Annotated in this window: 44 protein-coding genes (1 of these 44 only partly in view); 17 read left to right on the forward strand and 27 right to left on the reverse strand. The window is 50.6% G+C overall.

Annotated elements, in window-relative coordinates; all coding sequences use genetic code 11:
• The 4 genes from U9S71_RS03290 to U9S71_RS03305 form a co-directional block, all read left to right on the forward strand.
• Positions 1–628: the 3' portion of a hypothetical protein gene (locus U9S71_RS03290; RefSeq protein ID WP_326325209.1), read on the forward strand. Its footprint begins 413 nt before the window's first position; only the last 628 of its 1041 coding nucleotides appear in the window; its start codon lies off the left edge, out of view; the stop codon is at positions 626–628.
• 9 nt (positions 629–637) lie between these two features.
• Positions 638–1324: a hypothetical protein gene (locus tag U9S71_RS03295; RefSeq protein ID WP_326325211.1), complete on the forward strand. Its 687-nt coding sequence runs from the start codon at positions 638–640 to the stop codon at positions 1322–1324.
• Positions 1325–1398: 74 nt separating this feature from the next.
• Positions 1399–2550 (forward strand): aldose epimerase family protein, encoded by a 1152-nt coding sequence (locus U9S71_RS03300; protein WP_326325213.1) that lies wholly within the window; start codon positions 1399–1401, stop codon positions 2548–2550.
• 179 nt (positions 2551–2729) lie between these two features.
• Entirely contained in the window at positions 2730–4082 is a 1353-nt protein-coding gene (locus U9S71_RS03305; protein ID WP_326325215.1) for a M23 family metallopeptidase, read from the forward strand.
• Between the two features lie 14 nt (positions 4083–4096).
• Here U9S71_RS03305 and U9S71_RS03310 read toward each other — a convergent pair whose 3' ends face one another.
• From U9S71_RS03310 to U9S71_RS03325, 4 genes are all read right to left on the reverse strand, one after another.
• Entirely contained in the window at positions 4097–5974 is a 1878-nt protein-coding gene (locus U9S71_RS03310) for a chloride channel protein (protein WP_326325216.1), read from the reverse strand.
• Positions 5975–6182: 208 nt separating this feature from the next.
• Positions 6183–7238 carry an NAD-dependent epimerase/dehydratase family protein gene (locus U9S71_RS03315; RefSeq protein WP_326325218.1) on the reverse strand — a complete coding sequence of 352 codons (1056 nt, stop codon included), beginning with the start codon at positions 7236–7238 and terminating at the stop codon, positions 6183–6185.
• Positions 7154–7942 carry an SDR family NAD(P)-dependent oxidoreductase gene (locus U9S71_RS03320; RefSeq protein WP_326325219.1) on the reverse strand — a complete coding sequence of 263 codons (789 nt, stop codon included), beginning with the start codon at positions 7940–7942 and terminating at the stop codon, positions 7154–7156. Before U9S71_RS03320 ends, U9S71_RS03315 begins: the two co-directional genes overlap by 85 nt.
• Positions 7935–8705: a TrmH family RNA methyltransferase gene (locus U9S71_RS03325; RefSeq protein ID WP_326325220.1), complete on the reverse strand. Its 771-nt coding sequence runs from the start codon at positions 8703–8705 to the stop codon at positions 7935–7937. The genes U9S71_RS03320 and U9S71_RS03325 overlap by 8 nt, the downstream gene beginning before the upstream one ends.
• A 44-nt stretch (positions 8706–8749) precedes the next feature.
• Between U9S71_RS03325 and tamL the strand changes: the two genes are divergently transcribed.
• The gene (gene tamL / locus U9S71_RS03330) at positions 8750–11059 is read left to right on the forward strand and encodes a translocation and assembly module lipoprotein TamL (protein ID WP_326325222.1); all 2310 of its coding nucleotides are present in this window, start codon (positions 8750–8752) and stop codon (positions 11057–11059) included.
• Here the strand turns inward: tamL and U9S71_RS03335 are convergent.
• A complete protein-coding gene (locus tag U9S71_RS03335) occupies positions 11056–11589 on the reverse strand; it encodes a hypothetical protein (RefSeq protein WP_326325223.1) in 534 nt (177 codons plus the stop codon). The two genes, tamL and U9S71_RS03335, sit on opposite strands and share 4 nt — an antisense overlap.
• A gap of 109 nt (positions 11590–11698) precedes the next feature.
• Here U9S71_RS03335 and U9S71_RS03340 point away from each other — a divergent pair, with 109 nt between their 5' ends.
• The 6 genes from U9S71_RS03340 to U9S71_RS03365 all read left to right on the forward strand — a co-directional run bounded on the left by U9S71_RS03340 (position 11699) and on the right by U9S71_RS03365 (position 20474).
• Positions 11699–13189 (forward strand): gluconokinase, encoded by a 1491-nt coding sequence (locus U9S71_RS03340; RefSeq protein WP_326325224.1) that lies wholly within the window; start codon positions 11699–11701, stop codon positions 13187–13189.
• A 227-nt stretch (positions 13190–13416) separates the two neighbouring features.
• Entirely contained in the window at positions 13417–14475 is a 1059-nt protein-coding gene (locus tag U9S71_RS03345; protein ID WP_326325226.1) for an efflux RND transporter periplasmic adaptor subunit, read from the forward strand.
• A gap of 11 nt (positions 14476–14486) precedes the next feature.
• Positions 14487–17597: an efflux RND transporter permease subunit gene (locus U9S71_RS03350; protein WP_326325228.1), complete on the forward strand. Its 3111-nt coding sequence runs from the start codon at positions 14487–14489 to the stop codon at positions 17595–17597.
• Positions 17598–17644: 47 nt separating this feature from the next.
• Positions 17645–18946 carry a TolC family protein gene (locus tag U9S71_RS03355; RefSeq protein ID WP_326325229.1) on the forward strand — a complete coding sequence of 434 codons (1302 nt, stop codon included), beginning with the start codon at positions 17645–17647 and terminating at the stop codon, positions 18944–18946.
• A gap of 92 nt (positions 18947–19038) precedes the next feature.
• Positions 19039–19905 carry an N-acetylglucosamine kinase gene (locus U9S71_RS03360; RefSeq protein ID WP_326325231.1) on the forward strand — a complete coding sequence of 289 codons (867 nt, stop codon included), beginning with the start codon at positions 19039–19041 and terminating at the stop codon, positions 19903–19905.
• A 50-nt stretch (positions 19906–19955) separates the two neighbouring features.
• Entirely contained in the window at positions 19956–20474 is a 519-nt protein-coding gene (locus tag U9S71_RS03365) for a glutathione peroxidase (protein WP_326325233.1), read from the forward strand.
• A gap of 6 nt (positions 20475–20480) precedes the next feature.
• Here the strand turns inward: U9S71_RS03365 and U9S71_RS03370 are convergent, their stop codons facing one another.
• Positions 20481–21059 carry a thymidine kinase gene (locus U9S71_RS03370; protein ID WP_326325235.1) on the reverse strand — a complete coding sequence of 193 codons (579 nt, stop codon included), beginning with the start codon at positions 21057–21059 and terminating at the stop codon, positions 20481–20483.
• 116 nt (positions 21060–21175) lie between these two features.
• On the opposite strand from U9S71_RS03370, the gene U9S71_RS03375 reads away from it, so the two are divergent.
• A complete protein-coding gene (locus U9S71_RS03375) occupies positions 21176–22198 on the forward strand; it encodes a DUF8457 domain-containing protein (RefSeq protein ID WP_326325237.1) in 1023 nt (340 codons plus the stop codon).
• 17 nt (positions 22199–22215) lie between these two features.
• Here U9S71_RS03375 and U9S71_RS03380 read toward each other — a convergent pair whose 3' ends face one another.
• The 14 genes from U9S71_RS03380 to U9S71_RS03445 form a co-directional block, all read right to left on the reverse strand.
• Positions 22216–23229: a hypothetical protein gene (locus U9S71_RS03380; RefSeq protein ID WP_326325238.1), complete on the reverse strand. Its 1014-nt coding sequence runs from the start codon at positions 23227–23229 to the stop codon at positions 22216–22218.
• The gene (locus U9S71_RS03385) at positions 23213–23773 is read right to left on the reverse strand and encodes a hypothetical protein (protein ID WP_326325239.1); all 561 of its coding nucleotides are present in this window, start codon (positions 23771–23773) and stop codon (positions 23213–23215) included. Before U9S71_RS03385 ends, U9S71_RS03380 begins: the two co-directional genes overlap by 17 nt.
• A 1-nt stretch (position 23774) precedes the next feature.
• Entirely contained in the window at positions 23775–24332 is a 558-nt protein-coding gene (locus U9S71_RS03390) for an RNA polymerase sigma factor (RefSeq protein ID WP_326325241.1), read from the reverse strand.
• Between the two features lie 146 nt (positions 24333–24478).
• Positions 24479–25678 carry an aspartate aminotransferase family protein gene (locus U9S71_RS03395; protein ID WP_326325242.1) on the reverse strand — a complete coding sequence of 400 codons (1200 nt, stop codon included), beginning with the start codon at positions 25676–25678 and terminating at the stop codon, positions 24479–24481.
• Between the two features lie 20 nt (positions 25679–25698).
• Positions 25699–26175: a hypothetical protein gene (locus U9S71_RS03400; RefSeq protein ID WP_326325243.1), complete on the reverse strand. Its 477-nt coding sequence runs from the start codon at positions 26173–26175 to the stop codon at positions 25699–25701.
• 2 nt (positions 26176–26177) lie between these two features.
• On the reverse strand, positions 26178–26876 hold the full coding sequence (locus U9S71_RS03405; protein WP_326325244.1) for a hypothetical protein: 699 nt from the start codon (positions 26874–26876) through the stop codon (positions 26178–26180).
• A 33-nt stretch (positions 26877–26909) separates the two neighbouring features.
• A complete protein-coding gene (locus tag U9S71_RS03410) occupies positions 26910–27455 on the reverse strand; it encodes an RNA polymerase sigma factor (RefSeq protein ID WP_326325245.1) in 546 nt (181 codons plus the stop codon).
• 30 nt (positions 27456–27485) lie between these two features.
• Positions 27486–28439: a transketolase family protein gene (locus U9S71_RS03415; RefSeq protein ID WP_326325246.1), complete on the reverse strand. Its 954-nt coding sequence runs from the start codon at positions 28437–28439 to the stop codon at positions 27486–27488.
• Positions 28440–28548: 109 nt separating this feature from the next.
• Positions 28549–29394, reverse strand: a complete 846-nt coding sequence (locus U9S71_RS03420) for a transketolase (RefSeq protein ID WP_326325248.1) — start codon at positions 29392–29394, stop codon at positions 28549–28551.
• Positions 29395–29481: 87 nt separating this feature from the next.
• Entirely contained in the window at positions 29482–30168 is a 687-nt protein-coding gene (locus U9S71_RS03425) for an arylesterase (protein WP_326325249.1), read from the reverse strand.
• Positions 30168–30722 carry a NifU family protein gene (locus U9S71_RS03430; RefSeq protein WP_326325251.1) on the reverse strand — a complete coding sequence of 185 codons (555 nt, stop codon included), beginning with the start codon at positions 30720–30722 and terminating at the stop codon, positions 30168–30170. Before U9S71_RS03430 ends, U9S71_RS03425 begins: the two co-directional genes overlap by 1 nt.
• Before the next feature lie 66 nt (positions 30723–30788).
• Positions 30789–32132, reverse strand: a complete 1344-nt coding sequence (gene purB / locus U9S71_RS03435; RefSeq protein WP_326325252.1) for an adenylosuccinate lyase — start codon at positions 32130–32132, stop codon at positions 30789–30791.
• An 80-nt stretch (positions 32133–32212) separates the two neighbouring features.
• Positions 32213–32413: a hypothetical protein gene (locus tag U9S71_RS03440; RefSeq protein ID WP_326325254.1), complete on the reverse strand. Its 201-nt coding sequence runs from the start codon at positions 32411–32413 to the stop codon at positions 32213–32215.
• A gap of 31 nt (positions 32414–32444) precedes the next feature.
• A complete protein-coding gene (locus tag U9S71_RS03445) occupies positions 32445–33365 on the reverse strand; it encodes an SDR family oxidoreductase (protein ID WP_326325255.1) in 921 nt (306 codons plus the stop codon).
• 122 nt (positions 33366–33487) lie between these two features.
• On the opposite strand from U9S71_RS03445, the gene U9S71_RS03450 reads away from it, so the two are divergent.
• The 5 genes from U9S71_RS03450 (at position 33488) to U9S71_RS03470 (ending at position 35771) form a co-directional block, all read left to right on the forward strand.
• The gene (locus U9S71_RS03450; protein WP_326325256.1) at positions 33488–33742 is read left to right on the forward strand and encodes a hypothetical protein; all 255 of its coding nucleotides are present in this window, start codon (positions 33488–33490) and stop codon (positions 33740–33742) included.
• Positions 33743–33891: 149 nt separating this feature from the next.
• Complete coding sequence (locus U9S71_RS03455) at positions 33892–34260, forward strand: response regulator (protein WP_326325258.1); 369 nt, start codon at positions 33892–33894, stop codon at positions 34258–34260.
• 15 nt (positions 34261–34275) lie between these two features.
• On the forward strand, positions 34276–34473 hold the full coding sequence (locus U9S71_RS03460; protein ID WP_326325260.1) for a hypothetical protein: 198 nt from the start codon (positions 34276–34278) through the stop codon (positions 34471–34473).
• Positions 34474–34492: 19 nt separating this feature from the next.
• Positions 34493–34741: a MarR family transcriptional regulator gene (locus tag U9S71_RS03465; protein WP_326325261.1), complete on the forward strand. Its 249-nt coding sequence runs from the start codon at positions 34493–34495 to the stop codon at positions 34739–34741.
• Positions 34701–35771: a DNA topoisomerase IB gene (locus U9S71_RS03470; RefSeq protein WP_326325262.1), complete on the forward strand. Its 1071-nt coding sequence runs from the start codon at positions 34701–34703 to the stop codon at positions 35769–35771. The genes U9S71_RS03465 and U9S71_RS03470 overlap by 41 nt, the downstream gene beginning before the upstream one ends.
• Here U9S71_RS03470 and U9S71_RS03475 read toward each other — a convergent pair.
• The 7 genes from U9S71_RS03475 to U9S71_RS03505 form a co-directional block, all read right to left on the reverse strand.
• Complete coding sequence (locus tag U9S71_RS03475) at positions 35768–36865, reverse strand: AI-2E family transporter (RefSeq protein ID WP_326325263.1); 1098 nt, start codon at positions 36863–36865, stop codon at positions 35768–35770. The two genes, U9S71_RS03470 and U9S71_RS03475, sit on opposite strands and share 4 nt — an antisense overlap.
• A 7-nt stretch (positions 36866–36872) precedes the next feature.
• Positions 36873–37121, reverse strand: coding sequence for a Rho termination factor N-terminal domain-containing protein (locus U9S71_RS03480; RefSeq protein ID WP_326325265.1), 249 nt, complete (start codon positions 37119–37121; stop codon positions 36873–36875).
• A 242-nt stretch (positions 37122–37363) separates the two neighbouring features.
• Positions 37364–39853, reverse strand: a complete 2490-nt coding sequence (locus tag U9S71_RS03485) for a heavy metal translocating P-type ATPase (protein WP_326325267.1) — start codon at positions 39851–39853, stop codon at positions 37364–37366.
• An 84-nt stretch (positions 39854–39937) separates the two neighbouring features.
• Entirely contained in the window at positions 39938–40456 is a 519-nt protein-coding gene (locus U9S71_RS03490; RefSeq protein ID WP_436410299.1) for a helix-turn-helix domain-containing protein, read from the reverse strand.
• A 96-nt stretch (positions 40457–40552) separates the two neighbouring features.
• Positions 40553–41050, reverse strand: a complete 498-nt coding sequence (locus U9S71_RS03495; RefSeq protein WP_326325269.1) for a hypothetical protein — start codon at positions 41048–41050, stop codon at positions 40553–40555.
• 136 nt (positions 41051–41186) lie between these two features.
• Positions 41187–41585, reverse strand: coding sequence for a VOC family protein (locus U9S71_RS03500; protein WP_326325271.1), 399 nt, complete (start codon positions 41583–41585; stop codon positions 41187–41189).
• Between the two features lie 54 nt (positions 41586–41639).
• Positions 41640–43547: an AAA domain-containing protein gene (locus U9S71_RS03505; RefSeq protein ID WP_326325273.1), complete on the reverse strand. Its 1908-nt coding sequence runs from the start codon at positions 43545–43547 to the stop codon at positions 41640–41642.
• Positions 43548–43595: the final 48 nt, after the last annotated feature.

Below are 43595 nucleotides of genomic sequence, written 5' to 3' on the forward strand. Positions count from 1 at the left end.
TTTTTCTTTGGCTACAATAGATACCGTGGTTTCTGTTGAATCTATGGAGGTAACCAATGCCTTGCTGCGCCGTACCGGCAATACCCTGGTTGATTTCATCGCGGTGAACCTGTCTCGCCAACCTAAAACACAAACGAACTATTCACGCGTGGAGGTGATGGCGATGGATAGCATTGAAAAACGAAATATTCCGCTTTATACTACGGACACGTATGCTGAGGGTCTTTATAGGACCTACCAGTCATTCGCGGCCCAGACTCCTGATGCACAGGTGGAGGTCCGTGAGAAGGCCGGTACGAAAACCCGGGTAACGGTATCCGATGCTTCGGGGAAGGCAAGGAAAGTAAGGTCAAAGGATGTGTATGCCATCGTATATCGAGGGCAGCCTTATGTGGCTACGAGCTATGGCTATTATCCGTTGTGGCGCGAAGGGGATGATTTGTTTTTTATGGGTAAAGACAAGGTAGCTGCTGCAGCTAGTGACGTTATCGTTGCAAGTGCATTCTTTGGCATTGCGGGAGCGCTCATTGCTTCTAATGCTGAGGCTGCTTTTGAAATGAAACTTGACCACCTGAATGGTGGTTTTATCCGGCTGCGTGAAATTCCCAACGTAGCTCGCCAACTTTAATTGGTTAATATGAACCGTATCACACGTATCAGCCTGAACCTGGCCTGGGGCCTGTTTTTCGGCATGTCATTGGGATGGGCGCAGCAGTCTCAAACCGGCTTCGACCGGTGGCAGGTATCACTAAGTGGTGGCTATGGCTACCGGCCGGCAAAACTCAATGCCAATGTACCCAGCGAATTTGTTTCCTATGCCAAGAAATTGAAAAGTGGCTGGGTACTGGATGGCACCGCTTATTATTTTCTGAATCCCAAACTGGGCCTGGGGCTGCATGCCAACCGCTTTGCCTCGTCAAACAGCATAGCCGACGTGTATGTAACCGATGTATACGGCAACACCCAATACGGCACCATGAGTGACAATATTTCCATTACCTTCGTTGGCCCCGGCGCGGTTTTCCGACAGACATTTTCCGACGGAAATACGTTTTTGGCAGGGGCATCGCTGGGCTATGTGGGCTACCTGAACCGCTTTGAGATAATTACAACCCAGCGGATAAAAGGGGCAACTGCGGGGTACATCGCCCATGTAGGGTACGATATCCGCTTGTCGGATCATTTGTCAATCGGTGCAAAGATTGCGGCCACCACCGGTATTCTGGGCAGGTTTACCGTAGATGGAAACGAGATGGAGCTGGATGATGAAAATAAGGAAAACCTCGGTCACATCGATATCGCTTTAGGAATCCGGTTCCACTGACATCAGAATCGACCATGGGCGGTAAATGTCACAGATATTTATACCTTTGATGTTTAACACGAAACGAAGCACCAATGACAATACCTGCCAATACCCTCGCCTGCGGAGTGATAACCATAGCCATGCTAGCGGCCTGCAACCCCCAGCCGGAAGTACAAAAAACCCGATCGGGATTGGATAGGCGCGATTTCCAAACGGTAGTAAACGGCGACTCGACCAACTTGTACGTTATTCGCAATGCAAGTGGGATGGAAGCATGCATCACCAACTACGGTGGCCGCATCGTGTCGTTGATGGTGCCCGATGCGAAAGGCGAATTCCGAGATGTGGTGCAGGGGTTTGCCCACATCGATGACTATACCGCCACACCGTCTTCTTTCGGTGCTACCATGGGCCGCGTGGCCAACCGCATTGCCAACGGCCGCTTCGTGTTGGACGGCGATACCGTACAGCTGGACCGCAACAACGGCCAGCACACCATCCACGGTGGGGGGGAAGGCTGGCGCGGACAGGTGTTTACAGCCGACCAACCCAACGATAGTACGCTGGTGCTCGCGTATATATCGCCCGACGGCGAAAGCGGTTTCCCCGGCGAAGTAACCGTGCGTGTAACCTTCGCCGTGAACCAACACAATGAACTGGCTATCAACTACGAAGCGGAAACGACCGAAAAAACCGTGATCAACCTCACCAACCACAGCTTTTTCAACTTGGCCGGCGACCCCGAAAAGACGGTGCTTGACAATGTGTTGTACGTGAATGCCACTGATTATACACCGCTGGATAGCACGCTCATTACCACCGGCGAGATACAACCCGTGGCGGGCACACCGTTTGACTTTACCGAACCGTTACCCATCCGTGCGGCCCTGGGGCGCGACTCCTTAAATGCGCAACTACAGATAGCCAGTGGCATAGACCACAACTTTGTGTTGAATACCAACGGAAGCATCGATGAACCTGCCGCCCGGCTATATGCACCCGGTAGTGGCATCGCCATGGAGGTATACACCACCGAACCGGGCATGCAGGTATATACCGGCAATATGCTCGATGGCTCGCGCACCGGTAAAGAAGGGGTGCCCTATGCGAAACAATCCGCCATTTGCCTCGAAACCCAGCACTTCCCCGATGCACCCAACAAACCGCACTGGCCCACTACCGTGCTCGAACCGGGCGACACGTACACCAGCACCTGCATCTATCGTTTTTCGGTGGGGCAGTAATCGGTACCCACCACATTGGCCGGAAATGTAAAAAAGTGTTAAAAAATAAAACTTTTTAAATAAAAATGCGTTATTTGCATTTTTGCAATGTGTGATGGATTTGTGGTGGCGGTGGCTACCGATTAACTTAGATGAATACCGAATCAGCTTTTGGAGATTCTAACTACCTATAATAAGAAATGACCTCAAAGAAAAATGTACTTGCACTTGTTGTGCTTGGTGTAATCGTATTGGGTACCACTTTTATTTCGCTTTCTTCTTTTGACGCTACTCCCGAACAGCCCATGGCCGTGGCCGAACCGGCAACCGAAGGCAGTGCCCTGCTATTCGGACTGACCATGGATGGGTTTGATATCGAAACGCAAACCGTTAAACGCAATGAGTTCTTGTCGGATATCTTGCAACGCTACCAAATCGACCTGCCGAGCATTTCGGTGGTCGCCGAGAAAGCGAAGACTGTATTTGATGTGCGGAAAATTGCGGCGGGCCATGATTATACCATTTTCAAGGATAAATCGGGCAAGGCCCATTATTTTGTGTACCAACCCAATCCGATTGATTACGTGGTGTACGACCTGCGGGGGGAGGCATCGGTATATAAAGGTCAGAAGCCGGTAGACACCCAACTCGAAACCGTATCCGGCGTGATCCAAAGTTCGCTCTACGAAACATTGGAAGAAAACGGGGCCAGCCCCGACCTGGCTGTGCAGTTAGCAGAAATATACGGTTGGGCGGTCAATTTCTACCGCATCAATAAGGGCGATTGGTTCAAACTGGTATATGAGCGTAAGTATGTAGACGGTGTGCCCGTAGGTCCGGGGCGTATCGAGTCGGCCGTGTTTGGCCACGAGGGGAAGGAATACCAGGCGTTTTATTTTGAGGGTGCCGATGATGAACGTGGCGCCTATTACGACGAGAATGGGAAAAGCCTACGCCGCACATTCCTTAAAGCGCCATTGAAATACAGCCGCATATCATCGCGGTACTCGCTGCGGCGGTTCCACCCGGTTCAACGCCGGTGGAAAGCCCATTTGGGTACCGATTTTGCCGCTCCGCACGGCACCCCGATTGTAGCTACGGCAGCTGGTGTGGTGGAAGCATCGGCCTATGGCCGCGGTAACGGAAACTACGTTAAAATTAAACACGACAACGTGTATACCACGCAATACCTGCACATGAGCAAGCGCGCCGTGAAGCGCGGACAGCACGTGAGCCAAGGGCAGGTGATTGGTTATGTGGGCAGTACCGGACTGGCTACCGGCCCCCACGTGTGCTACCGCTTTTGGAAGCATGGCAAACAGGTGGATGCCTTGGCACAGGTGTTTCCGCCATCGGAACCCATCAGCGAAAAATACCGCACCGCCTTTAACCGCACACTGAATGCCCAATTGCAGGTATTGGCATCGATAGGCTTCGGCAAACAGAGTAACCTGGAAGTGTACAGTACCTTGGCTTTCCATATCGACCAGCTTTTCGAGCCCGTTGAAAAGGATAGCACCCGGTTGGGCAGCTTTACTGCCCATGTGCTCTAAACAGCCTGAGCGGTTTAGGTGTTCCGCTTTTTGATCAGGATTTTCTTTCCCTTTACCAGCATCCGCATGCTCGACCGTTTGATGGAGATATTCGTCTCCCGTTGTTCATTCAAGGTGTCGGCAGCATCATAGGCGGCCAGAATGTTTTTGTAGTGCAATAACCCCACCACCGTACTGCCCCGCGCCGCTAATACCGGCAACACATCCACGTTTTCTTGGGTCATTTTATGGATGGCTTCCTTTAGGCTGTTGGTGGCCCGTAAATAAGCCGGCTGTCTTTTGATCAGCGATTTGATGGGTTGCCCCTGATCTTGGTGATGCGAGAATATACTGGAGGAGCTGACAATGCCGATGTATTGGTAATCCGAATCGACCACGATGTAGTAGTTTTCGGTGAGCCCCTCTGCAGCCGACCAATTGCGCAGCTCTTCGATGGTATTGTCGCCCTCGATGACGGTGCTGGTCTGCTCGATGGCTTGGCCAACGGTCAACTGGTTTAGCTGGTCGGGTTGGTACGAATCGGGCGTGTGGATGCCCCGCCGCGTGATTTTTTCGGTCATGATGGTGGTATCCATAAACAAATAGGATACGAGGTAGGCGCCCACGCACGATCCCAGCAACGGTAGCATGGCATTGAACTGCCCCGTGGTCTCTAACGCAAAGATGATGGAGGTGAGTACCGCGCGGGATGCGCCCGCAAACATGGCAGACATGCCGACCAACGCCGCTAACGGCAGGCTGATGCCGCAGTTGGGGAATAAAGTGAGCAACACGTGGCCACACAATAGCCCGATAGCAGCCCCGATGGTCAGCAATGGCGCCAAGGTACCGCCCGATGTGCCGCTGCCGAGGGCAATGACCCACGATAGGAACTTGAGCAGACAAAGTGATAAGACCACCGCCAAGGGTAGGCTGTTGTTGAGCAGGTCGGTGATGTTTTCATAGCCAACACCTAGCGTGCGGGGGGCAAAATAGCCCACGATACCTACCGCCAAACCACCAATGGCCGGCCACCACATCCAGTGGAAGGGCAACCGCTCGAACGCATCTTCTACCCAATATACCGCTTTGGTGAGCATGATGGAAAGGAAGCCGATGGCGATGCCAATGATGCTATACCCCAGGATGGCTGGGTTGGAGGCGGTGGGTATGATATGCTCCAACGCAAAAACGGGCGTGGCACTGAACAGGAAATGGTGCCCCGCCGCGCCGGTGATGCACGCCAGCGATACAGCAATGAGCGATTTGGGGGTGAATTCGAAGAGCAACAACTCAATGGCGAGGAAAATGGCCGCTACGGGGCTGCCGAAGATGGCCGTCATACCCGCCGTAGCGCCCGCAGCCAGCAGGATTTTGCGCTCGGAATGCGAGATCTTGAGCACCTGCCCCAATGTAGATCCCAACGCGCCACCCGTGGCGATGATGGGCCCCTCGGCGCCGAATGGTCCACCGGTACCGATGGCAATGGCCGACGAGATGGGTTTGAGGTAGGTGATGGAAGGCCTGATCTTACTTTGGTTGGTCAGCACCTGCTCCATGGCTTCCGGAATGCCGTGCCCTCGGATGGCTTTTGAACCGTATAATGCCATAAAACCTACGATCAACCCGCCGATAGCGGGAATGATAATAACCCATATGCCCAAGTTGGCTCCCCATGGGCTGCCCTCATGGAAGGAAAATGTACCGTAAAAAGATAGGTTGGTGATCATGTTGATAAACAACACCAGAAATTTAGCGATGAAGCTGATTAAGGCCGCAATGGCCACCGCATAGGCGGCGATAACGATGATGCGGGTTTTGTTCGGTAGTGCTGATGAACTGATCCCTTCCGAACTGAGGGTGTCGTTGAGCGACATCGAGATGGGGATGCCCGCTTGATTTTTTGAAACCATAGTTGGCTACAAAAGTAGGATTTATAGTAGTTATCCGAAATAAAAAACCCCGGTGATTCACATCAGCGGGGTTTTACTAACTAAACTAAACAACTATATAAACAAACCATATAGATTCGATAACCTAATGCTCCAAAGATATGAATTATTTAGACAGATTATAAATTAAATAAAAAAAGCGAGCTCGCATTAAGCAGCGGTACACCGATTACAATAACTTATGGTCCCTGAACCAAGCGATAGCGGCGTCGATGCCGTTCTCGATGGGGTTGAACGACGTGCCCAACTGGGCTTGCGCTTTCTTGTGGGTATAATAGTTGTTTACGCATAGGATTTTCATGTTCGTGCTCGATAAGGCCGTGCGGACCCCCACCCACCGAAGGGCATCACCGAGATAACCGGCTATGCGCAGTAAGACGGGCGGTACGCGGATCAGTAGCGTCTGCTGGCCGGTCTGCGCGGATAGTTTTTGAAAAAAGGCTCGATAGGTGAGGTTTTCGCCAGCCAGTAAATAGGCTTCGGTCTGTTGGCCTTTCTCCAGCGCATCTACCACACCGTTGGCCGCATCTTCGGCGTTGATGAAGTTTTTGCCGCCGGGGGGGTGGAAGACCACCTTCTTGCCATAACCCATGCGGATGATGGCACCGGAACTGGGTTTCCCATCGTAAGGGCCGATCATAAACGTGGGGCTTACAATGGTAACGGCTATTTGGTCGGCGGCGGCTAATATACGGTGTTGTCCTTCGAGTTTGCTTTTCGCATACCATGCATCGGTAAACGGTGCGGCGGGCGGCAGGGTTTCGTTGCCCGGCGCCTCCAATGTGCCATACCCGAATGTATTGGCGGTACCCACGTATACGATTTTTCGGGCGCCGTGCTTTATAGCGGCCTGGATGACGTTTTCGGTGCCCTCCACGTTGATTCGATGATAGTCGGCATAGCGAAGCAGGCGTTGGTCTGTCGTGGCGGCGCAATGGATGAGGTAATCGCAACCGGCAACGGCCCGATCCAACGACTGGGCGTCGGTGATGTCGCCCACAACGAGTTCGAGGTTGGTGTGGGCGGGGAGGAGAAATTTGCGCGTATCGCGGATGAGCCCCTTCACCTGGTATCCGCGCGACAGTAAGGCGATGATGGTGTTGGTGGCGAGCAGGCCATTTGCGCCGGTAACCAGTACCTTCATGCGCGTTTCACCTCCTTCTTCATGGCCCTGGTAAGCAGCGGAAGGCGGATGTATACGGGTAAGAATTTCATCACCATCCACGTGAGTTTATTCACCCAGTTGAGCATGATGAGCGTATCGCGCTTGAAGAGCTGCCTAATGGCGATTGCCGCAACTTCTTCGGGCGTAAGCAACCCCATCGTTGCAAAAAAGCCCTGCTGTTGTAGGCGGGCCGACGAGTCGGCATTGGTCATCATAGGGCCGGGATTGACCACGCTGAAGAATACATTGCTATCGGCAAATTCTTGGTAAAGCCCCCGGCTGAGGCTGTATACGAAGGCCTTCGATGCCGGATACACGGTTTTGTATCCGATAGGACTGTATGCGGCCACGCTACCCACATTGAGCACGTATGCTTGGTCGCTTTTCATCAGGTTGGGTAACAATTGGTGGGTAAGTAAAGCCGTAGCCTTGACGTTGAGTTGGATGATGCGATCGAGGTAGTCGACATCGACATCTTGAAACCGCTGGGTGCCGCCGCAGCCAGCATTGTTGATCAGTACCGATAGCGGGAACCGCTCGTTCACCCAGTCGGCCAACGCCACGATATTCGCTTTTAGTGTCAAATCGGTCTCGTAGCAGTGGGCTTCCTGACCCGATTCGGCCACCTGGGTGGCCACGAAATCAAGACCTTCGCCCGGCAGGCTAACCAAGATGATGTTAAACTGGCGCTTGGCTAATTCGAGCGCAAATGCTTTGCCCAATCCTTGGCTTGCGCCGGTTATCAATGCATACGTATTACCCATCGGTGGTAAAAATACGATATTTTTTCTTCCTAGTCAGTTCTGCGCAGAACAGCGCGGCGGATATGGCTACATTGAGCGACTCGGCATGGCCTACACGCGGAATGGTAACACGCTGCGTGATATGGGGCAGTACAGCCGGGCCGATACCATTGCCCTCGTTGCCCAACACCACCAGCCCTTGCTGGCCGAAATCTGTGTGGTAAATGGCGCTGCCATTAAGCACGGCCCCGAACACCGGAACGGGCGAATGGGCCACCAGCTCGGCCAGCTCGGTATAGTACACCTGCATGCGCGCAAGTGACCCCATGCTGGCTTGTACGGTTTTGGGGTTGTAAGCATCTACCGACCCAACCGAGCAAATTACCCGCTCCAAGCCAAACCATTCGGCGGTACGGATAATCGTGCCCAGGTTGCCCGGGTCTTGGATATCATCGAGTACCAAATGGAAACCTTGCTGCAGCATAGCTGCCGTTAACGGAGCGTAGCGGGGTATACGTACCACGGCCAGTACGCCCTGCGGGGCTTTGAGGGCGCTGATGCGCACCAGCGTCGGCTCATCGATTTCAACCGATTTTATATTTTGCGGGATTTTAGGCAATTTTGCAGCCGCTTGGGCGGTATGGTAAATACATTGGATGCTGTAGTCTGAATGGAGAAATTCCCCGACAGATTTAACACCTTCCACAATAAATAACCCGTGTTCCCGGCGGATTTTTTTTTGCTGAAGCGACGTAATGGCACGGATTTGTGGTTTTGAAAGCATTGTCAATGATTAAACAGGATTGTCTTGTTACGTATGCAAGTATAATGCTTTTGCTGGTATTATTTGCATCGTGCCGCTCCACACGGTTGCTTGAGGCCAACCAGGCCTTGGTAACGAAGGTCGAAATCGATGGCATTGACCCGCAGTTTGCTGAGGGCGCCAAAGCTTACATCCCTCCCGCGCTCCGGCCCAACTCGCGCATCAATCTTTTTATCTATAATTTGGCAAACGCCCGCAAGGGGCGCTACCGCACCACCAACATCCGCAACGTGGGCGAGCCACCGCATATCCTCGATAGTGCCCTCGTCGATTTCTCCACGCAACAGATTGCCCGTTACCTGCTATCCAAGGGGTATTTCAACGCCACAGTAGACCAAAACATTGTGCGGCGGGGTAAGCGGGCGCACCTCCATTTCCAGGTGGTACCGGGCGAGCCGTTTACGCTCCGCAACGTGAATGTGGATATTGCCGATACAGCGCTGGCCCGACTGTATGCCGAACGGCGTAGCGCAATGAGCCCCATCAAACCCGGATCGCGCTATGATGCCGACTCGTTGGTGGCCGAGCGCGAGCGGGTGTATTCCCTGATGCGGCAGCGCGGCTATTACGACTATTTGCGGCAGTATATGCGCGTAGATGTCGATTCTAGTTTGCAGCGCAATCAGGCAGACGTGCGGCTTATCGTGGATAACCCCGAGGGACGGACAGGGCATACGCAATTCCATATCGACAGCAGTTTTGTGGTGATCAAACACGATCGGCCCGAACGGAACCAGCCCATGCCTGATGAGGCCGTACTGGATGGACAGCTCACTTTCCGGGACTACACCGGGCGCTTCCGCGCAGCGCCCATAGCGCGGTACTTGTTTCACCAGCAGGGGGATACCTATAACGCTAATTTGGAGAATCTCACCTATGATCGGCTCTATGAGTTGAATGGATTCCGCAATGTGAAGATCAATTATGAGAAGGTAGGTTCCAATCGGCTGAATGTGCACTACGAGCTGGTACCGCGGCCTTATATGGGTAACCAGATTGAGGGCGAATATACATTCAACGCGGGAATGAGTGGTTTCAACATTGGAAATACCTTTACCCACCGCAACCTCTTCGGCGGACTGGAGCAGTTGGAGGTGAAGTTGCGCTATGGCGTGTTGTTTGACTCGCGACTATCGGGCGGTTTGTTCGACAGGGTATTCAACAACGACTTCCAGATCGGGGTGAACATCACCGTGCCGCGGTTGATTACGCCTTTTGCCGTTCCGCCCGTGGGGAAAAACGGATTGCCCCGCACGGTATTCTCCGCGAATATACAGGCCTTTGACCAATTTCAAACCTACTCGAACCGCTATTTCAGCGGCACACTATCTTATAACTGGTTTGATACCCGTTATAAGCAGCATAACCTTACCCCCGTGGTGCTCGAATATCGTTATGGCCGCCTAAATAGCGAATTTGCCCAACGTTTGATTGACCAGGATTTTCTGCTGTATGTACGTAGCAACAACCGGGCTTATTTTGGGCTGGGCTCGCAATATGCGTATACGGTGAATGCTATCCGGCTTTCTAGGCTGGAAAGTTTCCTTTATTTCCGGGGTGCGCTAGACCTGAGCGGCAACCTGCTCGGGCTGGCGAGTAAGGTGATCGATTTTAAGCGGAACATAGACGGCGAGAAAGAGATTATGGGCGTGCCTTACCTGCAATATGCAAAGGTCGAAACAGATATACGGTATTATCGGTCCTTGGGCGGAGACCGGCAACTTGTTATGCGGCTGAATCCGGGGGTCGCCATTCCTTATGGCAATAACTCGAGCCTGCTGATTTTCGAGAAAAGCTTTTTCGGTGGGGGTATGAACGGCATAAGGGCATGGCAGGCACGCACATTGGGCCCCGGCAATTACAACCGCAAGGTGCTCGACCCCGATCTGCGCCTCAATCTCCGAAATCTCGACCAATTGGGGGAAATTAAGCTCGAAGGGAGTATCGAATACCGCTTTAAGTTGGTGAATGATATTTTTGGAGCTAAACTTAAGGCCGCTACGTTTGCAGACTTCGGTAACATTTGGCGCATCAATGAAAATGAATTGAACCCTGGTGGGGAGTTTAGGTTCGACCGTTTCCTCGGACAATTGGCCATCGGGGCAGGGGCCGGCCTGCGGTTCGATCTCGATTATTTCGTGATCCGGTTGGATGCCGGCGTGAAGGTGCGCGACCCGCAGTTTGACGGTGCACAACAGTGGGTCATCTCGGAGTTTTTCAACAATAAGGCTTTTAAAGAGCAATACCGCCTGACGAATGCCCCCGACCGCTATAATTTTGTGCAATATAACTTCGGGATAGGGATGCCATTTTAAATAAACGACTTAATTCCGTGCGCAATCGTTTCGAAAATATTTTCTAGATCCAGCCCCTTGCTGTAATTATAAACAAATAAGGCAACCAATACGATAATGGCCAATACCATGATGCGTTTGAAGAGGTAGGCGATAAGGAGAATGATTGCCGGGACAAGGATGAGGAAATACCAGTTTATAGCAATGGGTTGGAGGCCCTGGTCGCGCTTCCACACGAAATAGAGCCTACCATGGGAACCTTGCTGATTGCGGTGCTTGATAAATACAAATGCCGAGGTTTCGATGGGGTGCGACGTGATAGCCACCCCCTCGTGGAACTGCAACGCTTGCTTGAAGCCGTTGATGACGAATTGAAAGGTGCCCGAAACTGCTTCATTAGGACGCTCTTCAGCGTCTGTGGCAATAATGGCCAGTTTGCCGTTTTTGATTAGATTTTCCTTTACGATGAAATGGTCGATATTGCCGGTTCCTTGTGCACGTACACACAAGGCTGCAACAACCGCAATCACGAAGCAACTGAACTTCAACATATTTTTGACAATGATGGATACAATGTTAATGAAAAAAAGTAAAAGCTGAATGGGTTTATGTATTTCCAAAGCAATTTATCTATGTTTGTGAGGTAACTACCCTTCGCCAATGGACATCATTATCGGTGTAGATATCGGAACTTCAGCGACCAAAGCCGTGGCCTTCCACTCAGAAGGACATGTGCTAGCGCATGAGCAAGTCGATTATGAGTTGATGACCCCCCAACCGGGATGGTTCGAGCAGGATCCGGCCGTGCTGTTCGACGCTGTCGTTAATGCCATTGCTCAGCTGGTGGTGAAGGTGAAGGGCAACGGCGGGCGGGGGGAGCACATCGCCATTGGGTTTAGTAGTGCCATGCACGGGCTTATCGCCATGGACGCGCACGATCAACCGCTGACCAACTGCATCATCTGGGCCGATACGCGCAGTGCTTCGTTTGCAGCGGAACTTAAACGCACGGATAAAGGGCTTGACAATTATTTGAAAACCGGTACGCCTATCCACGCCATGTCGCCACTCTGCAAGCTTTGTTGGCTACAGACGGAAATGCCGGCCATCTTCGAGGCGGCCCGGAAATTCATTTCCATCAAAGAGTATGTCTTCTACCGGTTGTTTGGCCGGTACGTGGTAGATGAATCCATTGCATCGGCAACGGGGCTCTTTGATATCCACGCCTTCCAATGGTACCGTCCGGCATTGGAACTGGCCGGTATTGATGCAACACAACTTTCCGAGCCGGTTCCGATTACCCACACGTTATCGGGGCTGCCTGCACAGTTGGCCAGCGAGATGGGCATCCCTGAAGATACGCCATTCGTCGTTGGGGGCAGTGATGGCTGTTTGGCCAATTTGGGCGCCGGCGCCGTGCATCCTGGTGTGGCGGCGGTAACCATCGGTACCAGCGGAGCGATACGCATGGTGGCACAAACGCCTCAAACGGACAAAAAAGCCCGTACATTCTGCTATGTGCTTACCAAACGCTTGTTTGTGGTAGGCGGGGCCGTAAATAGCGGCGGCATGGTGTTTCGTTGGTACCGCGATACCTTCGGTGGGGAGGGGCAGGCGGGATCGGGCGGATACCAACAGCTCATAGCAGAAGCATCGACCGTTGCAACTGGTGCCGATGGGCTGCTGTTTTTGCCCTATCTTGCAGGCGAACGGGCGCCATATTGGAATGCGAATGCAAAAGGGCTCTTTTTCGGTGTGCAACTGCACCATACCAAGGCGCATTTCACCAGAGCCGTGCTGGAAGGGATTGTATACGGACTGTATAGTGTGGGCACGGCACTCGAAGAGCTCGCTAGTCCCATCAAGGTTATCCACGCCAACGGCGGGTTTGCACGAGCTCCTTTTTGGGTACAGTTGTTAGCCGACGTTTTCAATAAACGTGTGGTCGTGTCGGAAGAAGGGGTGCAGGATGCGGCCAAAGGTGCCTGTATGGTCGTGCTGAAGGCATTGGGGAAGACATCGGGGTTTGATATGGTTGGTAACCAATCGGCCAATGCGGTTTACGAACCCGATACCCATGCCCATCGCCGATACATGGAAAGCTTTGAATTATTTGGCCGACTGTATGAGCGGCTGAAAGACGAATTTTAACCAAATTATAGATGTTCAAGGAATACGTCGGTGTTAGCGCGTGGTTTCCATGTACATTTAGTGGCCGCCCGGCATAGCGTTGCGCCAGGTGGCAAGTTTTTCCGTAAAAAATGTGATACAGCTACGAAATACTTGATGATTCCAGTAGTTTTGGCTGGCAGAAAGCTGTATATTTATGTTTTTTGCGGATGTAGGTGTGCCCTTACACCCCACTTTCAGATACTAAAATGAAGAAAAAGTACTTTTTTATCGCGATAGCTATCGTTGCTGTGGCCGCCATAAGTTATTGGCTTACGCGTAATCCTAAACCTAAAGTTGCAGCACCCGAACAAAGCAGTGGGCCAATGACCGTCAATGCGGTGGTGGTGGTACCCCGTGCGTTTTCCAACACCATTACCCTATCGGGGTCCATTGAATCCAATGAGCAGGTTCAAATCCGCAGTGAAGTATCGGGCATTGTGAGGGCATTGACATTCCGAGAGGGGTCTGCGGTGCAAAAAGGCCAGGTACTGCTGCGCATCGATGATTCTGAATTGCAGGCTCGCCTCATCCAAGCGCAGAGCAGTGAGCAATTGGCAGCGGACAATGAGAAGCGCGCGCGCCTTTTATTACAAAAAGAAGCGATTAGCCAGCAGGAGTATGATGTGGCCCATGCCGATTATGAATCGGCGAAAGCCCAAACCGAGTTGATCCGCGCCCAGATAGCCAAGACCACCGTTCGTGCGCCATTCAGCGGTAAGATCGGTCTCCGGTCGATTTCGGAAGGCGAATACCTCACCCCATCCACCGTGGTGGCCAATTTATTGAGTATAAACCCGATTAAGGTGTTGTTTTCGGTGCCTGAAAAGTACAGCGCCCAAATAAAGGTAGGGCAGGGCTTAACGTTTAGTGTCAGCGGGTCGGAAGCGAGATACCACGCCGAAATTTACGCCATTGAACCGGGGGTGGATGCGGCCACGCGGACCATCAGCATCCGTGCGATTGCTGACAATCCGGAAGAGCGATTATTTCCCGGCGCTTTCGCACGTATCGAGTTGCCACTGGACCATACGGAAGACGCGGTGCTGGTACCTACCGAGGCCGTCATTCCAGTGCAAAATGGCAAACAGGTGTTTCTATTGAAAAACGGTAAGGCCGCTGCAACACCCGTAGAAGCTGAAGATCGGACCAGTACGGACGTATTGATTACCGATGGGGTAGCGATTGGCGATACGGTGCTGACCTCAGGCATTATGTCGCTTGCTGATGGGATGGTGGTAACGATAAAGGTTGATGAATCGGATTAAATCGTAAGCGCATGAGTCTCTCCACCACCAGTATTAAAAGGCCGGTTCTCACCATTGTGATGAACCTGATGCTGATTTTATTCGGCGTGATCGGATACACATTTTTGGGTGTCCGTGAATTTCCATCCATCGATCCGCCGATTGTGTCTGTACGGACCAACTACGCCGGGGCCAACCCCGATATCATCGAATCGCAGATTACGGAACCGCTGGAGCGATCGATTAATCAAATCGATGGCATTCGCAACATATCGTCATCCAGTAGCCAGGGCTCCAGCCGTATTAACATCGAGTTCGTGTTGAGTAAGGACCTCGAAGAGGCGGCCAACGACGTACGCGATAAGGTTTCGCAGGCCATGCGTGGCTTACCACAGGATATCGATGCGCCACCAGTGATATCCAAAGCTGATGCCGATTCCGATCCCATCATCGTGATGACGGTGCAAAGCGAGTCGCGGACTCCGCTCGAACTTGGCGAAATTGCCGATAATGTGATTGCCCAGCGTATGCAAACCCTGCCCGGGGTGAGTTCGGTCCGGATATGGGGCGAAAAGCGCTATGCGATGCGCTTATGGATCGATCCGCTGCGGCTGTCGGCGTACGGCCTTACCCCATTGGATGTGCGAAATGCCCTGAACCGCCAAAATGTAGAGTTACCCTCGGGCAAGATCATGGGAGAGAACACCGAGTTGGCGATAAAGACCGTAGGGAACCTGACCACCGAGGAGGAGTTTAATAACCTGATTATCCGGTCCGAGGGCGATCGGATTGTCCGGTTTGGCGACATCGGCACCGCCGTGCTGGGCCCGGAGAACCTGAAGAGCGAGTTTAGGGAGTCCAATTCCATCATGGCGGCGATCGCCATTGTGCCCCAACCCGGCACCAATTATATCGATATTGCCAATGTGTTTTATGAGCGACTCGAACAGCTCCGAAACGAGGTGCCCTCCGACATTGTGATGGATGTGGCGATAGATAATACATTATTTATCAAAAAGTCGGTTACCGAAGTGGCCGAAACCATCGTTATCGCCCTGATATTGGTCATCCTGATTATTTTCCTGTTCTTCCGCGACTGGGCCATTGCGTTCCGGCCGTTGATCGATATACCGGTATCGTTGATTGCCACGTTTTTCGTGATGTATCTGTTTGGCTATTCTGTCAACGTGTTGACGCTGTTGGCGATCGTACTGGCTACCGGATTGGTGGTCGACGACGGAATTGTGGTTACCGAGAATATTTACAAAAAAGTGGAAGAGGGCATGTCGCCGATTATGGCGGCAATCAAGGGAGCAAATGAGATTTTCTTTGCCGTGATTTCCATCTCGGTAACGTTGGCTGCCGTGTTCTTGCCGGTGATGTTTATGGAGGGCTTCGTGGGGCGGTTGTTTCGAGAGTTCGGGGTGGTCATCGCTGCGGCCGTATTGATTTCAGCATTCGTATCCTTATCCCTCACGCCCATGCTCAATGCATACTTGATGCGCAAGGGAGCGAAGCATTCGTGGTTTTACACGGTTACGGAGCCCTATTTCGTGAAGATGACGACGGGCTATGCTAACTCATTGCGACGTTTCATGCGGGCCAAATGGGTGAGTTTTCCCATTTTGGCGGTTTGTTTTGCCCTTATCGCATGGTTCTGGGTGCATTTGCGTAAAGAGACCGCGCCGTATGAAGACCGTAGCCTGTTGCGGGCCAGTATCACGGCACCCGAGGGTAGCACATTTGAATACATGGACCGTTTCATGCTGGAGCTGATTGAATTGGTGAACGACTCCGTTCCGGAGAAAGCAGTGAACATGGTCAACACGTCGCCGGGGTGGGCAGGGACCGGATCGGCCAATACCGGCCGGATGCGCATCGGTTTGGTACCCCCTGAAGACCGGGAGCGTTCGCAAGACGAGATAGCGGAAGCATTGTCACGGCAAACCGGCCGGTATACCGAGGCGCGAACATTTATCTCCCAACAACCCACCATATCGGTAGGTAGGCGAGGGGGGATGCCCATCCAATACATTATCCAAGCGCCTAATTTTGGAAAGCTGGAGGAGAAAATCCCCGAATTTATGGATAAAGCTACGGCCGATCCCACCTTTGCCAATGTGGATGTGGACCTCAAATTCAATCGACCGGAGCTCAATGTCAGTATTGATAGAGACAAGGCCCAAAGTTTGGGCGTTTCCGTACTGGATGTTGCACAAACCTTACAGCTTTCGCTGAGCGGGCAGCGGTTTGCGTATTTCCTGATGAACGGTAAGCAATACGAGGTGATCGGTCAGTTTTCTGACCAGGACAGAAGCTCACCGCTCGATTTGGCCACCATTTTCGTGCGGAGTAGTACCGGTGAGCTGATCCAGTTGGACAACCTCGTTAATATGGTCGAACAAAGCAGTCCGCCGCAGCTGTATCACAATAACCGGTTTATGTCGGCCACGGTTTCCGCATCGCTGGCGCGGGGGCAAACCATCGAAGATGGTATCAATGCCATGGATCGTATTGCGGATGAGGTACTCGATGATAGCTTCTCGACCGACTTAGGCGGGGAATCCCGCGATTTTAAGGAAAGTAGCTCAAACGCACTGTTTGCTTTTGGTTTGGCCCTATTACTGGTCTATCTCATTCTTGCCGCCCAGTTTGAAAGTTTTCTCGACCCCATCATTATTATCCTTACCGTACCCATGGCGGTAGCCGGTGCGATGCTTTCGCTATGGCTAACCGGGCAATCGTGGAATGTTTTTAGTCAAATCGGTACCGTGATGCTCATTGGGCTGGTCACGAAAAACGGGATTCTCATCGTTGAATTTGCCAACCAACTCAAAGAGCGCGGCAGACCGGTTCGGCAGGCGATTATCGAAGCTGCGGAGGCGCGGCTCCGCCCCATCCTCATGACGAGCTTGGCCATTTCCCTGGGCGCATTGCCCATTGCGATGGCCTTTGGCGCAGCGGCCACTAGCCGTGTCGGAATGGGGGTGGTTATCGTGGGTGGTACCCTGTTTTCGCTGATACTTACCTTATATATTATCCCAGCTGTGTACGCGATGTGGTCGCGCGAATACAAACCCAATGCTGATTTGGAAGAAGCCAAACGTGTGGAAGAAGTAATGGCTGGTGAACATTCGTTATGAACCGAGAGGTTCGAGCCCTCATCGGCCAATAAAAGAAAAATAGTTAGATGAAACGACTGATTATTGTTGCGTTGTTTTGTATTCCCTTACTGGGAATAAGTCAGCCGGTGCTTACCATGGAAGAGGCGGTAGCTATTGCACTGGAGAATAATTACGATATCCGGTTGGTAGCAAAAGACGCCGATGTAGCCATCAACAATGTGCACATCGGGAATGCCGGTATGTTGCCATCGGTTAGTGGCGATGTCTCGGCAGCAGCAAGTATCCAGAATACTACGCAGACGCTGCTGAGCGGCGAAACCCGTGCACTGCGTGGGGCCCGAAGCCGGTCGATGGCGTATGGCGTGAGCTTGGATTGGACCATTTTCGATGGGCTTCAGATGTTTACCCGCTATGATCAACTCAAAGCCATGCGGCAATTGGGTGAGGCCGACTTGAAAGCCGCCATTTTATCGACCGTATACGAGGTGGTAAGCGGATATTTCGACCTGGTGCAGCAACAACAGCTCATCAAGGCCACGCAGACCGCTTTGGAATTGTCTGCCTTTCGCCACGAAACGGCCGAAAACCGGTATCAGATTGGTCGAGCTTCCAAACTGGAAGTATTGGCGGCCAGCGTAGACCTGAACACCGATACCACCAATTTACTGCGCCAGCGCGACCTTTATCGAACCACCCAAATTAGGCTCAATGAGTTGCTGGCGCGGGATGTAAGCACGGATTTCAGTGTTGCCGACACCATATTAATTGCTAGCGACCTTCACTACGAATCGTTGGCGGAACAGGCAAAACGGCTGAACCCGACCTTACAGTCGGCCTTGGTAAACCATCGGATCAGTCAGTTGGAATTGAAGCGTGTGAAAGGCGAGCGGTATCCTGTGGTACGGGTTTCTTCGGCCTATACCCGATCCCGCTCCGCCGCAGAATTGGGTTTTTCCACGCAATCGCACAACAACGGACTCAACTATGGTATTTCCGCGTCGATGAATATTTTCAACGGGTTTTTACAGCGGAGAAACGAGCGGAATGCCGAATTGATGCTGGATGCCGCCGAAATCGAGGTGGATAAAATCGAGGAGCAAATCAATGCGCAGCTGCTGGCGGCATACCAAACGTATTTGATGAACCTGGAGCTGGTGCGACTGGAAGAGCGGAATAAAGACATTGCCAGGGAGAATATGGACATTACGCTGGAAAAGTTTAAGCTGGGAAGTATTGCTCCGGTGGAGTTCCGTGAAGCGCAGCGTAACTTTGTGGATGCTAGCACCCGCTACAGCACCGCGCAGTACCAGGCGAAGTTGGCCGAAATAACGTTAAAGCAGATCGCTGGCGTACTCGAGGCAGATTGAGCCCTTTTATTTCCCGGCGTTATTGTTGCATATGAACGCAACTTTAGCTAAATTTGATATCCCGAATTGAGCTATACAATAAAGATAATTCAATGATATTAGTAGCAGATAGCGGTTCATCGCAGTCGGATTGGATGCTGGCACTGCCCGATGGCAAGCGGCTGTCATTTACGACGAAAGGGTTGAACCCTTTTTTTGTGAATGAAAAGGATATTGCGAAGATTATCCAGAATGCAAACGAAATCCTTCCCCACGCGGAGCAGGTAACGGAAGTTTATTTTTTCGGGTCGGGATGCACCAGCCCCGATCGGCGCGAAATGGTTTCCAATGCGCTGTCACAGTTGTTTTTGAACGCATTTATTTCGGTGGAAACCGATTTGGTGGGCGCCGCCTATGCCACCTGCGGGAATAGGAAAGGTTATATCGCAACACTGGGTACCGGTTCTGACGTTAGTTTTTTCGATGGTGAGGAGGTGCTCCCTACCCAACAGGGGATTGGTTATGTACTGGGCGACGAGGGCTCGGGTGTGTGGTTTGGAAAGCAACTGATTACTCAATTTTTGTATGGAGCCATGCCTGCCGACCTTTCAACCGAGTTTGCGGCTAAATACCGGCTCAACAAAGAAATTGTTATCAAAAACGTATACCAGCGTGCTACGCCCAATGCTTACCTCGCTTCATTTGCCCTATTCATGGCGGCATACAACGACCACCCCTTCATAGATGAGCTGCTCAGAAAGGGCTTTACCGACTTCATTACGACCAATATAAAGCCGTTTCCGGATCACGGCGACTATGTGTGCCATTTCGTGGGGTCGATAGCTTATTTTTTCATCGAGCAATTGCGGGAGGTATGTGAGCAACGTGGTGTGAAGATGGGTAAAGTGTTAAGACGCCCGATTAATGAGTTATTTAACCACATTATCCAGCGCGAGAAAGACTACGAAATACACGCTTGAGTATAGCAACGGTTTTAGCAACAAGAAATATAACATTAAATTTTTAACACATGAAAGTAGCTATGTTAATAATGGGCGCGATGATGATGGGTGCTGCACCAGCAGACAATGTATACCAATTTACCGTCACATCGATTGATGGAAAGGAAATCAATCTCTCCCAGTTTGAAGGGAAGAAATTGTTGTTGGTCAACACTGCTTCAGAATGTGGTTTTACCAAGCAGTACGCCGGGCTGCAGGCGCTCGCAGAAAAATACGGCGACAAGGTGGTGGTGATTGGTTTTCCCGCAAATAACTTCGGCGGGCAGGAGCCCGGAAGTAATACCGAGATCAAAGGGTTTTGCGAAAAGAACTTTGGTGTGACGTTTTTGCTGGCCGAGAAAAGCAGCGTCAAAGGAAAAGATATATCGCCGTTGTTCGCGTACCTCACCGCTGAAGAAAATCCCGATTTTACGGGTGAAATCAAATGGAATTTCGAAAAATTCCTGATCGACGAACAGGGGAGCCTCATTCATCGTTTCCGCTCTAAGGTAGAGCCCATGAGCGACGCCATTATCAGTAAGCTGTAACAGCGCTCAATTCGACTTAAAGAAGCAGGTACGGCAACGCGGCTCATAGCTGTCTTTTTCGCCAACAAGCAACTGCTGGTCGTCTTCCGTAATTCGGTAAGAATAGTTGGCCGGTGCGCCACAGCGCACGCAGACAGCATGTACCTTAGTTACGTGTTCGGCAATAGCCATGAGGGCTGGTACCGGGCCAAAGGGCTGTCCTTTGAAATCCATGTCCAAACCGGCTACGATTACCCGAATCCCCGCATTGGCTAATTGCGTGCATGCATCCGGCAACCCGTCGTCAAAAAACTGTGCTTCGTCGATACCAACCACCTTGGCAACGCTTCCCAATAGCACAATGGCCGACGAATGATTTACCGGGGTAGACGGTATGCTATTACTGTCGTGCGAAATGATGTCCGTATCGTGGTACCGGGTGTCCATAGCGGGCTTGAAAATCGCTACCGGTAACTTTGCCAGCTGCGAGCGCCGCACCCTACGGATCAGTTCCTCGGTTTTGCCCGAAAACATCGACCCGCAAATCACTTCAATGCTCCCATAGGATGTTTGTCTGTGCACCAACCGATCTTCTGAAAAAAGCATACGATGTATCGTTGTTATATGCGGAAACACAATTAATTGTCGCCACGAAGCCCGCTAATATCAGAATTAAATGTTAATTTTGAGTCATCATTTTATCGGCATTACGTTTTAATAGCATGGCAACAAAACAGCAGGTTTTAGGGAAAATAGCAGATTTACTCAAGGATATTAACAACCAATTTGACAATTTGGAAAACGATACGGTAGCGGGAGATGGTTTGAAGACCGATCTTTTTGAGGCTACGGTAACTTATTTTGCGGCGAATGTAGCTGTATATAATAAATTGGAGAAAGCCGAAAGCGGAGCATTGGAAGAACCAATACAAGAGGTGGAGGACAATCTTGAAGACCCGTCTGACGTTGATGGTGACACGGAGACCGATGTAGATACCGAAACGGCGGATTCGGACGAAATTGTTTTCACACCGGGTACTGAAGATGCGGAAACCGATACCTCACCGGAGGGCGAAAGTGAGGTGGATGAAATTGAGGTGGATGAACCGGAGATCGATACGGATGTTCCAAGCGATAGCGGCGACGGCGCGTATGATGAAGGCAATGACGAGGGCGATGATGAGCCAGTGGATGATAACGATGATGACATTACAACTAATGCAGCTGATGAGGTAGCAGAAGCGGCAGCCGCACCTCATCGTGAACCTGTGGTGGAAGAAGCAGAAGTCGAGGAAGAAAGTGAAGCAACGGAAAGCGAAGATGAAACCATTGCAGAAGAGGTTGTAATCGAACAAAAAGCCGTTGAAATCGATGCTGTTGATACACCGTCGACTTCTTCAGCCGATGACGAAAAACCGGCACGGCCACTCTCGCTCAACGAACGCCTTTCAGCGCAGCGGAAGGCCGGCAGTGCCAATCCGTTAATGGCCGCTCAACATGATGGTGAACGGATTTCGGACATCAAATCGGCTATCAGCTTAAATGATAAATTGCTCTTTATCAAAGATCTTTTTAATGGCTATAGCCTAGCCTATAGCGAAGCGATCGAATTGCTGAATAGGTATGACGATTTTGTGTCTGCCGACGGTTTCTTGCAGTCGAACTATGCTCAGAAAAACAATTGGGCCAACAAGCCGGAGACCGTCGATAAATTGTATGCGATCCTGCGGAAGCGATTCGGCTAGTTGTTGATCTTTTCTCGTTATTTTACACTCACCGCACCGTATCGTACGCTGACGCTCACGTCAGTATCCGCCGCTTTGTTCCAATAACCGGTGTAGCTGGCTGACGTATGGCTTTCGGCCTTGCTGTCGATATGGATACGGTTGTGATCATAATCAAACTTCCCATAGCTCACTGCAACGTCAAAATGGAAAGCGGCATCGCTCAATGGCCTAATGTGGATATTGGAGTAGGCTGCAGCTACACTCGCTTTCTGCACCGAACTGCTAAGACCCATTTCAAACCCGCTGCTGTACCGCAGGCTGATATCGGCTTGCCGGTTGATTTTTCCGATTTTCCCACCGCTGGAATAATTCATCGCCAACGTGAGTTTTTCGGTTTCGGATAAGGTGAACCCACCATAGCGCACACTTACGGACCCTTCATTCAGGTACTCAACATCTGCTGTCGAATAGGCTACTGATAAGGAATTGTTCAAACCATTCAATTGACCGGCATGCAGACTCCCGTAACTGACAGATACGTCAACGCGGCCATCGCGATCGGACAGTTCAATGGCGCCATATCGGTTGGCGAGGACCAGTTCATTTTTCTTGGGCAAATAGATGTCGTAGTCTACGCGCAAGGTACGGTCGCCCACACCGCTCGTCAATATAGACCACCAATTCGAGTCGCTCGACTCAATAACGGTTTCGAAGGAGATGTTACCGCCGGAACGGGATTCATCGATGCGTACGCGATCTAGCGCTTCCAGGGCCTGCCGCTCGGAGTTTTCAGCGGTACGCACGGTGACGATGACCTTGACTTCGCTTTTTGCCCAATTGTGGGTGGTGATTTTACCATACCGGTTATCGACGCTAACGGATTGGCGGCTATTGATCGGATAGGAATATTCGGTTACTCGTTCTTTTTGAAAGATAAAATTTGCGAGGGCGATTTTTTGTGCCAGCGGCTCGCGCTCGTGATCGATGGGAGCGAGATGCGACAATGGCAGCATCGAGAGTGCGATATAAACCTTAAATCTGTTCTTCATGGGTTTGGTTTTTTGAGTCCCTGATATCATTCAATACATCCAATTGCTGGCTGAGTATATCAATTTGGGCTTGCAGGTTGCGTATCATGGCTTCTAATGTCAGCTCTCTATTTGGGCTTTTAGGGAACTCTTGTTTCAATACATCGTAATTTGATTCCATTTGATCGATCACCTTCGAAAATTCGCCATATAGCGCGGGGTTCGATGCCGCGATATAAGCAATCGAATCTTTCTTTTGAATGACCAATTGGGCATATATCTGTTGTTCTGCGGCTAAATCGGGATTTACCTTGCTATAGTCGAGGTAGGCCGCTCTTTTTCCGTATAAGTAAATCAGCATACCAACCGTGCCCACGAGAAACGTGACGGCCGCAACTTTCAATACGTGCATAATCCATACACGCTTTCGACCTCGTGTTTCGGTTTTTTGGGGGGTCCGTTCATCCAGCGCGCCGGCAATCTCTTGCCAAAGGTGTAGGGGCGGGGTGGCCTCGTCAAACGCCTCCCTATTTTCTTGAATGAATGATTTCAAGTCCTTTCTCATGTCAGCTCCCATGCTTGTCCATTCCGTTTACTAAGTAATCCAGTAGCCTCCGCTTTCCCCGGAGGTACTGGCTCCGTGACGTCGCTTCGCTGATGCGTAGGATATGGGCGATTTCCTCGTGGTCATATCCTTCCAATAGATACAGCGTGAGCACTAACCGATACCCGTCGGGTAGTCGACTGATCGCCTGTTTGATGGTGGCCACCTGCAGTTCGATGTCGTTCTCACCATCTTCTTCATTTGCCGGCTCTTCACCAACCTCAAGCGGTTGCAATTCCAGTTTCCGTTTGCGCAACGTTGATATCGATTTGTTTATCACGATTTGCTTCATCCAAAGACCGAATGTGCTCTCTTGACGGAAACTATCCAAACGGGCGAACGCATCAATAAACGCTTCTTGCAACACATCGGCGGCTTCAGCCTCATCTTGTACGATACGCAGGGCGGTATTATACATTGTTTTCGCGTATAAATTATACAATTTGAATTGCGATTGGCGGTCGCCCTGTTTGCAGGCCACTACCAGTCCGTGATGCTTATCAGTGAATGAGGCTTCCAACGCGTTTTCTTAATATGATGCTTTTAGTTACGCAATTTCATCAGTTCTCCTATTCGCTTCCTTTCCTTTTGTCTAATAGACGTGGGTAACCCGGCCAATGTTGCATCATCGGTAAAATAAGTGAGCAGTATTTGAATGCCTTAGGCTTAGGACTTGCGACCGTCACCGTGGTCGAGGGCGTTAAGAATGATTTGGCAGGCCTTGGCGATATCGTCATCGCTGATAACGAGCGGCGGCGAAATACGCAACGCTGTTGCACAATGCAAAAACCAGTCGATAATAACCCCATTGTCTGCACAGTATTTACTCACACTCGCTACCTGTTCGAACGTGTCCAGCTGGATGCACAGCATAAAGCCGATTCCACGAATTTCGCGGATTGAGGGGTGCTGTAGGTGTTGGCGGAAGAGCTGGGCTTTCCGTTCAATATCATCGATAAGGTGTTCGTTGAGGATTACGTTGAGCGATGCCAATGCAGCCGCACAACTGACCGGATGGCCGCCAAAGGTGGTGATATGGCCCAGCATAGGGTTGTCTTTGATCACATCCATCACCGTTTTATTGGCCACGAATGCGCCGATCGGCATGCCGCCACCCATGCCTTTTGCCAGGAGCAAAATATCCGGTTCGATGCCGTAGTGTTGAAACGCGAATAGTTTGCCGGTGCGACCAAAGCCCGTTTGGATCTCATCGAAAATGAGTAAAGTACCCGTTTCATCGCAACGCTTACGCACCGCATGCATATAAGATTCATCGGGTACGCGTATGCCGGCCTCACCCTGCACCGCTTCTAGGATAACGGCAGCGGTGGAAGTATCGATTTTCGCGATGTCGCTGTGGTTATTGTAGCGGATGAAATCGATTTCCGGTAGTAGGGGCGCGTAAGCTTGACGGTACGCTGGATTTCCGATAAGGCTCAAGGCGCCCTGAGTGCTGCCATGGTAGGCTTTTTCGGCAGCGAGGATTCGGCGCCGACCCGTAAATTTCTTAGCGATTTTCATGGCACCTTCGGTAGCTTCCGTGCCCGAATTGGTGAAATAGACCGAGCCAAAACGCTCGGGAAGGACCGCAAGGAGCTGAGTTGCCAGAGCTACTTGCGGAGCTTGTACAAATTCGCCGTATACCGTTACATGCAGAAACCGTTCTAATTGGTTGGCTATGGCCTCAAGTACTTGCGGATGTCGGTGGCCGATATTGCTTACGGCAAAACCGGAGACCAGATCGATGTATCGCTTGCCGTCCGGGCCATATAGGTATACCCCTTCTGCGCGGTCTATTTCGATAAGTCGGGGTGAATTAGAAGTCTGGGCGGTATTCGCGAGAAAAAGCTGCCGATTACTAAGCATATGCAAAGCTACGGAATATTTTACGGACGGCCGCGATCGCGCCGCCGTTCCTGCAATTCGCGGAGTAGGTAATTCCGGAATTCCTCTTCGACCTCAAAGAATCGCGATGCCCGGGCTTGGCCAACAACCGCGGCAAAGCGTTTCCGGTACGTTTTTTTTACCTCTAGCTCCTTGGCATCGAAAGCAAGGACATCCCGATCAGTGCGGTTAAAACTGGCGCCGGGTATGGCGTTGTTCTTCAATTCGGATTTGCCACTGAGCCGCCTTGTTGAACGCCTTTCTTGCTTCAGCTTGTAGATTTCCTTGTGGTATTGATTATACACCGGAAAGAATTTTTGGGCTTCAGACGGGGTTAGGTTCAGCGCCTTGGTGATAAACGCGATTTTCTCCGCCTCTATTCGCTCAAAACGCTCGGCCCTGCTTTCCTGTGCCACGGCTATGGTGACAGGCAGCAACAGCGCTAATGCGATGAGATGAAATGATTTTGCGACGGTCATTGCTACAACGTATGATTAAGGTATGCTTCAATATCTTCGTCGCTAATCCCTTCGCCAATGCTTTGTACATCAAAGTCGTCAAGCTGTTCGGAGATATAAATCATATCGTTTGGCGGGCCATAAAGCTCCAGGTAATCGACGATTTGCTCATCCGGTACCGATGCCAACGGGCTTTTGGTTTCGGATGTATTTTGAGCGATTCTGAACATGCCGATTAATCCCAATACCAGCGCTATACTGGCCGCAGCGGCATAAGCCACCCATTTTGGGCGACGGAGTGTACGGACGGGTGGAGCGACTTGGTAGGTCTTTCGTTTAATCCGGTGCGGCAGCGCGTAGAAGTAGCGCTCAGGCACGGTAAACCCGGTGTCGGTTACGCGTTCGTTGATTTTACAGATAGCACCCAGCTGTTGTTCCGATGCACTGAAATAATTGTCTGGGACAACGAACCCCGATTCATTCACGGTAGCTTTCAATGCCTGTTCGGCGATTTTAGCGGTTATGCTATCCGCTAACTGCTCAAAATAACCATCAGGAATACCGAATGCTTTTGGGGGAATGTCTGCGTTTTTACACGTTTGGATGGTCCGGAGGTGCAAGTTTTCAAAGTAACCATTTGGCACGGTATACGGGTTCGCACGCCATACCTCGGGCAGTTTGCCGGAAACATCGACGTGGTGGTATGTGTGTTTTTCCTTCATGGTACTCCTTAGATGTTTCTGTTACGTGAAGGTTTAATCGTTTTCTTCAAAAAAATGGGCTATTTTCTTTACCGCCAGGTGGTACGACGCTTTTAGTGCCCCTACGCTGGTGCCCACAATGTTAGATATCTCCTCGTATTTCAAATCATCAAAATATTTCATGTTAAACACCATGCGTTGTTTCTCCGGCAGCGTGATCAATGCCTGCTGTAGTTTCAGCTGCGCTTCGTCGCCGTTGAAATATGTCGTGTCGGTTAGCGTTTCAGCTAGATATGCAGAACTTTCATCGTCGAGCGATACTTGATGCCGCTGTTTCTTTTTATTGAGAAACGTGATGCACTCATTGGTTGCAATGCGGTATAACCAGGTATACAACTGCGCATCTTCCCGGAAGTTCTCCAAGTTCTTCCATACTTTGATAAATATATCCTGAACTAGATCGTCGGCATCATCGTGATCGATGACCAAACGCCGCACGTGCCAATAGATTTTTTGCTGATATTTTTTCAGGAGCTGCCCAAATGCGTCATCCCGCGTGTGCTTATCCGCAAAACTTGCCAGTATCTGAGCGTCTTCCATATCGTATGTGCGGCGTTCGTGCTTCGAATTCTACTTCCGTTTGAGCACACGCTGTACGGCAGCCACAATATTGGCGGCATTTAGTCCGTATTTTTCCATGAGTTGGGCCGGTGTTCCACTTTCGCCAAAGCTGTCATCCACGGCAACGTATTCTTGTGGCGTTGGATTGTTTTTTGCCAACACCTGTGCAATACTGTCGCCAAGCCCACCAAGGCGGTTATGCTCTTCGGCAGTAACCACGCATCCGGTCTTTGCTGCCGACTTCAATACCGCGTCTTCGTCCAGCGGCTTGATGGTGTGAATATTGATGATTTCCGCATCGATCCCCAGCTCCGCCAACTGCTCGCCGGCTTGGATGGCTTCCCATACTAAGTGGCCGGTGGCAAAGATGCTTACATCGGCACCCTCGTTCACCATCCACGCCTTGCCAATCTCAAACTTTTGGTCTGGATCCGTAAAGATGGGTACAACCGGCCGGCCGAAGCGGAGGTAAACCGGGCCGTGGTGGTCGGCGATGGCGATGGTGGCCGCCTTGGTCTGGTTATAATCGCACGGATTGATGACCGTCATCCCCGGCAGCATTTTCATCAGTCCGATGTCTTCTAGGATTTGGTGGGTCGCACCGTCTTCACCCAGCGTCAAACCCGCATGCGATGCGCAGATTTTCACATTTTTATCGGAGTATGCGATCGATTGACGGATTTGGTCGTAAACGCGGCCGGTGGAGAAATTAGCGAACGTGCCCGTATAGGGGATCTTCCCGCCAATGGTCAACCCCGCGGCGATGCCCATCATATTAGCTTCTGCGATACCGATTTGGAAAAAACGTTCCGGAAATTCCTTAATGAAGTCGTTCATCTTGAGTGAGCCGACTAAATCGGCACAAAGTGCTACGACATCATCATTTTTTTTGCCTACTTCCAATAATCCCGCGCCAAAACCTGAGCGAGTGTCTTTTTTATCTGTATATGTGTATTTTTTCATCTAATGAAATTTGTCCTTTATCGGTGATGAAGCTTGCACAAATTAACTATTTCCTTTTGTTTATGGCAATTTATGCAGGTTTCATTCGTCTAACGTCTAGTGTCTGAAATCAATAATCTCCCATTGTTTCTTCCAATTGGGAAAGCGCTGAAGCCAGTTGCTCATCATTAGGTGCTACGCCGTGCCATTTGTGCGAGCCCATCATAAAGTCTACGCCGTTCCCCATTTCCGTTTTCATGAGAATCATGACCGGTTTACCTTTCCCGGTACGCGATTTGGCTTCGGCCAGTCCGGCCAATACCTCGCTCATTACATTGCCGTTCATCTCGAGCACGTCCCAGCCGAACGCTTCCCATTTGGCTTTCAGATTGCCTAGCGACAACACTTGGTCTGTAGCCCCGTCGATCTGCTGGCCGTTGTAATCGATGGTGGCGATAAGGTTGTCCACTTTGTTATGGGGTGCATATAAAGCGGCCTCCCAAATCTGGCCTTCCTGCTGTTCGCCATCACCCATCAGCACGTATACCAAACGGTCGTCGTTGTTGAGTTTTTTGGCCCGGGCAGCTCCGATAGCCACAGAAAGCCCCTGGCCTAACGACCCCGATGCAATCCGTATGCCCGGCAGCCCTTCGTGTGTGGTGGGGTGCCCTTGGAGCCGTGAATCGATTTTACGGAAGGTAGCTAATTCGCTTACGTCAAAATAGCCCGACCGGGCCAACGTACTGTAAAATACGGGTGAGATATGTCCGTTGGAGAGAAAAAATAAATCCTCGCCAATACCATCTATATCGAATCCGGATTTCCGCTCCATGGTACTGAAATACAGCGCCACGAAAAAATCTGTACAGCCAAGCGACCCGCCGGGATGTCCCGATTGGCAAGCGTGGACCATCCGGACGATGTCTCGTCTTACTTGTGATGCAACTCGTTCTAATTTGGTGATTTCTTCGCTCATTATAAAAAAGGGATTATTAACGATTTTGGCGCTAAAGTTAAGGATTAATTATGAGATTTCAGCCCCCAATTCGGAGCGTTGCATGCTTCAGAGTAACGGCTCCAGCACCTCCCATACATGCTCAGCCAGGATTTGGTGGCCTTCCTCGGTGGGGTGAATCCCATCTTGTTGGTTCAAATCGGTTTCGCCGGCCACATCGGCCAATAGGAAGGGTACAAAGGCCATGTCGTTTTCCTCCGCCAGTGCGGGGAATATCGCCGTGAATGCTTTTCCATAGTCGCCGCCCATGCTAGGTGGCACCATCATACCGGTAAGCACCATTTTGCAGTCGGGATACTGCGTTTTTACTTTATCGATGATCTCTTGTAAGTTGGTGCTTGTTTCTTGTGTGGGTATGCCCCGTAGCCCGTCGTTAGCGCCCAACTCCAACACAAAGATGTCGACCTTCTCACGGAGCAGCCAGTCGATTCGCTCTTTTCCCGCCGCGGTCGTCTCACCGCTCAATCCGCCGTTGATGACCCGATAGGGGAGAGCAAGTGAATCTATCCACTGCTGGATAATACCTGGAAAGGCGAGTTCTTGGCTTTCGAGTCCATATCCGGCCGTTAAGCTGTTTCCGAAAAAGAGAATGTTTTTCGTCTGCTCTTTTGCCAAAGAGGTAGCCGGTTCTGGCGATGCTTTGGTAGGTTCTTTATTCGTCTGGTTGGATGGGCTACCGCAGGCAGCAACGAACAACAAGGTGCCAAAAACGATTTGCCATTTGAAATGCCTCATCACATGGCTTCAGCTACAACTTCTTGTACTTCGGGCACCATCCGCTTGAGCAGGCCTTCGATGCCGGCTTTGAGCGTGATCATGGAGGAGGGGCAACCACTGCATGAGCCCCGCAGTTCGACCAGCACCCGCCCTTCCTCGAAGGCGACATAGCTAATCGCACCACCGTCTTGCTCAACGGCTGGCCGCACATAATCATGCAAGATCTGTTGTATCTTGATTTCGGTTTCCGACCCCTCAAAGGCGACATCTTCATCCTTGTCCACTTCTTGCACTTTCAACTCCGATTCTACTGCACCTTTGACGAAGTCTTTCAAGATGGCCTCGATGTCTTCCCACTCGGCGTCCTCGGTTTTCGTGACGGTAACAAAATTGCTGGCGAAGAACACGCCATTCACGAAATTAAATTTGAAAAGTTCGCGGGCAAATGGCGACTCCTGCGCTTTTTCCCGATCGGGATAGTCCAAACTCCCATTAATCAACAGTTTGTTAACCAAAAACTTCATGGTTGCCGGGTTGGGCGTGTATTCGGTATATACGTTTATTGTTGCCATTTTCTCGTCGTTTTTTACAAAAATATCAATATTTCCCTAAAATTAGGGTCAGCGTATCGTCAAAGGTTACACGCCGGTGTAGTTCCAAGGCGTTATCGCCTTCAACTCGGATTTTATTTCCGCGCTCACATTCAGCGTCTCCACGAAAGCGGCGATGGTATCTTGGGTCACCGTATCGTTGGTACGGGTTAGCGCCTTCAACGCTTCATACGGTTTGGGATAACCCTCACGCCGCAGGATGGTTTGGATAGCCTCTGCCACCACGGCCCAATTTTGTTCCAAGTCGGTCTTCAATGCGCCCTCGTTGAGGATGAGCTTTTGCAACCCTCTTGCTGCCGACTTGATGGCGATCAACGTATGGGCTACGGGCACCCCAGTATTGCGGAGGACAGTAGAATCGGTGAGGTCGCGCTGTAAGCGTGATATAGGAAGTTTGGCAGCGAAGTGCTCCAGTAGTGCATTGGCAATACCCAAATTTCCCTCGGCATTTTCGAAGTCGATCGGATTGACCTTATGCGGCATGGCCGAAGAGCCAATTTGTCCTTTCGTAATCTTCTGTTTGAAATAATCCATCGAGATGTAGGTCCAGATGTCGCGACACATATCCATCAAAATGGTGTTGATACGTTTCAATGCATCACATTGTGCCGCGAAATGGTCGTAGTGTTCGATCTGTGTGGTCGTTTGTGATCGGTGCAACCCCAACGTATCGTTTACGAACGAATTGCCGAAGGCTACCCAGTCTACGTGCGGGTAGGCCACATAGTGCGCATTGAAATTGCCGGTGGCCCCGCCGAATTTTGCGGCATGGGGGATACCCTCAAGGAGGTGTAACTGCTGGTTCAGCCGTTCGATGAAAACCCTGATCTCTTTACCCAACCGGGTAGGAGATGCAGGTTGGCCGTGTGTGCGGGCCAGCATGGGCACCGCTGCCCATTCGGCCGCCCGTTGCTCCAATGCGGTAACGAACGCTTTGAGCTGAGGAAGGTAAACGTTGGAAAGCGCCTCCTTCCAGGCATAGGGCACCGCGGTGTTATTGATGTCCTGCGACGTTAATCCGAAATGGATGAATTCCAACGAGTCAGTCAGTCCAAGTGTTTCGAACCGGTCTTTGAGGAAATATTCCACGGCTTTTACATCGTGGTTGGTCTCCTTTTCCTTGTCTTTAATCCACGCTGCATCGGCTAAGCTGAAATTTATATAAATATCACGGAGCTTCGCGTTGAGGCTTCCATCAAAATGCTGCAATTGCGGTATGCCGCATGCTGATAACCCGATGAAATATTCTACCTCCACAAATACACGGAACTTAATGAGCGCATATTCGGAAAAATAAGCGGCTAATTCCTGGGTGGCGTGATGATAGCGACCATCTACGGGAGATATTGCGGTCAATGGTGATAACGTCATATAATTACTTTTGCGCAAAGGTAACTATTTGACGCGCGAATTGCGAAATACGGCCGCAATTTAGCCATCATATGCGACCATTACGGAAAAGATGGACTTGCCATCGAATCGGTCGTACGCGACGTGTCGTCCATGGTGTCCCAAGTCGCCGAATCATTTGCAACCGAGTCGCCGAACAGCGAATCGGCTCCCTCCGTATCCTCGCGGTTGCCGTTCATGTTTCCACAAGATGCCATTCCGATCAAAAGCCCAAAGGCTAATACTAATCCCAACGTTTTCATATTCTTTTTTTAATTTGACGTGATGTGTTCATTATATCGTGATCCGTCCTCCCGTAACAGGAAGCGTGGCGCCTGAAATGTAATTCGCCTCCTCGGAGGCGAGGAAGACATAAGCCGGCGCTACTTCTGCCGGCTGCCCGGGGCGCCCAAATGGTGTGTTTTCGCCGAAATGCTCATGATCCGGTATGGTCGATGGAATCAGTGGCGTCCAAATCGGACCAGGTGCCACGGCATTTACCCGGATGCCTTTCCCTTGTTCCAAAAGCAGTTGATTAAGGTTGGACGTGAAATTTTGAATGGCAGCCTTGGTCGCTGCATAGGGCAACAAGGTAGGGTTGGGCTCGTAGGCGTTTACCGACGTGGTGTTAATGATGCTTCCACCAGGAGGCATGTGCCGTTCCGCGGCCTTGCAGAGGTAAAACATACTGTGCATATTTACCGCAAACGTCTTTTCCCATTCCCATGCGGGTATGTCTTGTAATTTTTCGCGAGACATCTGGTAGGCGGCATTATTGACTATGATGTCGATTTTGCCAAACTTATCGACCGCCGTGTCGATGATTTTCTGACAATGGGTTTCGGAGCTAATGTCGCCCTTCACGGCGACAGCCTGGCGCCCTGCTTCTTTAATATGTTTTACCGTATCTTCCGCATCTCGGTCCTCTACATCGTCTAGGTAACAGATGAGCACATCGGCTCCTTCGCGGGCGAAGGCGATGGCAACGGCTTTACCAATACCCGAATCACCGCCAGTAATAATCGCCGCTTTGCCTACCAATCGATTTTTGCCGCGGTACGATTGTTCGCCGTGGTCGGCTTTTGGGTTCATGGCACTTTCGGTGCCGGGCACATCTTGCGGGGCTCTTGGAAAGGGTGGCTTTGGGTATTTGCTGACGGGATCTTCACCGGACCCCGCTGTCCCCTTGTTTTGTTTGTTCGTTGCTGAAGGCATGTTTAATACTATTTGGTTGCGTTACATTGCAAAGGGGCTAACAATTCGATTTACTGATGGTTTGAGATTTTTCAAACATTTTAATGCTGCCAATTGTCATCTATAGCGAAAGCAAACAAGATATGGCGATAAAGAAAGAGAACGCTTCGCTCACGGCCAACAGTGAAAAACTGCGTAACAAGAAAGACGATAGCCTCATCCGGGTACGAGACGATTTGAAAGAAAAAAAGCAGCAAAAAAACTACGAGGCAGGGATCGATCCGCAAGATGAGCAGCTCCATACCGTGCCTAAGGAGCGCGCGTCTAAAGGCGCCATCAAGCCAGGAGAGGGGAACCGCCTGCAAACGGACAGTAGCCAAGATACACCAGCGAAGTAAACAAAAGTATAATACCGGAAAAATATTATATGGATACGTTCGTACAATCTTTTTGGATACCCAGCGTTATGAAGATAACAGTGGCCAGTTAAACTGCGTAAACTTAATAAACGGATTATCAACTACGTAATTGACCAGTATAGGTGCCCATGAGGAAGAAAATTTTGTATATCGAAGATGATCCGGACATGGCTGATGTTGTCGCGGAAATCATGCAATTTGAAGACTACGAAGTGCTTACGGACAGCGGGAAGGCGATGCATAGGCTTTTAAAAGATAACCATATCGGCCTTATATTAATGGATGAGGGGCTTAGTTGGTGTTGGGGTAGCAGTCTTTGTAAGGAGCTGCGCTCGGATGAGAAGACGGCGAGCATACCGATTATTATGATTTCGGCAGTTCGTGAAATCGACAATATCGCAGCGCACTGTGGAGCTAATGCCTATATCCGTAAGCCATTTGAAATATACGATGTAATCGACGTTGTAAATAACCATTACCCAACCGAGTCACTATGATGAAAACGATATAGTATGAAGAGTGTAAAATCAAATGGCATACCAGCGCGGGGCACTGGTCACCAAGGCGAAATGCTGTATGACAAGGTGAATGAGGGAAGCATCAGCGATAACAAAGGTCAGGAGGAGTCGCGCATGCGGACGCTTGAAAACCTGAGACTAGCGTTGTTTTTTTGCCAGGCACAAGGTCGCATGGCGCGGGGAGAGCAATAACGCACACATACCGCACATAATGACACACCACGCTTGGCAATTGTTGCATGCATTGAGCCGATGGTCCACGGGATCCATTCAGAAGTTTTCCGAGGAGCTGGATATCGATCCGACGGTGATGCACGAGGCCGCCGCGGAACTGCAGGCAGCTGGTTTGCTGGTGGCCTTTCAAATGAAAGACCATAAGCCCTTCGGCAATGCGATGTTGGAAATTACACAAGAAGGACTTGATTTCATCCAAACGCACGAAAACGAAACCAACCCTTAAGCGAAAACGTATCAAGCTTCGTTATTTATTGGATGTGGTGGCCGGCTATGGTCGGGTGCGATGCGGACGGGGTTTCTATTATACGGATGTAGCAGGGAATCGGGTTGCAGATGCAGCGAAGCTCGCGCGATTCCGTGCGCTGGTCATCCCGCCAGGATGGAAAGAGGTGTGGATAAACCCCAGTAAAAAAGGACATCTCCAAGCCACAGGCATCGACGAGGAGGGCCGGAAACAGTATCTGTACCATCCCGAATGGACCAGCGAGCGGCAGGCCAAGAAACTAACAAGAATCGCCGCATTTGGAAAGGTGCTGCCTCGTTTAAGACGGCGGATCGCAACGGATATGCGGTGTAAAGTATTAACGAAAGAAAAGGTGACCGCCATCGCATTAAAAACGACAGAGGAGACATTGATTCGTATTGGCAACGATCAGTATCTTCGCCGGTACGGAAGCCATGGATTGACTACACTCAAAAAGAAACATGTCCGTATCACAGCGGGGGAATCTGTATTTCGGTTTAAGGGCAAAAAGGGGGTGCGACAGGAAATTAAAATAAGAAGCTCCCGATTAGCAAGCCATCTGGAGGCATTAGCCCGATTAAAAGGAGCTTATTTGTTTCAATACGTGGAGGAAAGCGATGGGTCGCCGTGCAGGCTACGGTCTCAAGATGTCAATACATATATCCAAGCGCATGCTGGTGTATCGTTTTCTTCAAAAGATTACCGGACTTGGTACGCCAGTTTCTGGGCCTTCCGTTTTTTCGCCCATTGCAGTGCGTATGCCAGCGAACAGGAATGTCAAGCCAACATCGTATCGGTATTGGATAAGGTTTCTCAACGGTTAGGGAATACGCGTACGGTTTGTAAACAGTATTACGTACCGGATAGCATTGTGCAAGCCTATAAAAACGGCACACTAACCGAGTACCTCGCAACCCTACGAAATGGGGAGCGTATGCTCACCAAGAAAGAAACGGAAAAAGGCCTATTGGCTTTTTTGGAACACGCCGCCACGAAACCTTCCACTTAGTTACTGCGGACGGCCTTACGCTTAAAAACTTGGGTGAGTGATGGTCGCTTTTTTGGGGTATTTGCCGGCCCGATCAGCATGCCGTAGGCTTGGAGCCCCGGCACATTGTCGCAGACTATCTTCACAATACCGATAACCGGAATGGCGAGCGCCATGCCCGCGATGCCCCAAAGGAACTCTCCAGCCACCAAACCCATGATGGTAAATAGGGGGTTGATATTCACCTGCTGGCCAACAACCAGCGGCTCCAATACGTATGTTTGTAAAAACTGTACCGTTAGGTATACCGCAACGATTCCAACGATCATCCCCAAATCACCTCCCTGTACCAACGCAGCAAAAATCGCGATAAGGTTGCCGATTAGATTCCCAAGAAAGGGTACAATCTCGAGAATGCCGCAGATGATAGCAAAGAGTACCGCTCCTTGTAGTCCAACGATCCAAAACCCAATACCATACATCACCCACAACATGGCGATCATGCTAAACAGGCCGGTGAGGTAATGCCCCGAAAGGGCTTCCGACTTTTGGATGATGGCTTGGGCGTTTTTTCTCTTGTCTTGCGGAACAATTCGCAAAAAAAATTGCTTCAGATGGTCGCGATAATACAGGAATAACCAGATATACACGACGATAAGTACCGCATTGACAACAATATTGGCGAGCGAATTTACAAAACTCATCAGTAGCGCATTGGCCTGTCCCGATGCTTGGCTGGTTTGTTCTTCAATCATTTTGTTTTGGTCGTCGATACTGATGCCGACCGTATCGCTTACCCAATCGCGCAGCTCTTTTGCACCACTAGCAAGCCGCTCTTTCATTTCATCAATGCTACTCGTCAACTGGCCTAGTTGCCATGTCAGGATAATGCCTAGCAGGGCAATAGCTCCAATAAACAGCAACACGGCGGTAGCGGATGAGCCCGCCCGGCTCATGCCCTTCCTTTCCAGCCAATCGCTGATACGGACCAACAACATGGCGAGTAGGGCGGCGAGCACAACCGGAATGAGGAAAGGTGCGGCTAAATATAAGGCTGTGGCCGACAACATGGCAATCGCAGCAATATAGGCAAGTTGTTTGGTTTTGGTGTACATGGGGCGTTCAATGATGCCTGATTTTTTCTATCAACTGTTTTTTATTCAACTTGGAATACCCGTCAATGCCGATTTTCTTGGCCTCTTTGGTCAATTCATCCTTCGTGCGCTCATCCAAGTCACTAGCTTTCCCGCCCTTTTTGCTGGCGTTGGGCGTGTTGGCAATGCGGGCAGCCTTTTCTTTGCTCATACCGTCATCGCGCAAGGCTTCGTATTTCTCGTCGTCCTTGATTTGTTTACCGTGATCTTTTACCATGATCTTTTTGTTTTATGATATCCACGACCAAACCGGCTACTCTTTTTCGATATCGTCATTGCCCGACCCCGTTTTCAGGCTTATCCATCGATTTGGAATCTTTCATAAGGTAATCGTTAGAAGATGCGTACTCGTGTATAGGGACTAACACCGAGGTATACCCATATGTTTTGATTAACATTTCTTAGGCAGGCCGACGGGAATCGTACTGCTGTTCGCGCTACGTGTCGTACAGATACTTCTTAATTTTCGACGACCGGCTCGATGCTGAAGCCCGCCTGCTGCACCGTTTCGATGATTTGTTGTACGGAAGCACCGGCAGTTGATACCGTCAATATTTTGTCTTTGTTGTTCGTGTCTACGTCCCAATGCGCAACGCCGTCTAGCCGGTCGAGGTACGGCGTTACTGTGGCCACACAGCCGCCGCAGTTGATGTTTGTTTTAAATTGCAAATGTTGATTGTTGTTTTCCATTTTGTTTGAATTTATAGTCGTTGATGAATCGTTTATTTTTTTCCATTTCAGCCGCAAGCTGTTGCTCACTACACTCACACTACTCAAGGCCATTGCCGCTCCGGCGATCATCGGGTTGAGCAAAAAGCCATAGATGGGGTATAGTATCCCTGCTGCAATCGGGATGCCAATCAGGTTGTAAATGAATGCCCAGAACAGGTTCTGTTTGATGGTCGCCACGGTCTGCCTAGACAACCGTATGGCCTGCGGGATCTTTGTAAGGTCGGATGAAATGATGGTCATTTTTGCCACATCCATCGCAATGTCGCTGCCTTTCCCCATCGCTATGCTTACATCGGCGGTAGCCAGCGCCGTACTGTCGTTGATGCCGTCGCCCACCATGGCCACGGTTTTCCCTTGCCGTTGGAGTTCTTTCACAAAATCCGCTTTATGCTGTGGCAAAACCTCTGCTTTATAATGCGCAATACCTGTTTGCTGCGCAATGGCTTTAGCCGTGGCTTCATTGTCGCCCGTGAGCATGTAGAGCGCGATGCCCATTTCCTGCATTTGTTTGATGGCCGATACGGATGTTTCCTTTATCGTATCCGAAATGGCCAATACGGCCAGCGCATGTGTGCGGTCGGCAAACCAGATGACCGTTTTCGACTGCTTACCCCATTCGTCGGCCTGTTGTTGCAGTTCGGCTGCAATGGAAACGTTATGCTCTACCAGAAGCCTTTTATTGCCCGCAAAATAAGTCTCGCCGTCGTATACCGCTTTCACCCCTTTGCCGGTGATGCTTTCAAATGCGGCCAAATCTACCGCTGTCACGCCGGCGAGGTGATTGATCACTGCGGCTGCCAACGGGTGCTCGGATTGTTTTTCCAGGCTGAACAATACCTGTTTTGCCGTGTCGTCGCCGTTTAGCCATTTGGCGCCGGTTACTTCCGGCTTACCCTCGGTGATGGTCCCGGTCTTGTCTAATACCACGACATCTACCTTTTTCGCCAGCTCCAGGCTTTCGGCATCTTTAATGAGTATACCGTTTTCGGCGCCTTTGCCTACGCCTACCATGATGGCTGTCGGGGTGGCTAGGCCCAACGCGCAGGGACATGCGATAACCAATACGGTGATGGCTGCCAACAACCCGTGTACAACGCCATTATCTCCCCCCAGCGCCACCCATAGGATAAACGTAAGGATGGCGATACCGATCACAATGGGAACGAAAATGCCGGCGATTTTATCGACAAGTTTCTGCACCGGAGCTTTGCTACCCTGCGCATCCTGCACCGTTTTGATGATTTGGGCAAGCATCGTTTCCTTGCCTACTTTCACCGCTTTGAACCGGAAGCTTCCCTTTTGGTTGATGGTGCCGGCGAAGACCTTTTCGTCTGCCTTTTTAAGCACTGGCAGCGGTTCGCCGCTTAGCATGCTTTCGTCCACATACGAGCTGCCGGAGATGACCATTCCATCCACCGCAATCTTTTCACCCGGCTTTACCAACACCACGTCATCCACATGCACGTCCTCAATAGCGGTTTGTTGTTCCCGGCCATCGGCCAACACCAAGGTAACCGTTTTCGGTTGCAGGCCCATCAGTTTCTTGATAGCAGACGAGGTGTTGCCTTTCGCCCGTTCCTCCAATAATTTCCCGAGCAGTATGAATGCAACGATGACCGCTGCGGCTTCGAAGTACACGTGTGCCTCAAGGCCCAGTTCGTGCCAGAACTCGGGCATCAGCATATTAAAAACGCTGAATACATACGCGATACCGGTACTCAAGGCGACCAACGTATCCATGTTGGCTTTGCGGTGCTTGGCCTGCTTCCAGGCGTTGATATAAAAGCCCCGGCCCAACCACAGCACCACGGGCGTAGAAAGCACCCACATGATTTCATTGGCATAAGGCATGTTCATGAAAAACATTCCAATTACCACTACCGGTAAAGAAAGGGCAACAGCCCAGCTCGTTTTCCGTTTTAACGACCGGAATTGCTTCTCGTGGATGGCTTCCAATGTTTCCTGCCGGGTGTCTTCGCTTTCGAGGAGTAAATCATAACCCACTGAGCGGATGGCTTGCTGCAAAGCAAGCGGGTCGGTCAGCGCTGGCTGGTATTCAACAGACAGTGTTGCCGTCGCGAAATTGACCGACGCGTCGACCACCCCCGTGGTTGATTTCGCCATGCTCTCCACGCTGGTCACACAGGATGCGCAGGTCATGTTCAATACCGGGTAGGTTTGTTTTATTGAATTTTTATCTGCTGTTGATGTTGCCATGTCTCACGCTGTTATCGTACCCTACAAAGGTGGCAACTAAATCCGTTCTGGTCGTTGTGGAATTCTGGAATTGTTTTGTAAGATTTACACCTGATCCAGCGGTTTCCGTTTATCTTCTTTGATTTTCTTGAAATGGCTGGGGGTAAGCCCGGTTACCTTTTTGAACTGATTGCTTAGGTAGGCCACACTCGAGTAGTTGAGGCGGTAGGCAATCTCGCTAAGGGTCAGTTCGTCATACACCAATAGTTCCTTCACCTTTTCGATTTTCTGGGCGATAAAATATTTTTCGATGGTAGTGCCTTCCACTTCCGAAAACAGATTGGAAAGGTAGCTGTAATCGTGGTTGAGGGACTGGCTGAGCACATCCGATAGGTTGTATTTCTTATCGCTTTCTCGGTGATGCACCAATTCAATGATGATGGTCTTGATCTGCTCGATGATGCGGCTCTTCCTGTCGTCGATGAGTTCAAACCCCACGCTAGTCAACGCGCCATCCAACGCCTTCCTTTTCTCGCTCGACAATTCATGATCAAGTGTGACCTCGCCCAGTTTTATGCTGTTCGCACCTATGCCAAGTTTGTCCATCTCGTTTTGTACCACCATGATACAACGATTGCAGACCATATTTTTTATGAATAACTTGCTCATTTTGCTAAATATATCAAAGGTACGAAAAGAAAGCGGAGCACATATATATGCTTAAAAAAAGGGCCTGAAATGCGGTCTGCTGGTAAACGGTGAAAACACCCAGGGAATCGATGCGAGGATAATCAATAGGCCAATCGTGTACCATACGGCCATGGTTTTGAATTTGCTAGTGTCCACGGTTTTCCGCTTTGCTTTTACCGAACCGACAGTAATCAACACGACGGCTACGACCATCATCAAACTGTGTTCCATGCCGAAGAAACGAAGGTCCCGCTGGTGGACCGAATCGCTAAAATCCCGAAGGAATTGATTGGCAAAGGGGCTGATGGTGTAGAGCCAGAGGCCCAATATCAGTTGGATGTGGGCGATAGTTGCCGTCCAATGGCGCACAGCATCATCAAACCGGGAAAATTTCCTTTTGGAGAACCAACCGTTGTAGGCGCAACCCAAGGCAATAAGCAACGCAGCCAGCACAAGCCAGCGGACCAATGAATGCGTTGCTAATAGCGTAGGATACATGTCAGCGGCAATATTACGAAATTTATTCACCTGATTCCAGTCATAACGCGAACCGACTGATTTCCGTCGGGTATTGTCGGAGCGAACCAGGGATTTCAAGTCGCATAGCTGGATGTTTGTTCGGGCTGGTTACCGAAACAAACAAATCTGCCAGGATGATCCGGATTTATAATTGCGCCGCCGACGCTGAATCGTAGGCGCCAGCGCTTTTTACAATAAATACCGTTCCGGCGGGGTCTTGAATCCAATGCATATTTTCGGGAAGTTGCTCTATTTCATCGCAGGTTTCAACACCGTGTGCTTGTAGGTGCTTCGCAGCGCTGCCCACATCAGGTACATTCAGTTCCAGCCAGGTTTCGGAATGCGTGTAATTATCCACACAATCCAGCCAAACCTGATTGTTTCCGAATTTCACTTGGTGTGTTCTGGAGACCGTCGGATGGTCTATCGGTTTCTCTTCCACTTCCAACTTCAGAATATCCCTGTAAAAAGCAACCGTCTTTTCGTATTTGCTCTTCGGGATTTTGATTGCGATGTTTATCCCTCCTTCAAATTTTGTTTCCATGTACCGTTTTTTTGCTAAAATAACAAGTTATTTATTAATCACACCTGCCTCCCGTCAACCTTCATTATGCCATTCCCATACATTGTGATGGCTGGCTAAGGAGTCGATATAATCCAGAAATCCACCGTAAAAATCGTGCTGTCCAATGGTGCTGCTGTCTCCAATTACAATCAGTTTTTTCCGGGCACGGGTCATGGCCACATTCATCCGCCTGGTGTCGGCTAGAAAGCCGATTTGCAGTGCTGCATTACTCCTCGTCAAACTGATGTAGATCACGTCTTTTTCTTGGCCTTGGAAGCTGTCAATGGTATTCACTTGCAGCAGTCTTGAATAGGGCCGCAACCTTTCATCCTGCGCGATGATGTCACGTAGATAAAGTGATTGGGCCCGGTACGGCGTGATGATGCCGATGCTTGGAAAGGCTGGGCCTGTAGGCGGGCCAAGGTTTGTGACCAAAGAAACAAGGTGTTTGTGTAAAAAGTGGGCCTCTTCCTTATTGGAGATGGCGTGATCGACGACGGTTTCTTCAAACCCCGCGCCGGCCGTATCGATAAACAAGATCGGGCTGCCATCGCCGGGCAATGTCCAATGGGCTACGGTAGGCGCTGCCTGTAATCGGTCGGCGTAAAAGGCCATGGAGGGGTATTTCATAATCTGGGCATTCATCCTGTACTGTATCTCCAGCATCGATACGTGGGCGGGGTGTTGCGCGACTGATTTTTCGAACAAGGTATGGTATAATCCCCCGGTGGCCTGCCGGTTGGATTTTACCGTCGGGGGCAACTGGCAATGGTCGCCTGCTAGCACAACGCAATCGGCTTTCAAGATAGGGATCCAACAGGCGGGTTCTAGTGCCTGTGCCGCTTCGTCGATGATAACGGTCTGGTACCGTCTATCGCGAATGGTGTAATGGTTGGCGCCCACTAAGGTCGCGGTAATCACCTGCGCCCTGTTCAATACATCCTGCACTATATAATCCAGTAGCTGATCAACCTCTTTCCGGATTTTATGAGCTTCGTCAAAAAGCGCTTTCCGCTGCTCCCGCTCGGCCTTTCCGAAATTGCGTTTGTATTTATGCGCCATGTCGATATAGGTTCGGGCTTGCTTCTCAAGGGTTCTGATCGTCTTACGGGAGGTGTGGCTGTCCACCCGGTCATCCAATGTGAGTTCTTGTAAGTGATCGGAAACCTTTACCGGGTTTCCAATGCGGACTACCGATACGCCGGCCGCGTCAAGGCGTTCGGTCAATACGTCTACGGCCGTATTGCTCGGCGCGACGACGAGGAGCTGTTGGGGTCGCTGCTTCAAGAGCGCTTGCACCGCATAGACCAGCGTCGTCGTTTTACCCGTGCCGGGAGGCCCGTGCAAGATGGATAGGGGGCTTTCATCCAATATATGAGCTATCGCCTTGTTCTGGCTGGGGTTCAGGTTGCCGTTTTCATAGACGGGGTTGGGCGCAGGCTCGCGAACATCGGTTTCGCGCAGGAGCTGCCTCACCAGGTTGCCTTGTTTTTTATCGGTAAGCGCGAGGCTGGCTTCATGCAGTGCACGATGCATTTCTTTGTATGAATTTTCATCAAACAGCAGGTCGACCCCGAGCCTGCCCCCGCGGCTCCATGCTGGAAGTTCGTCTACCCGAAACGAAATCCGCATAGCGTCACGACCGGCAAATGCCACGACCCCCTGAAGTCGATCTTCCCGGGGATTATGGTTTGAAAACAAGGCAACCGGCATGCCGAACCTGAATCGATGACCTTCTTCGGGGTGGTTGTTTTTGCTTACCGTGATGGTCAGGTAATCACCCCGCCCTAATTCGCTATTGGTGATGGCAATGGGAAACCAAGTAACGCCAAGCGTAGTCCGTTCCCGAACGGAACGCTGCAGCAGCAGTGCTTCATGCTGGGCTTTATCAAAAGCCTGTTCCTGATCCAACAACATTGCTAACTCGTTAAAATATTTCATAACATTGTTGTCCGGTAAACCCGGGATTTAGTTTTATTTGTCAGTCCC

Origin of the sequence: Parapedobacter flavus, assembly GCF_035818675.1 — a bacterium.
Classification (GTDB): Bacteria; Bacteroidota; Bacteroidia; order Sphingobacteriales; family Sphingobacteriaceae; genus Parapedobacter; species Parapedobacter flavus.

What these genes read in the sequence shown, in the direction of transcription:
- U9S71_RS03380 (WP_326325238.1), bottom strand. Translation starts at nt 23,229, where the DNA reads ATGAAGAACAGATTTAAGGTTTATATCGCACTCTCGATGCTGCCATTG.
- U9S71_RS03320 (WP_326325219.1), bottom strand. Translation starts at nt 7,942, where the DNA reads ATGGGTAATACGTATGCATTGATAACCGGCGCAAGCCAAGGATTGGGC.
- U9S71_RS03305 (WP_326325215.1), top strand. Translation starts at nt 2,730, where the DNA reads ATGACCTCAAAGAAAAATGTACTTGCACTTGTTGTGCTTGGTGTAATC.
- U9S71_RS03350 (WP_326325228.1), top strand. Translation starts at nt 14,487, where the DNA reads ATGAGTCTCTCCACCACCAGTATTAAAAGGCCGGTTCTCACCATTGTG.
- U9S71_RS03440 (WP_326325254.1), bottom strand. Translation starts at nt 32,413, where the DNA reads ATGAAAACGTTGGGATTAGTATTAGCCTTTGGGCTTTTGATCGGAATG.
- U9S71_RS03375 (WP_326325237.1), top strand. Translation starts at nt 21,176, where the DNA reads ATGGCAACAAAACAGCAGGTTTTAGGGAAAATAGCAGATTTACTCAAG.
- U9S71_RS03370 (WP_326325235.1), bottom strand. Translation starts at nt 21,059, where the DNA reads ATGCTTTTTTCAGAAGATCGGTTGGTGCACAGACAAACATCCTATGGG.
- U9S71_RS03480 (WP_326325265.1), bottom strand. Translation starts at nt 37,121, where the DNA reads ATGGTAAAAGATCACGGTAAACAAATCAAGGACGACGAGAAATACGAA.
- U9S71_RS03355 (WP_326325229.1), top strand. Translation starts at nt 17,645, where the DNA reads ATGAAACGACTGATTATTGTTGCGTTGTTTTGTATTCCCTTACTGGGA.
- tamL (WP_326325222.1), top strand. Translation starts at nt 8,750, where the DNA reads ATGCTTTTGCTGGTATTATTTGCATCGTGCCGCTCCACACGGTTGCTT.
- U9S71_RS03345 (WP_326325226.1), top strand. Translation starts at nt 13,417, where the DNA reads ATGAAGAAAAAGTACTTTTTTATCGCGATAGCTATCGTTGCTGTGGCC.
- U9S71_RS03455 (WP_326325258.1), top strand. Translation starts at nt 33,892, where the DNA reads ATGAGGAAGAAAATTTTGTATATCGAAGATGATCCGGACATGGCTGAT.
- U9S71_RS03360 (WP_326325231.1), top strand. Translation starts at nt 19,039, where the DNA reads ATGATATTAGTAGCAGATAGCGGTTCATCGCAGTCGGATTGGATGCTG.
- U9S71_RS03505 (WP_326325273.1), bottom strand. Translation starts at nt 43,547, where the DNA reads ATGAAATATTTTAACGAGTTAGCAATGTTGTTGGATCAGGAACAGGCT.
- U9S71_RS03395 (WP_326325242.1), bottom strand. Translation starts at nt 25,678, where the DNA reads ATGCTTAGTAATCGGCAGCTTTTTCTCGCGAATACCGCCCAGACTTCT.
- U9S71_RS03300 (WP_326325213.1), top strand. Translation starts at nt 1,399, where the DNA reads ATGACAATACCTGCCAATACCCTCGCCTGCGGAGTGATAACCATAGCC.
- U9S71_RS03465 (WP_326325261.1), top strand. Translation starts at nt 34,493, where the DNA reads ATGACACACCACGCTTGGCAATTGTTGCATGCATTGAGCCGATGGTCC.
- U9S71_RS03485 (WP_326325267.1), bottom strand. Translation starts at nt 39,853, where the DNA reads ATGGCAACATCAACAGCAGATAAAAATTCAATAAAACAAACCTACCCG.
- U9S71_RS03405 (WP_326325244.1), bottom strand. Translation starts at nt 26,876, where the DNA reads ATGAAGGAAAAACACACATACCACCACGTCGATGTTTCCGGCAAACTG.
- U9S71_RS03430 (WP_326325251.1), bottom strand. Translation starts at nt 30,722, where the DNA reads ATGGCAACAATAAACGTATATACCGAATACACGCCCAACCCGGCAACC.
- U9S71_RS03365 (WP_326325233.1), top strand. Translation starts at nt 19,956, where the DNA reads ATGAAAGTAGCTATGTTAATAATGGGCGCGATGATGATGGGTGCTGCA.
- U9S71_RS03425 (WP_326325249.1), bottom strand. Translation starts at nt 30,168, where the DNA reads ATGAGGCATTTCAAATGGCAAATCGTTTTTGGCACCTTGTTGTTCGTT.
- U9S71_RS03490 (WP_436410299.1), bottom strand. Translation starts at nt 40,456, where the DNA reads ATGGTGGTACAAAACGAGATGGACAAACTTGGCATAGGTGCGAACAGC.
- U9S71_RS03415 (WP_326325246.1), bottom strand. Translation starts at nt 28,439, where the DNA reads ATGAAAAAATACACATATACAGATAAAAAAGACACTCGCTCAGGTTTT.
- U9S71_RS03340 (WP_326325224.1), top strand. Translation starts at nt 11,699, where the DNA reads ATGGACATCATTATCGGTGTAGATATCGGAACTTCAGCGACCAAAGCC.
- U9S71_RS03500 (WP_326325271.1), bottom strand. Translation starts at nt 41,585, where the DNA reads ATGGAAACAAAATTTGAAGGAGGGATAAACATCGCAATCAAAATCCCG.
- U9S71_RS03475 (WP_326325263.1), bottom strand. Translation starts at nt 36,865, where the DNA reads ATGTACACCAAAACCAAACAACTTGCCTATATTGCTGCGATTGCCATG.
- U9S71_RS03310 (WP_326325216.1), bottom strand. Translation starts at nt 5,974, where the DNA reads ATGGTTTCAAAAAATCAAGCGGGCATCCCCATCTCGATGTCGCTCAAC.
- U9S71_RS03400 (WP_326325243.1), bottom strand. Translation starts at nt 26,175, where the DNA reads ATGACCGTCGCAAAATCATTTCATCTCATCGCATTAGCGCTGTTGCTG.
- U9S71_RS03325 (WP_326325220.1), bottom strand. Translation starts at nt 8,705, where the DNA reads ATGCTTTCAAAACCACAAATCCGTGCCATTACGTCGCTTCAGCAAAAA.
- U9S71_RS03385 (WP_326325239.1), bottom strand. Translation starts at nt 23,773, where the DNA reads ATGAGAAAGGACTTGAAATCATTCATTCAAGAAAATAGGGAGGCGTTT.
- purB (WP_326325252.1), bottom strand. Translation starts at nt 32,132, where the DNA reads ATGACGTTATCACCATTGACCGCAATATCTCCCGTAGATGGTCGCTAT.
- U9S71_RS03295 (WP_326325211.1), top strand. Translation starts at nt 638, where the DNA reads ATGAACCGTATCACACGTATCAGCCTGAACCTGGCCTGGGGCCTGTTT.
- U9S71_RS03335 (WP_326325223.1), bottom strand. Translation starts at nt 11,589, where the DNA reads ATGTTGAAGTTCAGTTGCTTCGTGATTGCGGTTGTTGCAGCCTTGTGT.
- U9S71_RS03410 (WP_326325245.1), bottom strand. Translation starts at nt 27,455, where the DNA reads ATGGAAGACGCTCAGATACTGGCAAGTTTTGCGGATAAGCACACGCGG.
- U9S71_RS03420 (WP_326325248.1), bottom strand. Translation starts at nt 29,394, where the DNA reads ATGAGCGAAGAAATCACCAAATTAGAACGAGTTGCATCACAAGTAAGA.
- U9S71_RS03460 (WP_326325260.1), top strand. Translation starts at nt 34,276, where the DNA reads ATGAAGAGTGTAAAATCAAATGGCATACCAGCGCGGGGCACTGGTCAC.
- U9S71_RS03445 (WP_326325255.1), bottom strand. Translation starts at nt 33,365, where the DNA reads ATGCCTTCAGCAACGAACAAACAAAACAAGGGGACAGCGGGGTCCGGT.
- U9S71_RS03450 (WP_326325256.1), top strand. Translation starts at nt 33,488, where the DNA reads ATGGCGATAAAGAAAGAGAACGCTTCGCTCACGGCCAACAGTGAAAAA.